The organism is Treponema bryantii NK4A124, assembly GCF_000421345.1.
Classification (GTDB): domain Bacteria; phylum Spirochaetota; class Spirochaetia; order Treponematales; family Treponemataceae; genus Treponema_D; species Treponema_D bryantii_B.
Map to the genome: position 1 here is coordinate 173,014 of NZ_ATWV01000004.1, position 56,504 is coordinate 229,517.

The window sequence follows — 56,504 nt, forward strand, 5'->3', positions numbered from 1 at the left end:
AGAGTTTTCCTGCACCGATTGCTTCTACAGCATCTGCGTTAGCATCGTATCCGAAAATTGGAACACCAGCAGGATAGTTAGAAGCCTGGAGACATCCCATAGCCATACCGTCGTTGTTAGAAACAACCATATCAATAGCTTTTCCGAACTTTGTTGCCCATCCGCCCATAGCTTCTGTAGCAGCATTTGCATTCCATGTAGAACCGTCTGTACCAGTCATAGCTTTACCTTCAAGCTCAACTACCTTGAACTTCTTTCCGCCAACTGTTACAGAACCTTCCTTCTTTACTGTTGGGTCTGTAGAACCATTCCAGGTTCCAAGAGCCTTACGAATACCTTCTGTACGAGCTTTAGAGTCATTGTGTCCAACGTCTCCAATACAAAGAACATATCCGATTGTTCCATCACCATTGCGGTCGATTTTTGCAGGATCAGCACTTGCAAGGAAGTCAGTAATAAGTTTTCCCTGTACTGCTCCACCACCTGCTGCATCAAAACCTACATAGTAAGTTTTGTCATTCCATTTGATTGCAGAAGTATCAATAGCTCCTGTTGTTGGATCAGATGGCTGACGGTTAAAGAATACAAGCGGTTTGTCTTTGTTAAGAACTTTCTTTGCTTTTGCCTTTGGGGCAGCAGAAAGCATACTCATTGCTGTTACTGCAAAGAGTGAAACCAAAATCAGTTTTTTCATGTTTTTTTCCTCCTGTCGTTATCGTGTACGATAACGCTCTAATTCATTTATAACCCTGAAAATAGCAGTTGTCAAACTTTTTTTGCGAAAATTCAGTAAATTCCTATATTTTTTAACAAAATATTTGCATTTTCCGGAAAGTTCTGTTATCGTATAGCGTGTACGAACACGGAGTAAGCTTTTTATATGACTTTAGCTGAAATTGCAGAACATGCCCACGTTTCGATTGGTACCGTAGACAGAGTTCTTCACAATCGAAAGGGTGTATCAGAAAAAACAAAACAACTCATTCAGTCTATTATAGACGAGTATGGTTATCAGCCTAATCCTATTGCCAGTCAGCTTAAAAGCAACAAGCCTTTTGTTATTGGAGTTCTTCTTCCTACCCTCGAAAGCGGCTGCGACTATTACAGAGCCCTTTTTGATGGAATGAATCAAGGGATAGAACAGCTTAAGCCCTTTAATATAAAGCTCAAGCTGATTTCCTTTGACCGTATGATTGGCGGTGATGCAGTAGAAAAAAGCCGCCAGTTTTTTAATTCTTCTGAAGAATCAATTGATGCTCTGATTACTACTCCGGTTGCTCCGGATGAACATATGGAAATAATTTCAATGCTTGGTGACAAGCCTTTTGTTTTCATTGATACTCCGCTCGGAACAACTCAGCCTCTGCTTACTATTGCACAGAATCCTTACAAGGGCGGTTACTGTGCCGGAAGAATTATGAGGATGTTCCAGGGCAGCGGAAAGTTTGCCTGCATCAGAATGTATCCGTCGGGCTATAACCTCAGGGAAAGGATCAGGGGCTTTACAGATTTTATTCAGAGAGATGGAAACTCAACCGTACTCGATGAACTTTATACAGACTTTTCTGATTCCGGCTTTTACAGCTTCATGAAGGATTTATTTGAAAAACATAATGATATAAAGGGTATTTTCGTACCTCATGCTGAAGTAAACTTTATGTCATATTTTATTGCTGACCAGGGATTGAAAAGCCGAGTTACCGTAATCGGTTATGACCTGGTTGAACAGAACAAAGCCGGTCTTCTCGACGGAACTATAGACTGCATTATTGGTCAGAGGCCGGAGCAGCAGGGCTCCGAAGCAGTTCACAAACTCTATGAATCTGTAATGCTGCATCAGGAAGTTCCTTCAAGAATTGATATGCCTATAGATATTTATTTTAAGGAAAATATAATTTAAGAATTGTCATCCCGAGCTTGATTCGGGATCTATTAACAAGATGCTGAATCAAGTTCAGCATGACAGTGAGGTATCATGACCATTTTTGATAACATTAACAGACTGGCCGCTTATGGCTTAAAAACAGAACTCATTCAAAAGGATGATTTGATTTTTGTAAAGAATCAGCTGCTGGCAGCGCTGGCTCTTGATGGCTTTGAAAACGCTGAGCAGGCTGCAGCAATTCCAGAGGTTGAAGTTTCTGATCTGGAAGATATTCTCAAGGGTATTCTCGACTATGCAGTAGAAAAGAATCTCACCGGTGGCGACAGTATCGTTTACCGCGACCTCTTTGATGCAAAACTGATGTCAATTCTCGTAGACCGTCCCTCTAACATCAGGGCAAAGTTCAGCGCCCTCTACGAAAAATCTCCAAAAGAAGCAACCGACTGGTTTTATAAATTCAGTCAGGATACAGACTACATCCGCCGCTACAGAATCTGCCGCGATGTAAAATGGATTAGTAAAACAGAGTACGGCGACATGGATATCACCATAAATCTTTCAAAGCCGGAAAAAGATCCAAAGGCAATTGCAGCCGCAAAAAATGCAAAAACAGTCGGCTACCCAAGCTGCCTGCTCTGTAAGGAAAACGAAGGCTACGCAGGACGTGCAAACCATCCTGCCCGCGGCAATCACAGAATTATTCCTCTGAAGCTCGCCGGTGAGGCCTGGGGCTTTCAGTATTCTCCATACGTTTACTATAACGAGCACTGTATTGTTTTTAATCAGGAACACTCACCTATGTGCATTTCAAGAAAGACCTTTGAACGCCTTCTTGATTTTGTTACTCAGTTCCCTCACTACACTTTAGGCAGCAATGCAGACCTGCCGATTGTAGGCGGCTCAATTCTTACCCACGACCACTTCCAGGGCGGTGCCTACGAGTTCCCAATGGCAAAGGCTCCGATTTTGAAAGAAGTTTCAATTCCGGGCTTTGAAGATGTAGAAGCCGGAATTGTAAAATGGCCTATGTCTGTTCTGCGCATAAAGAGTGCAGACAAGAACCGTATCGTGGAACTTGCAGACCATGTACTTCAGGCCTGGCGTACTTACACAGACGAAGCCGCTTTTATCTTCGCAGAGACAGAGGGCGAAAAACACAATACCTTAAATCCTATTGCCCGCCGCCACGGCGACCTTTACGAAATGGACTTAGTACTCCGCAACAACATCACAACTGCGGAACATCCGCTTGGAGTGTATCACCCGCATGCAGAGCTTCATCATATCAAAAAGGAAAATATAGGCTTGATTGAAGTTATGGGTCTTGCAATTTTACCTGGCCGTCTGAAGACAGAGTTTAAGGAGCTGGCAGATGCAATTCTTGCCGGTCGCGACATCCGCACAGACGAGGCCCTTGCAAAGCACGCAGACTGGCTGGACGAACTCAAAGAAAAATATAGTTCATTTGCCGGATTGGCGGAAAACGATATAATCGAGATACTCAAAAAAGAAACCGGAATAGTTTTCAGCAAGGTTCTGGAGCATGCCGGAGTTTACAAATGCAATGAGACAGGCTTAGCCGCCTTTGAAAGATTTATTGCGAAACTGTAACACGGTGGTTGAGTGCCCGAAGGGCGTATCGAAACCACCTTGCAAAGGAGAAATCAAATGTCAGACAATTTAACTTCAAAAGAATATACGCCTCAAGAACTCAAGGAAGCCTTTCTCAAAATGTACGGCGGCGACGAGGCATCAGTTCGTCTTTACTCTTCTCCGGCCCGCATCAACATAATCGGCGAGCACATAGACTACAACGGAGGCAAGGTTTTTCCTGCCAGCATAAACCGCTATCTTTACATCGCAATTCGCAAGCGACCTGACACAAAAATCCTTTACAACGATGCCCGCTTCCCTGGCAGCTATGAGTTCGACGTAAACCAGACCTTTGTTTATGACAAGGCAAATGATTATGCAAACTACCTGAACGGAATTCTTTCCCAGCTCAAGGAGCGCGGTTTTAAGTTCGACTGCGGCTTTGAAATTCTCATGGCTTCTAACATTCCGGCCGGCGGCGGCATTTCTTCGTCATCTGCACTTGAGTGCGGTTTTGCCTATGCAGTAATAGACACCTTCGGCTTCGACCTGAACCGCATAGAAATTGCAAAGCTTGGACAGATGAGTGAGCACAATTTCATGAACGTGAAGTGCGGAATCATGGATCAGTTCATTATTGCAACCGGAAAGAAAAATCACGCAGAGCTGCTGGACTGCAATACTCTTGAATATGAGTACATCCCTCTCGACCTTGGCGACTACCGCTTTGTTGTTATGAACACAAACAAGGTTCGAAAATTAGCTGATTCAAAATACAACGAACGCCGCGGTCAGTGCGAAGAAGCTCTGAAAATCCTGCAGAATAACGGAGTGAAGATTGATGCCCTCTGCCAGCTTACTCCGGCCGACTGGGAGAAATACAGCACACTTGTAGCTGACCCGATTCTCAACAAGCGCGCCCGCCACTGCATTGCAGAAAACCAGCGGGTAATTGATGCGGCAAGCACACTTAAGGCAGGCAATCTCGAAGAACTCGGACGCCTTCTCAACGCCAGCCACAAGTCCCTCAAAGAAGATTACGAAGTAACAGGAATAGAACTAGATACACTTGCAGAAACTTCACAAAAACAGGAAGGCTGCCTCGGCGCCCGCATGACCGGAGCCGGCTTCGGCGGCTGCGCTATCGCCCTGGTTCACAAAGACAAAATCGACAGCTTCATATCAAACGTCCAGACCGCCTACGAAAAAGCAATCGGCTACAAGGCAGGCTTCTTCGTTTGCGAAACCGGCGATGGAGTGGCAAGAATATAAATAGATTGCTTCGCTGCGCTCGCAATGACGGAAGCATCAACCGTCGTCATTGCGAGGAGCCCGCAGGGCGACGTGGCAATCCATTACTTCCCATACTGGGCTTCGATTTCACGAATCTGATCACGCAGGGCCGCTGCCTGCTCGTACTCCATGCGGTCGGCACAGACAGTCATTTCTTCTGTGAGTGCCTTAATAAGCTTCTTGCGATCCTTAGGATTAAAGAGATTTGCCTTGTTTTTCAGAACCTCAAGCTCCATTGCGGCATCCGCTTCTGCATCAGCCTTTTCGTGCTCGAGGATATCTTCAACTGCTTTTGAAATTGTCTTAGGCGTAATTCCGTGTTCTTTGTTGTAGGCTTCCTGAACCTCGCGGCGGTGCTTTGTTTCTTTTACGGCCGCTTCCATGGCGGGGCTCATGTGGTCGGCATACATCACAACCTTACCCTCGGCGTTGCGGGCAGCACGACCAATAATCTGAATGAGTGAAGTTTCCGAGCGCAAAAATCCGATTTTGTCCGCATCAAGAATTGCGATAAACGAAACTTCCGGCAGGTCAATTCCTTCTCGCAGCAGGTTGATTCCAATAAGCACATCAATCTCACCGGCGCGCAGGCTCTTCAAAATCTCCACTCGCTCAAAGGTATCAATTTCAGAATGAATGTATTTTACCTTAAGCTTGAGCTCGGTGAGGTAGTCTGTAAGATCTTCGGCCATTTTTTTAGTCAACGTCAAAATCAGGCTGCGTTCGTGGCGGTCAATTCGCTCGCGCACTTCCTTGTAAATATCTTCCATCTGACCTTCACTCGGTCTGATTTCTACAATAGGATCAAGAAGTCCCGTAGGACGAATCAGCTGCTCAACAACCTGGGTACTCTGCTTAATTTCTTCAGGTCGGGGCGTTGCAGTAACATAAATTATCTGATTCATTTTTGCATCAAACTCAGCCTTTTTAAGAGGGCGGTTATCGGCAGCAGACGGAAGGCGGAAACCAAAATCAATAAGATTCTGCTTACGGCTGCGGTCGCCTTCATACATAGCCCCTATCTGAGGAACAGAAACATGGGCCTCATCTATCATGCAGAGAAAATCATCAGGAAAATAATGAAGAAGTGTTGCAGGTGGTTCGCCAGGTGCACGCCCCGCTATAGGTGCAGAATAATTTTCAATTCCGGGGCAGGTTCCCATTTCCTTAAGCATTTCTATATCATAAGTTGTACGGGTTTTAAGACGTTCTGCTTCCAGCATCTTGCCGGCAGCGCGAAGCTCCTCTACCCGCTCTTCCATCTCTTTTTGAATACGGTCGGTTGCAGTCAGAAGCTGATCATGAGTTGCAACAAAGTGCTTTGCCGGATAAAAAACAGTTTCGTCAAGCTCGCCGGTTGCAGAATGATTCATTACATCAAAACGCTGAATATGAACAACCTGTTCCCAATCCAGCAGAATACGATAGCCCTCGTCGGTTTCCATATAAGGCGGAAATACTTCAATTACATCACCTTTAATACGGAAGTTTCCCCGCTCCAAAACGTTATCGTTACGGCTGTACTGCATGGAAATCAGAGAGTTTGCAAACTTTTTGATGTCCAGAGTCTGGCCAACTTCAACGTGTACACGCATGCCCTTGTAAACATCAGGCATACCCAGACCGTAAATACAGGAAACAGTGGCAACTACAATAACGTCGCGTCTCTCCATAAGGCTGTAGGTTGCCTTAAGACGCATCTGGTCTATTTCACGGTTGATGTCGCAGTCCTTTTCGATATAAAGGTCGCGAGCCGCAACATAAGCTTCAGGCTGATAATAGTCGTAATATGAGACGAAATATTCTACAGCGTTATTTGGGAAAAATGATTTGAACTCGCGGTAAAGCTGGGCCGAAAGAGTTTTGTTATGACTGATTATAAGAGTAGGCCTCTGAACCTTTTCTATGATTTTAGCCATAGTAAAGGTTTTTCCGGAACCGGTTACACCCTTGAGAGTCTGAAATTTATCGCCGCGAAGAAAGCCTTCTGCAAGCTTTTCAATTGCCTGGCCCTGATCCCCGCTTGGTTGGAAAGGTGAAACCACCTCAAATTTTCTCATAAAACCTCACCGGTGGTTGAGTGCCCGAAGGGCGTATCGAAACCACCTTGCTTTATCAGCTCTCCACCAGTTTAATCTTTAATGTAACATTCTTACGGTTACGGCGTACAACCACCGTTACCACATCTCCTGCCTTCTTACTCTCCAGAGCAGAATAATAATCAGCCAGAGAGGTTACTGCAATATTATCAATCTGGGTAATAACATCGCCGCCAATGTAAATAATATCACGGCGGGAACCGTAATAGGCAGCCTCAGTTCCACCTTTCAGACCTGCCGCTTCAGCGTTTCCACCTCGCACAACTTCAGAAATCAAAACTCCCGAAGCAATATCAAGGCCGGCATACTGGGCAATTCTGCGGCTCATCTGAATTACAGTTGCGTCGATTGTTCCACGGTGGACCTTTCCATATTTGATTAAATCAGCAACAACACGAACAGCAGTTGTAGAAGGCACCGCAAAACCAACGCCCGCAGAGCTTCCCGAGCTGGACTGAATCATCGTATTAATTCCAATCATCTTGCCGTTTGTATCAAGCAGAGGACCACCGGAGTTACCAGGATTTATAGCCGCATCCGTCTGAACCATATCGCGGATAATTCTGTTATTCGAATTCTGAATAGGTCGGCCAAGCCCAGAAACAATACCTGTTGTCATAGTTCTTTCCAAACCGAATGGGTTTCCGATTGCGATAACCCGCTGCCCAACCTTAAGGGCCGAAGAATCGCCAAAGGCAATAGTCTTCAATTCCATACCGGCCGGCGGAGTAAACTTAATAACTGCAAGGTCGCTGTCTAAATCAGTTCCGACAACCTCGACCTCATACTGGGTTCCATCAAAAAGGGAAACATAAATCTTTGTAGCATCCGCAATTACATGTACGTTTGTAAGAATGTAACCGCGCTTATCGATAATAGAACCGCTTCCGCTGCCGCCATCCTGAACATAAGGCTGAAGGAACCAGTCGTAGGCAGTAACCTGAGTATTGATGTTCACAACCGCTTCGTTGCAGAGGGCATAAACGTTTATATTCTGAGCTTCTTCCTGAGTGTAGCCGGACGAAGTACTGCCTGCCACACTGATTATAGAAGCCGGATTCTGCTCCAGAAAAGCTGCCGACTCATCAATTGTACTTACAGAACTGGCAGCACTTGCAGCACCGCCAGCAGCATTTTCCGTCGCAGCTTCATCTGCCAAAGCATTTACATCCTGTACATCAGACGAAGTTTTTTTCTTAGATATATTAACAAAAATAGCCGCAGTTAAAAGCACTGCCGCTACAACACAAATCAAAGTAGTTTTGATTAACTGAGCATGAGAATAAAGTTTCATACTTATAATTTAATAAAAACAAAGCTTTTTAACAAGAAAAAACTATGCCGTCTGAGCTGGCTGTCCCCTCTTAGCAGGGGTTAGTATTTTATTTTCCAGAAAGCTGAAATAGGTTTCCCGGCTCACAATCACATGATCCAGCAGTTCAATCCCCATAATCACCGACACCTTGCGCAAAGTTTCCGTCACCTCAATATCCTCTTCCGAAGGCTCGCAATTACCCGACGGATGATTGTGGCTCACAATTATAGCTGCCGCATTATCCTTCATTGCAACCGAAAAAACTTCACGCGGATGAATCAGAGTCTTGTTCAGAGTTCCCACCGTAATCACGTGAATCTGAATAATCTCATGCCCGCCGTTCAAAGTTACAAGCAGAAAGTGCTCCTTATCGCAGACCGCATAATTTTTTACAAAAGGCACAATGTCTCGTGGAGATTTAATCGGAGCCCGTAAATGACAGCTTCTTCTCCTCCCCAGCTCCAGGGCCGCCGCAACCGCCAGCGCCTTACCCAGCCCCACCCCTTTTAACTGCAGCAGATTTTCCACCACCTCTTCCGCATCATAATCGTAAAGCACATCCACAATTTTTTCTGACATAAGCTCAACAGGCATCTGTCTTGTGCCTGAGCCAAGAATCAGCATAACAAGCTCTTCATCAAACAAAAAGGAAAAACCATGCTCCAGCGCCTTTTCCCGCACATCAGGCTTAATCTTTTCCATAATTCCTCCACCTATAATATTGCTTTGATATGCCAAAAGCGGAGGATTTTTTGAAAAAAACTTAGCAGATTTCAGATTTTTTTTTATTTTCCGAAGATAAAGGTATGAATAAATTGAATAATATGAAAAAAATCTTTTTTCCTGTAGTTGTTTTAGAACTTGCTGTCGTACTTGTCTTTGCCCTTTTTACCTTCAATTCCTGTACCACAACAAAAGCAGTTAAAGAAGACCGGGCTCCCCTGCAGCTTTCCCGCCGTATTTTAGATCAGGGCCAGCTCACAGCAGAACAACTGACAGCCTATTTTCTAAGCCGCAACTCCACAGAAGACCGCGAGCACATACTCCAGTTTGCCCAGTATTATATTGATGAAGCTGCTGCCGAAGGAATCAATTCCGATGCAGCCTTTGCCCAGATGTGCCTGGAAACAGGCTTCCTCCGCTTTGGAGGCCTTGTTCAGCCCGAATTCCATAATTACTGCGGACTCGGTGCCATGGATGCCGACCACCCGGGGGAAATCTTTCCGGATGAGCAGACCGGAGTCCGAGCCCACATTCAGCATCTGCAGGCTTATGCTACAAAAGAAGAAACCCAGCTCAACAAGGAACTTGTAGATCCTCGTTACAACTGGGTTCATAAAACAAAATATATCGAAACCATTTATGAACTGGCCGGCACCTGGGCGATGGACCCACAGTACGGTCAGAAGCTGGAAGCAATTCTGGTCAATATGGAAAACTTCAGCTATTAGCCTATAGTCGTACCAAAATATTCCTTATCTTCCAGAATAGCCTGAATATTTGCAATATTCTTTCCGCCTGCGCAAATTACCTTCATACCAAGCTCACTTGCCTTCTTTGAAGCAATCGGGTCAAATGGACAGTTCTTTCCAGGAGTCCATTCATCACCAACCATCTTGCGGAAGTCTGCCCAGCTGATTGTATCGAGAGGTTTAGCATCCGGATTTTTTCTAGGGTCATCTGTATAAACCTTTTCAATGTTAGAAAGATTTACAATTGTCTTAGCATCAAATTTTTCGCCAAGATAAACTGCATCAGTATCTGTAGAAAAGCCAGGTTTCCAGCCGCTTGCAACCAGCACCTGTCCGTCAAACTTCAAATCTTCGAGAGTTGGATTATAAACAACGTCATTTTTACAGTATGAACCAAAGCAAGCCTTAAGCAGCTGAGCATTCAGCCTTGTTGCCATAATACCAATCCAGTCTGCTGCATTAGCATCAAAACTGTCGCCAGTCTTTTCACAAACTTCTTTCAAACCATTCTGATATACACGTGCAGGAGCTCCACCGCCGGCAACCAGAATCAAACGATTCTGCTTGTCTGCATCAAGCCACTTCTTACACATTGTTACAAACTCACTCAAAAAAGTTGAATCCGGTTTGTCCGGAGCAATAATCGAACCACCAACGCTTAAAATCTTTGTCATAAAAAACCTCCACGTCATCCTGCCCCTGAAACAAGTTCAGGGTTCAGGATCTACTAATAAACACCCTTCACCACCGGCACAGACCAGTAGCTGCTATATTTTGCCGTATCTTTATTTGCCTCTTCCCAGATAGACTGCAGGGCAAAACTTCTTGGCTGCTGCACAATCTTGTTATCTGCACTAAAAGGCTTAAGCTGACTCCAGCCTCTTGAGAAGATAATATGATGTGAATCCATATTACCAAAATAATAATCCTTTACATCAACAAGGTCACTGTCAGTCCACTCTTTATATTCCAGACCTGCACCCAAAGCCGGATCACACGGAATCCAGCCAATCTTATCAATATAGAATTCACACCACCAGTGAGACTGACTTGTAAGATCCTGATTCACAAGAACACCGCTGTCTGTATAAGCCGGTACTTCTGCAGCTCTCAAAAGTGCAGTACAAATTACTGCAAAATCAAAAGCATCTCCACTCTCTTTTTTTATCAAATCAAGCGGATCAGAATCATTTTTGCGAACCTTATCCTGAATCTTAAAGTTTGCACACATATAATTATATATCAGCTTTGCTTTATTCCATGGATTTTTTTCTTTTCCAATGATTTTTCCACAAAGCTCTTTTACAGCCTCTGAATCACTTGGAACAAGAACATCTGCTTTTAATGCCCCGCTCAAAAGATTCTTTTCTGTATTTTTATAACTGCCGATTTTTACCGGATTAACACTTGATCTTACTTCAAAAACCGGAAGAACAAAGGTCTGCTTAAAAACACTCTTAGGAGTATTGTTTCTGTTTTTTGTAATCTGATGAATCAGATTATTCTGGTAATTCATCAGAATAGGTTCTGGTGTTGTTTCTGTAATTTCAACCTCTGGCTGAGCAGGACATGAAAAAGGCACAGGACAACGTAAAGTAATTGTAGAAATATCATTTGTCACAACATCTGCAATATCTGCCGTATACTGAACCAGATAAATCTTTTTATTCAGATATTCCTTGCGGCCTGCATCTGTATTAATTGCAAGCTCTTTGGGATCTGATTTTTCACGGCCAGTATCTACAATCACTACGCCGCTGTAAGCTCCATCTGGAACCCTCACTGTAATTTCTGTGTTAGACCAGGAAACATAATCAAAATCATTTTCGCTTGCAGGAATCATATTTTCTGTAAGCATGGCCATATTTTTATAATCTGCCTCGCTGATTTTATTGTTACAATCCATTGTAAATAAAACCTGAGACTGATTTTTTGAATCTCCAAAATTATTACCGGAAATTACAAGAAGTTCACCTACGCTGAGTTTTTCTGCAGAAAGCATTGTGATTACAGGTTTTGTTACCTGTTGAACGACAGGAACCGGAACAGGAATATCAACTTCGTTTGCAAAAAGAGCCGGTTTTGAACGCATTTCTTTTGTTCCAACAACAAGCAAGCCGTCCTGAACATTTGCCGGAAGAACGATTTTAATGCAATTATCTGCCCAGGAAATATAAGAACTTGCAGTAAGTTTTGAGCCTGCAATTTCTACATATCCCATATCGCGGACATTGCCAAAATTTACTCCATTAATAACGACAAGATCCCCCGGTGAGCCGACAGGAGGAACGACAGAATCTATTACTGGAACTGGTTTTGTTCTGAAACCAATAAGATAAATTGAACCGAGAATTATGCCTATTATAAAAATAACAGAAAGTACCCGGACAACCGGATACCTTCGCAAAGAATAACTAAACTTTCCAGAAGATTCCACTAATATCTGCCTGATACAAGTTCCATTGGAACGTTGATTTCTGTAGTCATAGGAAAATCACCCATACCAGGAACTGTAATTTTTATATTGATTGCTTCGTCCTGAAAATCTGGTCTTAATACATCAACATCGCTTACATTTTTTGCAAACGAGTTGTTTCTACGCTGCTTTTCAGAAGACAAAACTACATCCTTTATATTACCAGAAACTACCACACTTCTTCCACTATCAAAGCCAACATTATTTGCAGAAGTTGTATTTGCAGAAACTGCAGTAATTGGAACAGCAGAAACCGGATTTACAGATTGAATCAATGAAGATACAGCAGGATTTTGAGCTGCATCTGCTTTATTTGCTTTAAATCCTACAGGAAGCACAAGTGCAAGTACAGCCGCAGCAGCAATGCCCGAAGCTACATAGCTGATAACCTTGAACGGAGATTTCTGAGGAAGTTTTCCAACATTACGGCTGTAAGCCATTTTTATCTGCAGACGCTGAAAGCTTTCGTCCATAAAATGCTGGTCCAGATTAAGTGAATCAGAATCTGCCTTAAAAAGCGAACGAAGAGCCTTTAACTGTTCCAGCTCCTTACGACATTTTTCACAATGAGAAATATGAAGCTCATATTCAGCCTTGTAGTTTTCAGGCAGCTCACCATCGAGGTATACGGAATGAATATCTTTACTCGGGCAAAAAGACATTATCTTCTCCTATTATTTTTACCAGCTGTTCCCTCGCTCTGAAAATTCTTACCTTTACGTTACCTTCGGTAATTCCCAGAATCCTTCCGATTTCCTTATAGTTCAGGTCTGCATACTCCCTGAGCATAAGAACATCCTGCAGGTTATCCGGCAGTTTTTTCAGAGCTTCCCTTGCCTTACCCATAGATTCCTTCTTGAGTAAGTCAACTTCCCCTGTATCCGCTTTTCTATGATCCTCATAAAGGACCTTTTCGTAAGCCTTGCGCTCACGTTCTTTACGTTTTATATAATTTATAGATGCATTCTTAACAACCCGAATAAGCCAGTATTTAGCATCATTAATCGAAGGAAAGGTTAATTCCTTTTCGTTCGCTTTAATAAGAGAGTCGTGAGCCAAATCCTCTGCAGCCTCTTCGTCATTTACAATTCTGTAAGACACCTTAAAGAGCATCTGCATTGTTGCATCATATATTTTCTTAAAATCAACCGGATTCGCGGCATTTAAGGCTACATTTTCTTCCTGTTGATTCCCTACTATATTACCAAACACATTATTATCCCGAAAGTTACAGATTTTTTTCCGTTATGTCCGGTGGTTGAGTGCCCGCGAAGCGGGTGTATCGAAACCACCTGTCTATTTACCCACGTTTCCAGGTTGGTCCAGTTGGTGTATCAATAATAATAACACCACGGGCAGTTAATTGGTTACGAATTTCATCAGCCCGGGCAAAATCCTTTGCTTTTTTAGCAGCTGTTCTTTCTGCTACAAGTGCATCAATTTCTGCAGCCTCAGGGTCTCCTGCATGGGCATCAGCTGCTCCGGAAGTACCTGCAACAGCTGCACCACTATGTAAAGCCTGCTCATCAAGAACATCAAAAGCGTTCTTAATTACATCAAGGCTTAAAACACTATCCATCTTCAAAATAGCAGCAAGTGCAGTTCCAGCCTTTACTCCACCCTTTCCTGCTGCTTCCTTCTGCATTGCAGCCATAGCAACCGGGGTAGCAAGGTCATTTGAAAGGCCTTCTCGGAATTTAGCAAGGTTTTCAGTTTCACCATCAATTTTACCAAGAATAGAAGCAAAGTTTTCGCGGGTAAGTCCAAGCCCTTCTTCGCCATTTGCCTTAGCAAGAAGCTTAGCAACACGAGCATTCAAAGCCGCACGACCGTTCTTAGCAGATTCCAGAGCTTCCAGACTAAATACAAGCTGCTTTCTGTAGTGTCCGTTCAAAAGGAAGAATCTATAATCCAACGGAGCAATTCCCTTGTCTTTAAGAGAAAAACCGCGCTCTGGAGGCAGCGAAGTCTGCAGTGTAATAAAGTTACCGCTGGACTTACTCATCTTACCGCCTTCAAGAATAAGGAACTCATTGTGCATCCAGTAGTCAACCCAAGGACCTTTAGCACGCTCAGCCTCGTCAAAAGAACCTTCCGACTGAGCAATTTCGTTAGTATGATGAACAGGTACGTGATCAATACCACCTGTATGAATATCAAAATGCTTTCCAAGATACTTCATACTCATAGCAGAACATTCAATATGCCAGCCAGGGTAACCACGGCCCCAAGGAGAATCCCAGGTCATAGCCTGATCTTCAAACTTAGATTTTGTAAACCAGAGAACAAAGTCACCAGGGTTACGCTTGTTTTCATCAATAACGACAACCTTACGTTTACCAGCCCCTGCCTTAAGTTCATCAAGGTTGAGGTTTGCAAGTTTACCGTAATCAGGGAAGGTAGAAATATCATAATAAAGATTTCCGCCAGCCATATAAGTGTGGCCCTGAGCTTCAATCTTTTTAATCAGTTCAATCATGTCGTCAATGTGTTCTGTTGCGCGGCAGATAACGTCCGGATGACGGATATTCATTGCGTCAATATCCTTCATAAAAGCGTCAGTATAAAAATTTGCAACCTCAAGAACACTCTGATGACGTTCTGCTGCAGATTTCTTCATTTTATCTTCACCGTTGTCACCATCGTCAGTAAGGTGACCAACATCTGTGATATTCATAACATGCTTAACTTCATATCCCAAAAACTGCAGAGTCTTATCAAGAATATCCCAGCAAACATAAGCACGAAGATTTCCTACATGCGCATAATTGTAAACTGTAGGACCACAGCCGTAAAAACCTGCATGTCCTTCAACAAGCGGCTTAAACTCTTCCATTTTTCGTCCCATAGTATTGTATAATCTCAGTGCCATAATTTACCTCACTTTGTCATGCTGAACTTGTTTCAGCATCCAATAATTATAACGTTTTCCCCCCTCTTAAACAACAAGCATAAAAATTTAACGTCATTGCGAGGAGCGTAGTGACGAAGCAATCTATTCCCATTATAATAGAATTATGTTTGATTTCCTTGCTTCCATGCTAAAAGTCGCAAAAATCCCCTATACCGAAAATGCAGCCCTGGCTCCTAAATCTACTTTTAAGGTCGGTGGAAAAGCCCGTTTGTATATAACACCTCAAAATCCAGAAGAACTTGAATCTACAATAGCTGCTGTACATTCAGCAGAAATCCCTTTTTTTCTGACAGGTGGAGCAAGTAACGTTGTTTACCCGGATGGAATTTACGAAGGTGCAATTATTTCTACCCAATCAGTCAAGGAAATTTTTTATGACCCGGACGAAATAACCCCAGACGGGGCGGTTCTCGTAAGCTGCCAGTGCGGCACTCCAATGGCAGCTTTTGTAGACTTCTGTACCCGCAAAAATCTGACTGGCGCAGAACAGTTTGCCGGCCTTCCTGGAACTGTAGGAGGCGCTGTCTATATGAACGCCCGTTGCTTTGACCGCTCTGTAAGCGATATCCTTTACTCTACAAAACATATAGAATTTGAAGGCGACAAGGCACGCCAGGTCGAAGTTCCCTTTAATTCAGAAGACTGGGATTATAAAAAATCTCCATTCCAGGCTCCAGTAGCATCAGTAAAATCTCAGTTATACATAACACAGGCAACCTTCCGTCTAAGTCCTGCCAGTCCGGCCGACCACGATCGCATTGCCGCAGACTGCAAAAAATACATAGCCGAACGTGTAGACAAAGGACATTTCAAATACCCGAGCGCCGGCAGCGTTTTTAAGAATAACCATGCCTTTGGCGCCCCAAGCGGTAAACTTATAGACGATTGCGGACTTAAAGGACTGACCATTGGAGGAGCCCAGATTGCCCCATTCCACGGTAATTTTATTATAAACACCGGTAACGCCACTGCAGCAGACATTAAAGCCCTGGTTCAGGTAGCCCAAAAAGCCGTTCACGACAAATTTGGCTTTAATCTCGAACCTGAAATCATTTTTGTTTAATGAACTTTTTCACTTTAACTAAACTTAATTAATGTCGATAATTAAACATACATTGACAAACAAAGATTGTAAATCTATACTTATATATTGAATACATTTAGGAGAGTAAGCTCTTGCTGCAGTTACAAATTGTTAGTTTCAGAAAAGGTTCATATCTCGTCGTAGAAGGCAAGGAAAACACCGACCATTTCTATATCATTCAGAAAGGAAACGTTCAGTGTATGAAAGCCTCTGGCGCAGGCCTTGCTCCTACAATGTATGGACCTGGAGACTTCGTTGGTGTAGTACCATGCATGTCAGACCATCTCCAGATTGAAACAGCTATTGCCACAACTGATGTAATGGCTATTTCCGTTCGTAAAGACCAGTATCCGGAACTTATTTCTCAGAATACTCCGGTTGCTCTTAAAATCATCAAAACTTTTGCTAACAGAATGCGCGTAATGAACGAAATGCTTACAAAGGCAACTCTTCATTCCGTAGTTCAAGATACACATGAACAGATTTTCAAGGTTGCAAGCTTCTATGAAAAGAACTCCCTCCCTGATGTTGCTGTTTTTGCTTACTATCAATATCTGAAAACAAAACCGGAAGGCCCAAATGCAGATCTTGCAAAGCAGAAGTTTGTAGCACTTAAGCCAAAAACTCATGCAGTTTATTTTGAACCAACAGCAGAACCTTCTCGTCAGTATCCAAAAGATACAATGATATTCTCCGAAGCTCAGTCTGGTTCAGATATGTTTATCATTCAGAGAGGTGAAGTTTCAATCACAAAAGTTGTAAACGGTAATGAAGTAACCCTCGCTGTACTTAAAAAAGGCGATATGTTTGGTGAAATGGCCCTTATCGAAAATAAGCCTCGTTCAGCAAATGCCCTTGCACACAGCGACTGTACACTTATGGTTATCAACCGTTCCAACTTCAATCAGATGGTAGCAACTCAGCCTCAGCTGGTAGCAAAGCTTACAACTACCCTTGCAGACCGCCTCTGGTCTATGTACCGCCAGCTCGATAATGCAACTCTCACTGAGCCTCTTGCAAAAATGCTTGATATGCTTTCTCTCCAGCTGGAAAAACAGCGTGTTAAAATCGGTTTTTCAAAGCTTTCAATGCAAACAGAGTTTACTCCAAAAGACCTTGCAAATATGTGTGGTCTTGCAAGTCAGTATCAGGCAAAGGCAATTTACGACTTTGAACAGTATGACCAGATTCGTATTGAAAATGGCAAAGTATTCATAAAAGATGCTGCAGAACTCATGAAAGCTGCTGCCTTCTACCGCAAACAAAATAATATAAAAAAATAATTATCTTCCGATAATTTAAGTATGATTTCTTTAAAGAAAAAAATCGCTTTTCTCATTACATTTTCTACCTTTCTACTATTTTTAAACGCAGAAAGTCTTCCTCACGGCTATAAAAATATTACTCTTGGAATGAGTCTGGAAGAAACAAAAGAAAACCTTGTAAAAGACCCGGATTTTGGTTACCACGGAGATCGTGACGTTTCTCTTATTCCTAATTCAAGCAAAACACTCATTGAAACAGATGCTGAACACGGGCTTGGCTCTAACTTTTTGACTCGCTGCTGGTTCCAGTTCACCTTTGACGAACTTTATATCATAACAATTAATGTAAATCCTGAAAAAATGGATTATTACAGCATTTTTACAAAGCTTACAGAAAAATACGGCCAGCCGACAAGTTTTAATCCTCAAGCAGCAATCTGGAAGGATGACGAAGTTACAATGAGCCTTGAAAAGCCTTTAACACTCAAATATATTGATAACAAGCTTTTTGAACAGACTCAGAATTATTCAAATATTCAAAAGTCTCCAACCGAAATTACCCGAGAGATGTTTCTGGAAGATTTATAATAGCAAATCCGTTAAAGATAATTGCGAAAACATGGAGCAATTATCTAGGATTTACCACCAAGGAGCCCTACAATGAAAAGATTTTTTTCTCTAATCACCATACTTCTTCTTCTCACACCTCTCCTTTCCTGCAAAAGCAAAAAGCTTCCTGTAAAAGACATAAAAATAATCCGCCATGACGGCACAGAATTTATTGTAAATGCAGAAATTGCAGAAAAAGCCGAAGACCGTAACCACGGTTTTATGGAAAGAAAAAACATTCCCGATGGAACAGGTATGCTTTTCGTTTTCGAAAAAGATCAGATCCTTTCCTTCTGGATGAAAAATACACCTCACCCGCTTTCTATTGCTTACATAGATTCAAAAGGAAAAATCCGAAATATTTATGACATGACACCCTACAGTCTGTCATCTATAGTCAGTACAGTTTCCGTAAGATATGCCCTTGAAGTTCCACAGGGCTGGTACAAAAAAAACGGCATCGCAGAAGGCGACACCGTTATACTTCCTTAAAACGTCCGGTGGTTGAGTGACCGATGCAAGGCATCGGTTGTATCGAAACCACATTTAGGCTTACTCGCCATCCTGCTCCAGCTTCATCAACTCTGCAGCCGCAATTCTATCCTTAGGATCAAACTCCAGAACTGTCGTAAAATAATTTCTTGCCTCCTGCTTATTTCCCATGGCAAGGGCAAGATAACCCAGATTAGATATAATTTTTGTGCTTTCCGGCTCCAGAGCAAGGGCTTTCATAAGACATTTTTTAGCCTCATCAAAATCCTTCTCCTGAACATAACAGAGAGAAAGTTCATTATATGTATCTGAATTAGTATCTCCACCGTATTTCAGTGCTTCAAGAAAGGCCTGTTTTGCGTCTGTAAAGCGCTCAAGACGACGAAGCCCCCAGCCCAGCATAAACCAGCCATTCCAGACCTTTGGGTTGGACTGCAAAAAGTCTCTTACCTGCTCAAGTCCTTTTTCTTCCTGGCCAGAGGAAATTAAATCATAAGCAGCTTTAAAAGCTTCATCATCCATATTCTGGTTATTAATAGTATTGATGATTTCCTGGGCACGTTCCTTTTTATAAACTCCGTTTTCTCCCATTTCTTCATCAGAAGTTTCACATGTCAGAGCAAGATATGTTTCAAAGGCATCCTTTGCTTCACGATATTTGTGCTGCTTCATATAATAAAAACCAACATTAAAATATACATCCGGAAGCGGAGGCTCTGCATTCATTGCCTGTTCATAGTAAGAATATGCATCTGCATCATAAGCATCAGCATCATCAAAAAGACCTGAATTTCTGTATGAATCTGCACGCTGATCAAGGAAGAGAGCCATATTAAGAATAATAGCAACATCCTCAGGATCAAAGCCTATAAGGGCACGGAAGATTTCTTCAGCAAGGTCAAAATCTTCATTCTTTGTTTTTAAAATTGCAGCTTCGCAGAGTTCTTTTTTAAGATTTGGCTTTACCTTTTTAAGAATTGAACGATAATAATCCAGATGCTGATTTTTGCTGTCGTAAGCAAGAATTGTAAGCATTCCGGCTAATATCTGCTCAGCATTAATCTCTTTTGGATTAAAATCAGCTTCGTTTTCACCAATTTTTTTCTGTACAGGCAAAGGAATTGTCGGATCAATTTCAAATGCCGAACTTGAAGACATTTCTAATTTTGGAATATTTATATAATAAATAGATTCCAATGGATTTGAAGGATTCATAATAATACCACTTAAAATAAAATTTTAGATATTTCCTACACTAGAAGGAGCAGCTGGACCAGCAGATGCTTTTTTAGCCGCAGCGGCAGCTTCTGCTTCTGCTTTTTTTGCAGCAGCTTCTGCCTGAGCTTTCTCTTCTGCAGCCTTGTTATTAATCTGATTCTGAATCAGTTGTTTCTGGTAAGATGTAATGTAACTGTTGATGTGGAACTTGTAGGTCATAGGAATTTCATCAGGTGTAAACTCAATATGCACAATTGAAATATCCTTACGACCAGGCAAAAAGTCAGACTGCTTGATAACTCCCTGAAGAGAAATTTTTTCATTTGTATCAATAAAGAAAAGACGTAAATCTACAGCTTTATTCTCAAGGAACTTCGGAATACCAACAAGCATGGCTTTTGCACCGCCAAAAGAAAGATCTTTCAAAATACATTTACGCGGAACCCCAGCAATAAATATATATGATTCCTCTTTTGGAATATTTAAAAGACGTAATGAATTTTCATTAATTGCAATACGTTCTTCTTTTCGGTTCTGAAAGTTCTCATTAACTTCAATAAACTCGCCAATACGTAAAATTAAATCATCAGGCGGACGCTGGGTAAAAGTTAATGTAAGCATTGCAAGTTCATTTGAATTCTGGAAAGGCTTAATCTCTAATACAGTACAATTTACAGAAAACTGAATAGGTTCATTATTCTGGTCAAAAAAGCAATAACGAATACTTATTGGTGCAGTTCTATTTTTCTGAACTGTCGCATATATTCCACTTGCAGTTCCAATTATAACCTTAGCCTGCTGTAAAGATGATGAATTTATAATACAAGGCCACTGTCCACCATTGCTTTTAAGATATATCTGACGAGGGTCTATTCTTAGAGATTTAAGATTTGCTTTTGTAAATACAATTTCCTTATCACGATAATAATCGTAATATCTGGAAATATGATGACTAGTTGCAACACTCATTAACTGATATTATATTTCAACTTACCTTTTCTTTCAAGGTAATCAAATTAGAATATTTGCTTTAAAAAATAAAAAACCGTCACCCTTATTGATGACGGTTTACAAAGTTTGTTATAAAAGCTTACTCAGCAGCAGCTTCTTCTGCAGATGCTTCAGCAGCTGGAGCTTCTTCAGCAGCAGGCTTAGCCTTTCTTGCTTCTACGCGAGCTTCATTCTTGAGCTTAGCGTTACAGAACTTACAAACTTTTACAGTCTGACCATTAATTTCCTTTTCCCAAAGAACTTTAATATCTTCTTTTCCACAGATAGCACAAGTTCCTCTTCCGTGTGCAGGTAATGATCTAATTCCAGATCCACGATGGTTCTTTGACATATTAAACTCCTATTTAGCTTAGTTAGCAGGAGCTTCTTCTTTCTTTTCAGAAGCTTTCTTTGTAGTTTTCTTTGGCTTTGCCTCAGAACTTGCATCTTTAGCCTTTGCTGCAGGCTTTTTTGCCTTTGGTTCAGCTTTCTTAGCAGGCTTTTCTTCAGACTTTTCAGCATCAAGCTTATAGTCTACCAGCTCAAGAATTACAACATCTGCAGCGTCGCCCTGACGATATCCAAGCTTAAGAACGCGAGTGTAACCACCGTTTCTTTCCTTCATGCGAGGACCAATCTCAGTGAAAAGCTTGTTCAAGATCTTTTCATCCTGAATAAACTTTGCAGCTTCACGACGATTGTGTACAGTATCTTCTTTTGCTCTTGTAATGAGCTTTTCAGCTGACTTTCTTACTTCAAGAGCCTTAGATTTAGTTGTAGTAATACGCTCATATCTGAAGAGCGAAGTTACCATATTGCGTGACATAGCACGGCGGTGTGCTGTTGTACGTGAAAGCGGATTAAAACCATTTCTATGATTCATCGTTTTCTTCCTTCTGCTTAATTATATTGGCAGCATTCTTCAGATGACTATAATCTGTCATACCAAGTGTAAGGTTCCATTCCTGGAGCTTTTCCTTGATTTCCTGCAGACTCTTCTTTCCAAAGTTTCTTGTCTTTGCAATGTCATCTTCAGTCTTCTTAGTTAATTCGCCGATTGTACGAATATTTGCATTCTTTAAACAATTTGATGAACGTACTGAAAGTTCAAGCTCCTCAACCGGAGTATCAAGAATCTGTTTGATTCTCTCATCACCTTCATCACCTTCATCTCCACCAGAAATCTCACTGTCGTTGAAGTTGATGAAGATTGCGAAATGATCTTTAGCAATCTTAGCAGCTTCACCAAGTGCATTTACAGGTGAAATTGTTCCATCAGTCCAAATCTCAAGAACAAGCTTGTCGTAGTCATTGCGCTGACCAACACGACAAGGCTCAATAGAATATTTTACTTTTGGAACAGGAGTGAAAATGGCATCCATAGGAATTGTTCCAACAACTTCTATGTAATGTTCATTCGTTTCAGCAGGTACGTATCCTCTACCAAGGTCAACCTGAATTTCAATATCAAGCTGAGCGCCTTCCATCATTGTAAAGATAACCTGATCCTTAGTCTTGACTTCGAGCTGACCTTCCTTAGCAAAATCATCACTCTTTACTACACCAGGACCTTTGAATTCATACTGAATAGTGTCTGATTCAACATCTTCTGGCAAGCACAACCGTATCATCTTAAGACTATTGATAATCTCAAGTGTATCTTCAGCAACATTTGGAATTGCTTCAAATTCACTGGAAATTACATGTGAGATTCCACTTTCATCATAAGATGTAATACGGATAGAGGTAATTGCATAACCTTGGATAGATGACAACAATACTCTTCTTAAAGTGTTTCCAACTGTTGTACCAAAACCTGTTTCGAACGGGTAGGCATAAAACTTCTGGTAATTAGGATTGGTACTGTCAATCGGTTCAAATGAAATACCTTTAGGTTTTTTGAAACCTTTAAGCAAGTTTTTGCGAGCCATCTAAACTCCTCTTTATTATTTAGAATAATATTCAACAATAAGGTTCTCTTTAACTGCATAGTCAATGTCTGAACGTGCAGCCAAGCTTACAACCTTTCCAGTAAATTTTTCAGCATCTACTTCGAGCCAACCAGGAACAACTTTGTCGCCATTAGCGAGTACCATTGTCTTGATACCTGCAGAAGCTTTGCTTTCTTCTTTGATGGAAATTACATCGCCTACCTTTACGAGGTAAGAAGGAATATCAACCTTCTTTCCATTTACAGTAATGTGGCCATGATTTACCATCTGTCTAGCCTGCTGACGAGTCTTTGCGAATCCCATTCTATAAACAACATTGTCAAGACGAGATTCAAGAATCTGCAGCAGAACTTCACCAGTTACGCCAGTCTTTTTTGTAGCCATTACATAGTACTTGCGGAACTGCTTTTCGAGAACACCATAGATGAAGCGGAGCTTCTGCTTTTCTGTAAGCTGAAGACCGTATTCAGACTTCTTAGCGCGTCTAACTTCTTTCTGATTTCTCTTTGATTCCTTTGTATAACCCATTACAACAGGATTAATACCAAGGGTTTTACATCTCTTTAAGAGAGGCTGTGTGCTTTTACCCATAACGTATTCTCCTTAAGATTTACATGCGTCGAGTCTTACGAGGACGACAGCCATTGTGAGGAATTGGAGTAACATCAGAAATAGACTTTACTCTCAAGCCCATAGCACCAATAGAACGGATAGCATTTTCACGACCCATTCCTGGTCCCTTTACATACACGTGAACTTCACGCAAACCGTAACTAGCAGCCTTCTGAAGTGCTGTTTCAGCAACTGACTGTGCTGCAAATGGAGTAGATTTCTTTGCTCCACGGAATCCAAGTCCGCCAGAAGATGCCCAAGAAAGAGCATTTCCCTTCATATCTGTTACAGTTACGATAGTATTATTGAACGTAGCCTGGATATATACATTTCCTTCGTATACGCTCTTTTTTTCCTTTCGTTTCTTAACGGTAGCCATTATCTATCCTCCGCCTTATGCTTTCTTCTTATTAGCAACAGTCTTCTTCTTACCCTTACGAGTACGTGCGTTAGTACGAGTTCTCTGACCGCGTACTGGAAGACCATGCTTGTGACGAAGACCACGATAGCAACCAATATCCATCAAACGCTTAAGGTTAAGACCGATTTCTGAACGGAGACGTCCTTCAGTCTTGTATTCAGCGTCCATGATTTCACGAATTCTTGCCAATTCATCCTGTGTAAGATCATTAGCCATCTTTGCTGGATCGATCTTAGCTTTTTCGCAGATTTCTGCTGCTGATGAACGGCCGATACCATAAATATAAGTTAAAGCAACTACTGTGTGCTTATTAGGGATATCAACTCCCGCAATTCGAGCCATCTGTTTCTCCTTAAGCCTTAGCCCTGTCTCTGCTTATGTTTTGGGTTTGAACAAATGATACGAATAATACCATTTCTCTTAATAACCTTACACTTATCACAGATAGGTTTTACACTGGTTCGTACTTTCATATAAAAGCCCCCATGAGAATATATTTTACCGAATCTTAGGCACCTCGCAATGAGAGCAATTCGGTAAAAGATAATATATCACATATTCCCAGTTCTTTTCTACTGCTAATTCACGAATTTTCTAAAATTTTATTTAGAGATTTCGTGATCTGATTTTGCCCTTCTTAGTAAGTCCTTCGTGGTGATGCATTTTAAGGAGAGCCTCAACCTGACTCATTGTATCAAGATCAACACCAATCAAAATGATAAGTGAAGTTCCTCCCATAAGCTGACTGATTGACTGTGGGAATCCAAACCAGTTCTGAACAAGTGTTGGAATAACAGCAATCAAAGCAAGGAACAATGCACCAGGTAATATAAGTCTATTCAATATTTTAGTCAGATATTCTTCTGTCTTATCTGTGCGAACACCCGGAATGGAGCCGCCGTTTTCGCGGATGTTCTTTGCAATTTCTGTAGGGTTCAGGGTTACCTGAGTGTAGAAGTATGCGAAGAAGATAATGAGAATAACTAACACTATTGTATACCAAAGTCCGTTAGGAGTAAGAACGCGTGCAATTGAGCCTACCCATCTTGCAGAGTTTTCACCCTTAGCGAATGACTGAGCAATCATCAATGGCATAGTAAGAATTGAGTTAGCGAAAATCAAAGGAATAACGTTTGAAGGATTAACCTTAAACGGAATGTAAGTAGACTGGCCACCGTACATCTTTCTTCCAACTACGCGCTTAGCATAGTGAACTGGAATCTTTCTCTGACCTGATTCCTCAAAAATTACCAGACCGATAATTGCGATGAACATGATAATTACAAGGATAACGAATACAAGCTGAATCTCGCCGGCCTTTACTTTCTGAGCAAGCTCTACGATTGCATTAGGCAAGCGGGCTACGATACCTGCAAAAATCATCATTGAAATACCATTTCCTATACCACGAGCTGTAATCTGGTCGCCTAACCAAACAGTTACCATAGAACCGGTTGTAACTGTAATGAGGAAGAGAGCCTTGAAGGCAATCTTGTTCTCAAGAACGATACAACCAGGTATGCTGTTTGCATAAACTGACATACCCCAGGCCTGGATAACACAAACAATGATTGTTCCGATACGTGTGTACTGAGCAATCTTTCTCTGGCCACCATCTTCCTGAGATATGCGTTTAAGAGCAGGGAAAATAATCACAGCAAGCTGCATAATAATCTGCATAGAGATATAAGGCATTACACCAAGCATCAAAATAGAGAAGTTTGAGAAAGCTCCTCCAACAAAGAAGTCCATGTAACTGGCGAACGCATTCTTATTCTGCGCAGCTAAATCGTCAAAGTATTTAATAAGAACATTTGCATCAATTCCTGGAACTGTAAGTACAGATCCCAAGCGGAATACTGCGAGAATCAGGAATGTAAAGAACAAACGGTCTCTTATTTCTTTAACTTTAAACATATTTATAATTGGATTGCTTGCCATGTTCTACTCCGCCTTATTTTGCTTCTTCAGCAGATGCTTCAGCGATTTTTACTGAACCACCAGCCTTTTCGATTTTTGCTTTTGCAGATTCTGAAACCTTATCAACAACTACGTTCAATTTCTTTGTAACTTCGCCGTTTCCAAGAATCTTTACAAGTGGAGCACCCTTCAAAGAAAGGAATCCCTTCTCTGCGAGAGCTGCCTTATCTACAGTAGCACCATCATCGAATTTTGCATCAAGCAATTCTACATTGATACAAACGTATTCCTTCTTGAAAGGATAGTTAGAGAATCCCTTGCGAGCGATACGTCTGTAAAGAGGCATCTGTCCGCCTTCAAATCCTACGTAAGGACCAGCCTTACCAGAACGTGACTGCTGACCTTTATTACCTTTACCAGCTGTTGTACCGAGTCCTGAAGAAGAACCACGTCCAACACGCTTAGGATTTTTGTTAGCACCCTGAGGAGCGCTAAGAATTGGATTGTATTCTGCCATTTTAGATCTCCTCTACCTTTACCAAGTGTGATACGGCAGCAACCATACCGCGAACAGCGTCTGTGTCTGGGAGAGTATTTGAAGAAGAAATCTTCTTAAGTCCAAGACTGCGAACAGTTGCCTTTTTCTCAGGCTTCTGTCCGATTACGCTTTTAATTAATGTAACTTTCAACTGCTTAGCCATACATTAACCCCACAACTCGTCAAGAGTTTTACCTCTATTGGCAGCAACTTTCTTAGCGTCCATAAGTTTTGAGATAGCATCAAATGTTGCGCGAACAACATTTACTGCTGTGCTTGAACCCAAAGACTTTGACTGAACGTCTGTTGCACCAGCTGCATCCATAATTGCACGTACAGTACCACCAGCGATAATTCCAGTACCGGAACAAGCTGGCTTAAGCAATACTTCAGAACTCTTGTAGCGACCAATGATTTCGTGTGGCAAAGTGCCGTTCTTCATAGGAATTACAACAAGATTTCTCTTTGCACGATCAATACTCTTTTTAATAGCTTCAGATACGTCATTAGCTTTACCAAGTCCGTATCCTACGCGACCTTTTCCATCTCCAACAACAGTAAGAGCAGAGAAAGACATACGACGTCCACCCTTTACAGTCTTACATGTTCTGTTAAGAGTAACGAGTTTTTCTACAAACTCCTTCTCTTTTGGATCTTTATCAAAGTTTTTCTGATGTTCCATAGTAACTCCTAGAATTCGATACCAGCTTTACGGGCACCATCAGCGAAAGCTTTTACAACACCATGGTACAAGTAACCATTTCTGTCGAAAACAACCTTAGAGATGTTTTTATCCTTAAGGCGTGCACCAAAAGCTTCACCAAGTTTTGCTGCGCCTTCAGTATTAGGTTTTACTGCAGCAAACTCTTTTTCCAAAGTTGAGATTGAAGCTAAAGTTTTTCCTTCATTATCATCAATTACCTGTACTGAAATATTCTTGTTACTGCGTGTGATAGACATTCTTGGTCTTTCTGCAGTTCCGAAAACTGACTTACGGATATGAATCTTTCTGTGCAAGCGCTTTCTGTTTTTATCATTCATTCTCTTAAACATATAGCTTCACCTTATTTAACACCAGTCTTACCGACTTTACGTCTGATAACTTCTGTCTCATAGCGGATACCCTTTCCTTTGTAAGGTTCAGGTTTGCGCAACTTGCGTACCTGAGAACAGAATTCTCCAACCAACTGCTTGTCGATACCTGACACTGTAAGTTTTCCATCTGGAGTTGCAACAACTGTAAGTCCTTCTGGAATAATTGCAATGTAGTCACTTGAGTAACCAAGGTTCATTACAAGCTCTTTTCCTTTTACTTCTGCACGGTAACCAACACCTGTGATAACGAGTGTCTTTGTAAAACCTTCAGTTACACCCTTTACCATGTTATTGATAAGGCTTCTGTAAAGTCCATGATAAGCATTTGTCTGCTTAGCACCGTTCTTAGTTGTAAGAACTACTTCAGTTCCTTCAACTTTGATATCGATTTCATCATGGAAGCTCTGCTTGAGCTCGCCTTTTGGTCCTTTTACAGAAATAAGACCGTTTGCTACATTTACTGTAACACCTGCTGGAATAGCAACAGGAAGTTTACCAACTTTAGACATCTCTTCCTCCTCCTATTACCAAACAGTACATACCAATTCGCCACCAACCATCTTTTCTGTAGCCTTCTTACCAGTTGTTACACCAGCAGAAGTTGAAACGATGATTGTACCATAACCGTTGTAAACACGTGGCAAATCTTTGTAGCCAGAATAAACACGGCGACCTGGTGTAGAAATTTTCTTAACACCGTGGATTACCGGATTATTATCGTCATCATACTTCAAGAAAATACGAAGTGTATTTTTGCCTTCTTCCTGAATCTTTTTGAAGTTCTTGATGTATCCTTCTGTCTTGAGAATCTTTACGATTTCAAGCTTAAGTTTTGATGCAGGAACATCTACTTTCTCGTGGCGGGCCATAGCCGCATTACGAACCTTTGTGAGCATGTCTGCTACTGGATCTGATGCACTCATTCTATTCTCCTACCAACTAGATTTTGTTACGCCAGGAAGCTGGCCTTCGCTTGCCAATTTGCGGAAGCAGATACGACACATCTTAAACTTACGCAAATATCCACGTGGACGACCGCAAATCTGGCAACGATTGTATTCACGAGTTGCGTACTTCTGTTTGCGGGCTGCTTTAATTAACAATGATTTCTTTGCCATACTTCACCTACTTGCGGAAAGGCATATTGAACTTTGTAAGAAGTGCTTTTGCTTCAGCATCTGTGTTTGCACTTGTTACAAAAGTGATATTCATACCAGCAATCTTTGTAATTTTATCAAAGTCAATTTCTGGGAATATCAACTGTTCAGTAATACCAACTGAGAAATTTCCGTGTCCGTCAAAACCAGTAGCTTTGATTCCGCGGAAATCCTTAATACGTGGGAACGCAACATTGATGAGACGATCAAGGAATTCATACATGATATCTCCGCGCAATGTTACCATTGCACCCACTTCATTGCCCTCACGCAGTTTGAAGTTAGCGATACTCTTCTTTGCCTTTGTTTTAACAGCCTTCTGACCTGTGATTGCTGTGAGGTCAGCTACTGCGGCATCAAGGAGTTTCTTATTTGTGAGAGCTTCACCAACACCCATACTTACAACAATTTTCTTAATTGCAGGAATCTGCATTGGAGTTGTGTAAGAGAACTCTTTCATAAGAGCCGGTGCGATTTCGTCTTTATAGACTTTCTTAAGCCGAGGTACGTAATTTGCCATTACAGAACATCTCCACATTTACGGCAAACGCGAACTTTCTTGTCGCCGTCAATTTTATAACCAATCTTTGTAGCACCGCATTTTTTACATACGATTGCTACATTTGAAATATTAAGAGGAGCTTCGATCTCAGCGATACCGCCCTGATCCTGCTGACTTCTCTTCTTCATTGCCTTCTTTACGATATTTACACCAGAAACAACAACACGTTCTTTCTTGAGGTCTACGCGAACAACTTCTCCGCGCTTTCCCTTATCTTTTCCGGCAATTACTTCTACTGTATCGTTCTTGCGGATTTTTGATTTTGTCAACATATTCATTTCTCCTTAAAGAACTTCCGGAGCAAGTGAAATGATCTTCATAAAGTCCATATCACGGAGCTCACGAGCTACAGGTCCGAAAATACGTTTTCCCTTAGGGTTCTTGCTGTCGTCTACGATAACACAAGCGTTATCATCAAAACGAATGTAAGTTCCATCTGGGCGACGGTATTCTTTTGCCTGACGTACAATTACTGCTTTTTCAATTGTACCCTTTTTGATAGTAGATGTAGGAATTGCATCCTTAATAGCTACTACTACGATATCGCCGATACCTGCGTATCTGCGATGTGAACCGCCGATAACCTTAATACACTGAGCAATTTTAGCTCCAGAGTTATCAGCAACTGTCATACATGACTGCATCTGAATCATAATCTTAACTCCTTCGCTTATTTAGCACGCTCAACGATTTCGGCTACGCGCCAGCACTTGTTCTTGCTGAGCGGGCGACATTCAACGATACGTACTGTATCTCCTACATGTGCATCATTTGTTTCATCATGTGCCATGTACTTCTTAGATCTTGTTACATATTTCTTGTAAAGACGATCCATTTTCTTTGTTGCAACAGTTACAACAACAGTCTTGTCCATCTTATCTGATGTTACAAGTCCTACAAATGAACGTTTTGCAGTCTTTACAGTCTGAACAGTCTTCTCTTCCACGGTTCAGCTCCTACTTATTCTCGCCGGCGAGTTCTTTCGCACGGATAAACGTATTAAGGCGTGCGATTTCGCGGCGCATAGTACGTTTCTGCATTGGGTTATCTACATGGGAAATTACCATCTTAAAACGGAGATCCATGTATTCCTTTTTAAGCTCGTCACGTTTTGCTACGAGTTCTTTATAAGACAGTTCTTTATCATTCTTCTTCTTTGAATCAGCCATCTTATTCCTCCTAGTCGCGTGTTGGCTTTACAGCAATCTTTGTAATAACTGGAAGCTTATCTGCAGCAAGCTCGAGAGCTCTGTGTGCAAGATTAATATCTACGCCTCCAACTTCAAACAAAATCATACCCGGTTTGATAACAGCTGCCCAGTGATCTGGAGCACCCTTACCCTTACCCATACGAACTTCAGCTGGTTTCTTTGTAATAGGCTTGTCTGGGAAAATACGAATCCAAACGTTACCTTTACGATCCAACTTACGGTTGATGGCAACACGGGCTGCCTCGATTACTCTGGCATCAAGCCAGGTTGGTTCCATTGCAACAAGTGCAATCTCGCCAAAATCAATATTGTTGTCGCGTGTCGCATTTCCTTTTTCACGACCGCGCTGTACCTTACGGTGAATTACTCTTTTTGGACTAAGTGGCATAACTAACTCCTTGCCTTTTTAGCAGGTTCAGAACCCTCAGTCTTTTCAGCTGCCTGACGAGCTGGACGTCTTGGTTTCTTAACGAGCTGACCAGCATCTTCATTGTGGTCGATACCATAGTTCATACCGTTGTAAACCCATACTTTAATACCGATTTTACCGTATGTAGTAAGAGCTTCGTATGTTCCATAGTCGATATCAGCACGAAGAGTATGAAGAGGTACACGTCCTTCCTTGTGCTCTTCGGTACGAGACATATCTGCTCCACCGAGACGACCACTAAGACGAACCTTTACACCCTGTGCACCAGCACGCATAGCATTGCTTACAGCCTGTTTCATAGCCTTGCGGAATGAACCACGACCTACAAGCTGACGACCAATATTCTGAGCAATCAAGTTTGCGTTCAAGTCAGCGCGCTTGATTTCCTTAATCTTGATCTGAACTTTCTTTGTAAGCTGCTTCTGAATATCTGCACAAATCTTTTCGATTGATGCACCTTTAACACCAATAATTACACCTGGGCGAGCTGTGTGAATTACGATTGTAACGCGCTGTGGATGGCGAACAATCTCAATCTCAGCTATATCAGCATTCTTACATTCTGGAAGATCAGCAACCATCTTACGAATCTTGATGTCTTCAAGAACTAAATCTGCATATTCACGTGGATCTGCATACCAGCGTGACTGCCATGTCTTGTTTACGCCAAGGCGCAAACCAATAGGATTAACTTTCTGTCCCACTTTATTCCCCCGCCTTCTCGTCAACGATGACGGTAATATGACACATACGCTTCAAAAGCTGATCTGCACGACCACGTGCGCGGAACCATACTCTCTTGAGTCTTGGACCTTCATCAACTCTGATTTCTTTTACGTAAAGCATATCTTCATCCAACTTGCTGTTCTGGTTAAGTGCATTTGCTGCAGCAGACTTCAAAGTAGCACTAATCAAAGTTGCACCTTTCTGTGGCATGTTTGCCAAGATAGCCATAGCTTCAGTATAGGATTTCTGATTAATTACATGAGCAACTGGGCGAACCTTTGTTGGTGATGCAATCAGGAACTTAGAAGTGGCTACATAACCTTTTTTCTCAGCCATAATATCCACCTATTTATTAGCCTTTAGAGGCAGTTTTGTCTGAACCACCATGGCCCTTGAATGTACGAGTTGGTGCAAATTCACCAAGCTTGTGTCCGACAAGGTTTTCTGTAATGTATACAGGAATCCATGATTTACCATTGTACACAGAAATAGTATTTCCAACCATTTCTGGGATTATTGTTGAGCAGCGAGAATATGTTTTAATCATTTTTCTGTCTGCTTCTTTATTCATTGCCTGAACCTTCTTGTAAAGAGATTTCTCTACAAATGGTCCTTTCTTAACAGATCTTGACACGATTATCTCCTCTGCGACTACTTCTTACGACGACTAACAATAAACTTGCTAGAAGTCTTTCTCTTGTTACGAGTCTGGTAACCTTTACAAGGCTGTCCCCAAGGAGTAACTGGGTTACGTCCCTTACCAGCACCTTCACCACCACCAAGTGGATGATCAACCGGGTTCATAGCCATACCGCGTACTGTAGGGCGGATACCCATCCAGCGCTTATGACCGGCTTTACCAAGTTTAACGTTCATGTGCTCTTCGTTTCCTACAACACCGATTGTAGCGTAGCACTTTCCGTTAATCTTTCTCATTTCACTTGAAGGCAAGCGAACGATAACGTAGTCACCTTCGCGACCTGCAATCATTGCACTAGCACCAGCAGAACGAACAAGCTGTCCACCCTGACCAAGTGTCAATTCAATGTTATGAATAGTGAAACCAACTGGAATTGCATTCAGAGGAAGTGCATTTCCAACTGTTGGAGCTGCATTTTCGCCAGAAATAATCTTCTGACCAACCTGCAATCCCTTTGGAGCGATGATATAACGTTTATCACCGTCTGCATAATAAATCAAAGCGATGTTAGCACTTCTATTTGGATCGTATTCGATTGTCTTTACGGTTCCAGGAATTCCGTGCTTATCACGTTTGAAATCTATATCACGATAGCGTCTCTTGTGACCGCCGCCCTGATGACGTACAGAAATACGACCACCAGCTCCGCGTCCAGCATGAGACTTACGACCTGACACCAAAGTTTTCTCGGGTCTATCAGTTGTCAGTTCGTCACGACGCAAGTCAACACGTCCACGTGTACCTGCTGTCATTGGCTTAAATACTTTAAGAGCCATTTTATATCCCCTTAATTCCTACCAGATTATACACCTTCGAAAGCTGCAATTGTTTCGCCTTCAGCGATACGAACGATAGCCTTCTTGTAAGATGCTGTACGACCTGGTTTTCCACGAAGTCGTTTCATTTTTCCAAGCACATTCATTGTTGTGCAGTCAACTACCTTTACCTTAAACAAGCGTGTAACAGCTTCTTTAATCTGTGTCTTTGTAGCATCAGGGCGAACGATGAATACATATTTGTTCTGTTCGCGCAACATGCTTGCCTTTTCAGAAACAACAGGCCTAATAAGAATATCTTCGTAATTCATTATTTAGCCTCCTTATCTTCAGCATAAAAGTCAGACAGATTTTTTACAGCTGATTCAAGGATGATTACCTTGCGTCCGTAGAACAATGTGTGTGCTTCGAGACGGTTGTAAGCAAGGAATGAGAGGTTAGGAATATTGCGTCCAGCCTGCTTAATCTTTGCATCATCATCTTTAAGAATCAATACAGTTCTTTCGTCCTTAGCGAAGTTATTAAGAATAGCTGCCAAGTCCTTTGTTTTACCGCTTTCTACAGTAAAATCTTCGATAACTGTAAGTCTGTCACCCTGAGCATGTGCACTCAAGATTGACTTCATAGCAAGTCTCTTTTCTTTCTTTGGAATTGAATAGCTGAAATCTCTTGGTTTTGGTCCAAAAATTGTACCACCACCTACTGTAATTGGAGACTTCTTATCACCACGACGTGCGTTACCAGTTCCCTTCTGCTTATAAGGCTTATTGTTAGAACCATGAACTTCTGCACGAGTTTTTGTACATGCAGTACCAACACGTCTGTTAGCCAATTCATTTGTAATAGCGTAATAGATTACGTCGTCATTAACTGGAAGACCGAATACTTTATCATCAAGTGTGATTGTACGCAGCTCTTTACCAGAAGTTGAATATACTTTCTTTTCCATATTCTATCTCCTATTTCTTTACTGCGGACTTCACGATGAGTGTACAGTCCTTATTTCCAGGAACAGCACCGCGAACCATAATTACTTTGAGCTCTGGATCAACTTTTACAATCTTCAGATTCTGCACAGTAACTCTTTTGAATCCCATGTGTCCAGGAAGCTTAATATTCTTGAATGAGTGACCTGGAGTTGTACATTCTCCTGTACCACCCGGCTCACGATGGAACTTAGAACCGTGTGTAGCACGTCCACCATGGAAGCCCCATCTCTTCATAACACCCTGGAAACCCTTACCTTTTGATGTAGCTGTTACGTCGAGGAAACGGCTACCTTCAAAGAGCTCAAGACCAACAACATCTCCAATGTTTACTTCTTTTTCGAAGTTGCGGAACTCTTTCAAGTGGCGCTTTGGAGTAATGTTTTCTGGGAATTGTCCGGCATATGCTTTGTTTGCTTTAGATGCTTTCAAATCATCCAAACCAAGAACAACTGCATCATAACCGCAATTTTCCTTTGTTTTCTTGGCAACAACAACATTAGGCTCGACCTGGATTACGGTTACTGGTGTCAGATTTCCGCTTTCGTCGAATATCTGTGTCATGCCAACTTTCTTTGCAATCAGACCTTTCATTCTGATATCTCCTATTTGGGATTTTGCTACTAACTGTTCACAAAACTCCCTTATTATTACAGGCCGTCATCCCAAATCCAGAGGGACCGTACCTAAAATTAAAACCACTATAATGTGGGGTTTACACTACTGTGTAATTACTACGTCTACACCGGCAGGAAGCTCAAGCTTCATCAGTGAATCCATAACGTCCTGTGAAGGATTCATTATGTCAATAAGGCGTTTGTGTGTACGCATTTCAAACTGCTCACGTGACTTCTTGTTTACGTGTGGTGAGCGAAGTACAGTCACCTTGTTGATTCTTGTAGGAAGAGGGATAGGACCTGAAACCTTAGCTCCCGCTTTCTGTACAGTCTGCACGATGGCTTTAGCACTCTGGTCGATCAGAACTGCATCAAATGCACGAAGTCTGACACGAATCTTTCCATTAGCCATTTAATTTTACTCCTGTTTCACAACAGACAGGCTGATAAACAATACCAGCCCATCTGTTTGAAAAAATCTAACTATTCAATGATTTTTGTAACCTGTCCAGAAGCGATTGTGTGACCGCCTTCACGGATAGCAAGCTTAAGACCTTCATCCATAGCGATTGGGTGAATAAGTTCACCGATAACCTTTACGTTATCGCCTGGTTTTACCATGTCTGTACCAGCTTCGAGTTCGATTGTACCAGTGATATCAGTAGTTCTGAAGTAGAACTGTGGGCGATATCCTGTGAAGAATGGAGAGTGACGTCCACCTTCTTCCTTTGAAAGAACGTAAATCTGAGCTTCGAACTTTGTATGTGGAGTGATAGACTTTGGTGCAGCGAGAACCTGTCCACGAACAACATCTTTCTTTTCAATACCACGGAGGAGGATACCAACGTTATCACCAGCCATACCCTGATCAAGAGTCTTCTGGAACATTTCGATACCTGTTACAGTTGTATCAGCTGTTGGGCGGATACCTACGATCTGTACAGCATCGTTCATGTTTACAACACCACGCTCGATCTTTCCTGTTACTACAGTACCACGACCAGAGATAGTGAAGATGTCTTCGATTGGCATCAAGAATGGTTTCTGATCATCACGAACTGGATCATCGAACCATGTATCCATAGCTGTAAGGAGCTCTTCGATACAAGCTGTGTTTTCTGGAGTTGGGTCATTCAAAGCCTTGAATGCAGAACCCTTAATGATTGGTGTATCTTCAGAGAAACCATATTCCTTAAGAGTATCTTTTACTTCTTCTACTACGAGTTCGAGAAGATCTGGATCATCAACCTGGTCAACCTTGTTCAAGAATACGATGATCTTTGGTACACCTACCTGACGAGCGAGGAGCAAGTGCTCACGTGTCTGAGGCATAACTGAGTCTGGAGCAGATACTACGAGGATAGAACCATCCATCTGAGCAGCACCAGTAATCATGTTCTTAATGTAGTCAGCATGTCCTGGGCAGTCGATATGAGCATAGTGTCTCTTATCTGACTGATATTCCAAGTGACGAGTGTTGATTGTAATACCACGTTCCTTCTCTTCTGGAGCGTTATCAATTTCGTCGTACTTAAGAACCTTATCACCATACTTGTTTCCACAGTATGTTGTGATAGCAGCTGAAAGTGTAGTCTTACCATGGTCTACGTGACCAATAGTACCAACGTTCATGTGAGGTTTAGTTCTAACGAACTTCTCCTTAGCCATGTTTTTCTCCTTGCCGGATTTAATATCGTCCCGATCCGGCATTAATATTTTTTATGTGCTGCACTTTAAGCCAGAATACGCAAGCATCTTTTACCAAGACCTGCAATATTCGCAGACACACTATTTGAATGAGTAGATAATAATTGATAGAAACGGATAAAATAACATATTTCGTAACATTCCATATTATTCGAAATGTTATAACCCGGTACCACCGATCATTATCACCTGACTGACAACTGGTTTGGTATATTCGAGTTTGGCTGTGATAGCCGCCAGGAACTCCCTAATCTGTTGTCTATATAATCATCACCAACGGTGAAAATTAACCTCATTAAGGGTCGCATCTACCTGAAAATCATTCCTGATTAGCTTTACGGTGATGCCAATTCTGCTCAGCAGACTTGCCTGACTTCTCAAAGAACCCAATACCCCTCATAAAATTCAAAAAAGGGCAAGTTCAAACAATATACAAAATTTAAAAAATAAATTCAAGCGCTAAATGCCGAATTTATGAAAATAATGTAAATCTTCGCATTTATCACAAATCCGGTAAAAGTAATAAAAAAGGAGACCACCCTGAGGTAATCTCCCTTTTATAAATCAGGCAGCTATTAAACTACCATCTGTAGTGAGCAAAAGCCTTGTTAGCTTCAGCCATCTTATGTACATCTTCACGCTTCTTGTAAGCAGTACCAGTGTTGTTGTAAGCATCAAGAAGTTCAGCAGCAAGTGTATCTGCCATTCCGTGTCCGCTTCTTGAACGAGCTGCATCAATGATCCATCTCATTGCAAGTGCTTCACGACGTGATTCACGGATTTCCATTGGAACCTGATAAGTAGCACCACCAACGCGGCGTGACTTAACTTCTACCATTGGCTTAACATTTTCAAGAGCCTTAAGAAGAACTTCCAAAGGATCCTTATCTGTCTTTGCCTTAAGGTTATCCATTGCCTCATATACGATCTTTGTACAGATAGATTTCTTTCCGTCAAGCATCATACGGCAAACGAATTTTGATACAACCTTTGAGTTGTATTTTACATCCGGCATCATCGGACGTTCGATTGATTTCTTATGTCTTCCCATCTTAGTCCTCCATTATGCCTTTGGTCTCTTAGCACCATACTTAGAGCGTCCGCGCTTGCGGTCTTCAACTCCAAGAGTATCTTTTGTACCACGGATGATATGATAACGTACACCAGGAAGGTCCTTTACACGACCACCGCGTACTAAAACAACTGAGTGTTCCTGCAAGTTATGTCCAATACCTGGAATATAAGCAGTAACTTCAATACCATTTGACAAACGAACACGCGCAATCTTTCTAAGCGCTGAGTTTGGTTTCTTAGGTGTCTGAGTCATAACACGTGTACATACACCACGCTTCTGCGGACAGCCCTCAAGTGCGGGAGCTTTAGTTCTGTTGGCAGCAGACTTACGACCCTGATGAATTAATTGATTAATTGTAGGCATCGCCTATTCTCCTGTTTATTCCGGTCAGCACCCCGGAAGATATAAAAATCCTTTATAAAGGATAGGTTTAACGATTATATAGAATTCAAAAAATGAATTCAATATATAATCGTTAGAATTTCAAAATTTAGTCATTGTCCTCAGCCTCAAAGCTTGGTTCTTCGAGCTGAGATTCCTGCTCTGCTTCGAGACGGCGGCGTTCAAGAATCTCATTCATCTGAGCGTCAAGGTCACGGTCGCTGTCATCAAAGAGCTTGATGTCCTTGTAATTCTTGATACCTGTACCAGCCGGAATCATGTGACCGATTGCAACGTTCTCCTTGATTCCGTGGAGGCCATCTGTAGCACCAGAAATTGCAGCGTTGGTAAGAACGCGTGTTGTTTCCTGGAAGGAAGCTGCAGAAATAAATGAATCTACACCAAGAGAAGCTTTAGTAATACCCTGGAACATTGGGCGGCCAACAGCTGGCTGTCCACCGGCAGCGATTACACGCTCGTTCTCTTCGTGGAACTTATACTTATCTACCTGCTGACCGAAGATGAACTTTGTATCACCAACTGATACGATTTCAATCTTGCGGAGCATCTGACGTACGATAATACCGATATGCTTATCGTTGATATCTACACCCTGCTGGCGGTAAACGTTCTGGATTTCATCCATAAGATAATTCTGAAGAGCGTTTTCACCGAGGATTGCAAGTACATCCTGTGGATTTGGAGATCCGGCACAGAGCTGTTCACCTGCTTCTACCTTATCGCCATCACGTACAAGCATACGCTTTGTCATAGGAACAAGGTGCTCGAACTTCTTACCATATTCATCAGTAATAGAAATTACGCGCTTTCCTTTGCGAACATCCTTGAATTCAACAGTACCAGAAATCTGTGCAAGTACACATGGATTCTTTGGTTTGCGTGCTTCAAAGAGTTCAGATACACGAGGAAGACCTCCGGTAATATCCTGAGACTTCTGTGCTTCCTTGTTCATCTTGGCAATCATATCACCGGCCTTTACAGGAGCCTTGTCATCAACGAGGAGGATGGCACCTGCAGGAAGGAAGTAGTTACCCTGTGGGTTACCTGCTTCATCAGTGATGATGATACGTGGCTGCTTAACATCAAGGTGAAGATCTGTGATGTAGCGTTCTGTTTTACCTGTCTGAAGGTCAACCTTCTCTTCAAGAGTAGAACCTACGATTACATCTTCAAAATGGATATATCCGTCGCTTTCTGCAAGAATAGGCTCAATGAACTGTTCGAATTCACCGATTACTTCGCCCTTCTTAACCATTGCACCGGCCTTTGTGAAGATTGTAGAACCGTTAGAGATTTCAATCTTCTGTTCCTTACTTGTGATGTAGAGAACTCCGTCTGCCTTCATAACCTTTCCGTTTACTCCGGCAACAACATCCTTACCCTTGTGCTTAAGGATAATATCACCGCGCATAAGGTTCTTACCATCTTCAATAAGAAGCTCATCATCTGCAGTATACTTAATCTTATCGAGGATACGGATAACTGTCATATAACCCTTACGAGTAAAGAGCCACTTATCCTTCTTTTCAACGTGAGTTCCTTCGATACTCTTAATGATTGCATCGAACTTAAGAACAATCTTGTTATCGTTTGTTGACATCTCAGCCGCACCACCAGAGTGGAAGGTACGAAGTGTAAGCTGTGTACCTGGCTGACCGATTGACTGAGCAGCGATAATTCCAACTGCTTCACCAATTTCAACAATCTTATTACGTGCAAGGTTCTTACCATAACACTTAACACAAATACCGTGCTTAGCTTCACAAGTAAGAACAGTGCGGAGCTTAACCTTTTCAACACCAGCAGCTTCAATCTTCTTAGCCATAGCTTCGTCGATGTACTGGTTTACGTCGCAGATTAATTCACCCTTAGCGTTTACAACACGTTCGATTGTATAATGACCTTCGATACGCTTGCTGAGAGGTACCTTAACTTCATCACCTTCTTTGATAGCTGTGTAGTCAATACCATTGATTGTACAGCAGTCTTCTTCGTTGATTACTACATCCTGAGCAACATCAACAAGACGACGTGTCATGTAACCGGCATCGGCTGTCTTAAGAGCAGTATCCGAAAGACCCTTACGAGAAGCGTTAGTTGAAATAAAGTATTCTATAACGGAAAGTCCTTCGTAGAAGTTTGACTTAATTGGGAGCTCAATAATATCTCCGTTAGGCTTAGTCATCAAACCACGCATTGCGGCAAGCTGAGAAATCTGTCCACGAGAACCGCGGGCACCAGACTTAGCCATCATGTAGATTGTGTTAAAGCCCTGCTTATCTTTCTCAAGATTATCCATCATGAGGTTTGTAAGCTTTTCGTTAGTACGAGCCCAGATGTTTGTTACACGCTGATATCTTTCTTCTGCTGTAATAACACCCTTTCCATACTGGTTGATAATATCTTCAACTTCCTTGTTAGCCTGAGCCATGATTTCCGGCTTTTCATCAGGAACGAGGATATCCTTCATACAAAGTGTTGCACCGTAGAATGTAGCGTTCTTGTAACCAACATCCTTGATTGCATCGTGCATCTGGATTGTGAGCCAAGAGCCCTTTGTATGATATACGTGCTCAATCATCTTCTTCAAAGACTTATCGAACATCTGGCGGTTTACATATTCAATTTCTGCAGGCATTGCTTCGTTGAAAGCAAGGCGTCCTGCTGAAGTTTCAATAAGATCACCCTTCTTGAATGTCTGTGTTCCACCAAGGAATCCGTCATCACCCTTAACCTTAAGAGCATCTGGATCGAAAGAATCCTTTGGAGCCGGAACCTTGATAAGAGCCTGCCATTCAATTGCACCAAGTTCAGCAGCCATGCGTACTTCATCCGGTGTAGAGAAGCGCTTGCCTGTTCCCTTAGCGTTAGGTTTGATAGCAGTCATATAGTAGATACCAAGTACCATGTCCTGAGATGGAGCAACGATTGTGTTACCGTTAGCAGGGTCAAGGAGGTTTCTTGCAGAAAGCATCAATGTCCAGCATTCCATCTGTGCAGCCTGTGTAAGTGGTACGTGGATAGCCATCTGGTCACCATCGAAGTCGGCGTTGAAAGCCTTACAAGCAAGTGGGTGAAGCTTAAGAGCCTTTCCTTCTACAAGTACAGGTTCAAATGCCTGGATACCAAGACGGTGAAGTGTAGGCGCACGGTTCAACATTACCGGGTGCTCTTTAACTACTTCATCAAGAATTGCATATACTTCTGGAGACTCAGACTCAACGAGAGCCTTAGCCTTCTTAATATTAAATACTACGTCCTTGTCTACGAGCTTCTTCATAAGGAATGGTTTGAACAATTCCAAAGCCATCTTTGTAGGAAGACCGCACTGCCAGAGCTTAAGTTCTGGTCCAACAACGATTACCGAACGTCCAGAGTAGTCAACACGCTTACCAAGAAGATTCAAGCGGAAACGTCCCTGCTTACCTTTAAGAAGGTCAGAAATTGACTTAAGAGGGCGGTTTGAAGCACCCTTAACTGCACGCTTTCTCTTTGTGTTGTCAAACAAAGCATCAACTGCTTCCTGAAGCATACGCTTTTCGTTGCGGATGATGATGTCTGGAGCAGAAAGCTGCTGAAGTCTCTTAAGACGGTTATTACGGTTAATAACACGGCGGTAGAGATCATTGAGGTCAGAGGTAGCGAAACGTCCACCATCGAGCTGTACCATAGGGCGGAGCTCAGGAGGAATAACTGGAATTACGTCCAGAATCATCCATGAAACCTTGTTTCCAGATGCGCGGAAGTTTTCAACAATTTCGATACGGCGGAGAAGTCTCTTGTCAGACTTAGCGCCCTTTTCAATCATTTTTGCACGGAGCTCTGCTGCAAGTTCGTCGAGGTCAAGGCGTTCAAGCATAGTCTTGATAGCCTCGGCTCCCATATCTGCTGTGAAAGCAGAACCTGCATAGTGCTCAAGTGCTTCCTGATATTCTTCTTCTGTAAGGAGCTGTCCCTTCTTAAGGTCAGTATCTCCTGCATCAATTACGATATATTTTTCGTAGTACAAAACCGAACGGAGTGCTGCAACCTGGAGGTCGAGCAAAAGACCCATGCGGCTTGGAACTGAGCGGTAATACCAGATATGGCTTACTGGAGCTGCAAGCTCAATGTGTCCTGTACGTTCACGGCGTACTTTGAAATGTGTAACTTCAACACCACAGCGGTCACAGATAACGCCCTTATAGCGGATAGACTTAAACTTACCGCAGTAGCATTCCCATTCCTTTGTAGTACCGAAAATTCTTTCACAGAAAAGACCGTCTTTCTCAGGACGGAGTGTTCTGTAATTTATAGTCTCAGGCTTTTTTACCTCACCGTAAGACCATGAACGAATGGTCTCTGGAGAAGCCAGTTTAATCTTTAAGCTGTCAAAATCCTGTACATCACGCATTTGCATCCTCCTTATCAAATCCGGAAGCATTCTTGTCAATCAGTTCCTGATCACGTTCTGTAAGAGCAATCTGCTTACCCTTAGCATCATAAATTGTGAAATCAAGAGCCAAACCACGGAGTTCCTGTACCAGTACGTTGAATGATTCAGGGATTCCGATTGGAGATGAAGGATCGCCCTTAACGATAGATTCGTAAATCTTAGAACGTCCGTTCATATCATCAGACTTAATAGTCATCATTTCCTGAAGAGTGTTAGCTGCACCGTAAGCTTCGAGTGCCCAAACCTCCATTTCTCCAAGACGCTGACCACCAAACTGTGCCTTACCACCAAGAGGCTGCTGTGTAACCAGAGAATAAGGTCCGGTTGAACGAGCGTGCATCTTATCATCAACAAGGTGATGAAGCTTCATATAATAGATAACACCAACGAAGATTGGGTTTACGAAAGGTTCACCTGTACGTCCGTCGTGTACAATCTGTTTACAGTCTGTAGAAATCTTAAGTCCTGTTCCGGCAACTGCTTTGTTAGCTTCTTCAAGCTTAGCTTCAATCATCTTCTGAGAAGGTGATTCGAATACTGGAACTTCAAAGAACTGGTTGAGGTACTTACCTGCAATACCAAGTTCAGACTCAAGAATCTGTCCAATGTTCATTCGGGAAGGTACACCAAGTGGGTTCAAACAAACGTCGAGTGGAGTACCATCTTCAAGATATGGCATATCTTCAACAGGGAGAATACGTGAAACAACACCCTTGTTTCCGTGGCGTCCGGCCATCTTATCACCTTCGCGAAGCTTACGCTTGTTAGCAATAAGAACCTTAACTACCTTATCTACACCTGGGAGCAAATCGTCACCTTCGAGGCGGCTCATCTGCTGAATATCAATTACAACACCTTCAATTCCATGTGGAACGCGGAGTGAAGAATCGCGAACTTCCTTAGCCTTTTCACCGAAGATTGAGTTCAAAAGCTTGAACTCTGGAGTTGTTTCAGTTTCAGACTTTGGAGTTACCTTACCTACAAGAATATCTCCTGAGCGAACCTTTGCACCAATACGGATGATACCTTCTGAGTCGAGGTTAGCAAGAGCTTTTTCTGCAGTATTTGGAATATCACGTGTGATGCGCTCTGGTCCGAGCTTTGTCTCACGGATTTCAATCTGGAACTCTTTAATATGGATAGATGTATACATATCCTCGCGAACTACGCGCTGAGAAATAAGTACGGCATCCTCATAGTTGTAACCATTCCAAGGAACGAATCCTACGAGAATGTTGCGTCCAAGAGCAAGCTCTCCGTTGAATGTTGCTGGTCCGTCAGCGAGAACATCGCCGGCCTTAACCTTTGTTCCAACTTCAACTGTAGGGCGCTGGTGGTTACATGTATCGTTGTTAGTTCTCTGGTACTTCAAAAGATGATATTCATCAACTGCCTTAGAACCTTCAACCTTTACCTTAATAAGTTCACTTGAAACGTAGATAACTTCACCATCGTGCTTAGCCTTGATAAGAACACCAGAGTCATAAGCACACTTTCTTTCCATACCAGTTCCAACGTATGGTGGTTCTGGGAAGAGAAGAGGTACAGCCTGACGCTGCATGTTACAACCCATGAGCGCACGGTTAGCATCGTCATGCTCAAGGAATGGAATCAAAGAAGCAGAAACAGAAATTACCTGACGTGGAGAAACGTCGATGTACTGAACGTCCTTTGGAGAACGCTGAGTATAGTTACCACGGTTGCGGCAAGAAATTGTTTCTGTAGGGAATGAACCATCCTTCTTCATTCCTTCTACTACCTGACCAATGAAGTACTTGTCTTCGTCCATAGCAGAAAGGTATTCAACTTCGTTTGTAGCCTTTCCGTTTACTACCTTGCGGTATGGAGCTTCAAGGAATCCATAGTCGTTGATGCGTGTGTACATAGCAAGCGAAACGATAAGACCAATGTTCGGACCTTCAGGAGTTTCGATAGGACACATGCGTCCGTAGTGTGAATAGTGTACGTCACGAACTTCGAAACCAGCACGGTCACGTGAAAGACCACCTGGTCCGAGAGCGTTCAAACGACGTTTATGAGTAAGCTCTGCCAATGGGTTAATCTGATCCATAAACTGAGAGAGCTGTGAAGAACCAAAGAATTCTTTAACTGCTGCAACGATAGGTTTGATAGAAATCAAATCCTGTGGCTTCATTGTGTCAGTTTCTTTAAGGCTCATGCGTTCCTTGGCAATACGCTCCATTCTTGCAAATGCAGACTTAAGCTGATTTGTCATCAACTCGCCTACAGAACGGATACGGCGGTTTCCAAGGTGGTCAATATCGTCAATCTGCTCTTCACCAATGTAAACCTTGATGAGGAACTTCATTGTATTGATGATATCATCCTTAATAAGAGTGAAGTCTTTTACATCATCAGAGTAATCGAACTTCTTGTTGAGCTTGTAGCGACCAACACGTCCGAGGTCATAGCGGCGCTCAGAGAAGAAGAGAGAGTTGAGGTCTTTTTCAGCCTGTTCAACTGTCATTGGCTCACCTGGCTGCAAGATTGCATATACAGCAGCGAGACAATCTTCCTTAGTTGGTTCATTATCTACAGAACCTTCTTTTACGAATTTAACTTCCTCGCGCTCGAAACAGTTGATAATCATCTGTGAATCAAGAGAAGTATTCTTTTCATCGCCATTTGAATTGCTGCGTGTATCAAAGCGGATTACGCAGATTTCATCGATTTTGTTAGCGAGAAGGTCATCAATATCATGTGGATGAAGCTTTGTACCTGCATTAAAGAGTCTCTTTTCGTTGCCTTCTTCATCTTTGATGATTACGGCAGAAGCGAGAACCTTGTCTACAAGTTCGTCACCCTTCTTTACCTTAATGTCTTCTACATCGTAGAAGCAGCGGATGATTTCTTCGCGTGTTGAATAACCAAGTGCGCGAAGGAAAATTGTACCAAGAATCTTCTTTTTGCGGTCAATCTTTGCAAAAATAAGCTCTTTTTTCTGGTCAATTTCAAATTCAAGCCAAGATCCGCGGTAAGGAATAATACGGCTTGAGTACACACCCTTGTCGTGGCAGAAAATAACGCCAGGCGAACGGTGAATCTGGGAAACAACTACGCGCTCTGCTCCGTTGATAACAAATGTACCACGGTCTGTCATGAGCGGAATGTCACCCATATAAATATCTTTCTGGAGAATTGCTCCAGTCTGAAGGAAATTCAAATTGATACGGGCTTTTAAAGGAACTGAATAAGTAAGTCCTTTCTGCTTGCACTGCAACTCGGTGAACTTCTGGTTCTCCCAGTCGAGCTCATAAAACTCATACTCCAATGACATATCGCCGTTAGGACTTTCGATAGGAAAAGTAGAAGTAAATACGTCCTGAAGTCCCTGATTAAGAACTTCTTTTCCCTCTTTTAAGGCTTCTGCCTGAAGGAAATCATCATACGATTTTGTCTGGATTGCGATAAGATCTGGAACATCCATAGCATGCTGGATGTTTTTTCCATAATTCTGACGGTTGATTGTTCGAGTCTTTGCGAACATCAGATCCCCCTGATATTGTGTTTCGGCTCGTTGACTGCTACATGCTGGAAACTCCGCACAGCACAGAAAACACCGATTTTCTATGTGGATATCCGGATTAAATCCGAATATGACATTTTCTTTTTATACGACTAAAGGGGATACCCGGTACAAATACTGCACCAGACATCCCCTATAGATAAATTGTCAGTTTACGCTGACTTATTTCTTGCTAGCCTTTCCACCAGCTTCTTCGATCTTCTTAATGAATTCATCAGCATCTGCCTTTGATACACCCTCTTTAAGAGCCTTTGGTGCACCTTCAACAAGAGCCTTAGCTTCACCAAGTCCGAGACCTGTGATTTCACGAACAGCCTTGATTACTGGAATCTTCTTTGCTGCGTCGAATGATTCGAGAGTTACTGTGAACTCTGTCTGCTCTTCGCCACCAGCTGCTGCTCCGCCTGCTGCTGCAGGACCTGCTGCTACGGCTACGGCTGCTGTTACGCCGAATTTTTCTTCCATTGCTTTTACGAGTTCTGAAACTTCAAGAACTGACATAGATGCGATTGCATCAAGAATCTGATCATTTGTGAGAGCTGCCATATTGTCTTCTCCACTATAAATTAGTTATATTTTCCACCTTCCGGATTACCGGCTGGTGGCAGCAGATTTAGCTCAACTGAGCATTTCTGCATTTAGCACCGACAGTCGACAGCTATGAAGCCTGACGGTGTTTTTAAGCTAAACTTTGATGTCCGAGTTTGAAAGCAGGCGCTTTCAAACTCGCTAAACTAAAACTGCGCAGCAGTTTTAGTTTGCTTCTGCAGCTTTTTTGTCTGCATAAGCCTTCAATGTAGCGGCAAGCTTCTGAGCTGGTCCGTTCATTGCAGACATAAGCATAGCAATAAGCTGGTTTCTTCCAGGAACCTTTGAGTAAGCCTCAATCTTAGCCTGGTCGTAGATTTCGTTAGCAATGCTAGCACCCTTAACTGCGAGAGCTGGAGCATCCTTAGCGAAGTCAAAGAGAACCTTTGCTACTTCGTTTGAATCTTCCTTAGCCATTGCAACAACAGTTGGTCCTTTGAGGTAGTCAGCAACATTTTCTACTTTCATTTCCTCAAAAGCAATGCGTGCAAAGTTGTTTTTTACAACTTTAAGAATAGCATTCTTTTCACGAAGTTTATCACGAAGAGCAGTAATCTGCTCTACTGTAAGACCGCGATAGTCAGCGAAAATGAAGTCGCTGTAATCTGCAAATGTCTTTTTTGCTTCTTCAATAGCCTGAGCCTTAGCCGGCTGAATTTTCTTTGCTCTTACTGCCATTATTCGCCTTCCTTATAGTCAACCCATACGCCTGGGCCCATAGATGAACTTACAGAAACAGACTTAACAAAACCAGCAGCTGCACCAGCAGGCTTCTTCTTGCTTACTTCAGAAAGAAGAGTGTTTACGTTTGCAACAAGCTTGTCTGTATCCATAGAACACTTACCAACAGCAATGTGTACGATACCTGTCTTATCAGCACGGAACTCTGTACGACCCTTCTTAAGTTCTGCAACAGCCTGAGCTACGTTAGGAGTTACAGTACCAGTCTTAGGGTTAGGCATCAAACCTTTGCGTCCAAGAACCATACCAAGACGACCTACGTCTTTCATCATATCAGGTGTAGCAACAGCAACGTCGAAGTCCAACCAGCCGCCCTTTACCTTTTCGATATATTCTTCACCTGCGAAAGCAGCACCAGCATCAAGAGCTTCCTTTACCTTGTCTCCTTTACAGAAAACGAGAACTTTCTTTTCACCCTTGAACTGATTTGGGAATACCAATGTATCACGTACAGTAGCATTTTTCTCAAGACGAAGTACAATGTGAGCTTCTACAGTCTCATCGAAGTTAGCAAACTTCATGTCCTGAACCATTTTACAAGCTGAAGCTACATCATATTTCTTTGAAAGATCATACTTTGCAGCAGCTGCGTTATATTTCTTTCCATGTTTCATATTACTGCTCCACCTCTACACCCATACTGCGTGCAGTACCGGCAATGATTTTCTTTGCTGCTTCGATATCGTTAGCATTGATATCTGGCATCTTTGTCTTTGCGATTTCTTCCAGGTCTTTCTTAGAAAGAGTTGCAACCTTGTTACGAAGAGGATTTCCTGAACCCTTGTCGAGTTTACAAGCTTTCTTAATAAGAACTGCTGCTGGAGGAGTTTTAAGAATGAATGTGTAAGATTTGTCCTGATAAACTGTAATTACTACAGGGATTACAAGACCTCTTTCCATTGTCTTAGTTCGATCGTTGAATTCCTGAACGAACTTTGGGGCTGAAACGCCGTGAGGTCCAAGAGCTGGTCCAATTGGAGGAGCTGGTGTAGCCGCCCCTGCAGGACACTGCAATTTGATCACAGCTGTTACTTTCTTTGTAGCCATTTTATTTCTCCCAATGTTGGTGTGAAAGCTTCATATAGAAGTCTTTCTAACGAAACGCCTATGTCCAACGGACCTGCGCCTCTCCCAAAAACAGGATCAAACGGTTTGTACTTGGGATACAAACCCCTGAATTTGCTAATATAAATGGATTGTCGGGTCAAGCCCGACAATGACACAATAATAAAGAACTTAGGCTTTTTCTGCCTGAAGGAAGCTTACTTCTACCGGAGTAGGACGTCCAAAAATCTGAACCTCAACAGAAAGCTTTTCTTTTTCCATATTGATTTCTTTAACAGTACCAGTGAATGATGCAAATGGACCGTCAGCAATTTTTACAACATCGCCAACGTTGAATGACTGGCGTACACGAACCTGCTTATCACCCTTAATAACGCCAGACTTCTGAAGAAGATTCATAGCTTCATCTTTAGTGATTGGCATTGGACGGTTAGAACGGCTGATATTTCCAACAAAGCCTGTTACACCCTGAATCTTATACAACTTAGCACAAGTGTCCTTCCAGCCAATTTCTGGAAGATCCATCTCGAGCATTATATAACCAGGGAGAAATTTATTTGAGCGTGTTCTTTTTTTACCATCTTTAATTTCAACCAGCTCTTCTACAGGAACCTTAACATCAATTACAACTTCAGGATCAATACCTGTTTTATCGCCAGCTGAAAATTTTTCGATTAAAGATTTGATTGTGCGTTCGATTTTTCCTTCATAACCAGTATAAGTATGAAGAATGTACCAGTTCTTAGACATTTTTCCGTCCTATTTCATCAAAATACGGAACAACTCAGTAAAACCAAGATCAAGTAATCCAAGTATTACAGCTACTAAGATTGTAGAAATAATAACAACCTTAATTGAAGAAACAACATCATCACGAGTAGGCCATACAACCTTCTTCAATTCTGCTCTGCTCTCTTTGAAAAACTGAATTACTTTAGCCATAACACCTTTCCTTTATAAAATCAGGGCAGGCAGGATTTGAACCCACGACAGGCGGTTTTGGAGACCGCTGCTCTACCAGCTGAACTACTGCCCTATATATCTAAACCGGCCGAAACCGGATAAATATCAAAAATTATTTTGCTTTTGTTTCTTTATGAAGAACGCTCTTCTTGCAGAACGGACAGTACTTATTCTTCTCGAGTTTTCCTGTAATGTTCTTGCGGTTCTTGTAAGTAGTATAATTCTTTCTCTTACATTCTGTGCACTGCAAAGCGATAATTTCTACAGCACCTTTCTTCTTGCTTCCCATATTTAACTCCTAAATATATTCGCCAAAAAAATAATTTTCAAAGCCCACGTGCAGAATCGGACTGCAGACCTCCACATTACCGATGTGGTGCTCTACCAACTGAGCTACGGGGGCAAATGCAGTATTCCACACTAACTCATAGAAAACATGCGTTTAACGAATATAAACTAAGAAATAATTTTAGTCAATAAAATTCTTTTAGAATTTGATAAATTTTCAAAGAATTTTCATTATCTTTAATACCTATAAAAATTATAGGATAGATAAAATCTACTATTTATGTTATTATTTTGCATCATTTAATGCAATGGGGTTTATATGAATATTGATATGCTGATTGATGGAATTCTTGATTCCTATGACAGATATGGACTTATCAACAGAAACCATACAGAAGACTTTCCAAACAGACAGAATGTAGTTTCGATTCTTTCTGATTTACAGTCGGTTGTTTTTCCAGGCTTCAGAACTGCAGAAGACATTGATTCTGTAAATATCAGATACGTAATCGGCCAGAAGGTTAATAATATAATTGCAAACCTCACCCGCGAAATTCAAAAAGCTTTGATTTATACAAAAGCTCAAAGCTGCAGTCACGAAGAAGTCGGCAACATCTCAGAATCTCATTGCTTTAAGCTTGCAGAAAAAACTGCAGTAGCTTTAATAGAAGAAATTCCGGAAATTAGACGCCAGATTCAGCTTGATGTAATTGCAACCTTTAACGGCGACCCTGCTGCAAAAAGCAACGAAGAGGTTGTTTTGTCCTACCCTGGACTTGAAGCAATTCTCGTTTACCGCATTGCCCACTTCCTTTATAAGAGCGGCGTTCCTATTATCCCTCGCATTATGAGCGAACATGTTCACGGAAAAACAGGAATTGATATTCACCCGGGTGCAACAATCGGCGAATCCTTCTTTATTGACCACGGTACCGGTGTTGTTGTAGGTGAAACCTGTATTATAGGAAATAACGTAAAGATTTATCAGGGTGTTACGCTTGGTGCCCTCAGCGTTAAAAAGAACCTGCAGAATAAAAAGAGACATCCTACTATAGAAGATGACGTTACAATCTATGCAAACGCTACAATTTTAGGTGGAGAAACAGTAATCGGCCGCGGCTCAACTATTGGCGGTAACACCTGGGTTACAGAAAGCGTTCCTGCCGGATCGGTAATTACACAGGGGTAATAAACCGTCACCCCGAACTTGTTTCGGGGTCTATAAAAAGATGCTGAAACAAGTTCAGCATGACACTGTCTGTTAAAAAAAAACAAGGTTCCCAGACAGTAACACTAAAAGGGAACCTTGCCGTCCAGCGTTGCTGGACATCGGAGAGAGTTTATCAGCTTATTTACAAGCTGACTTTAATATAATACCATATATTTCAGATGTCAATACTTTTTGTGAAAATTTCACAAAAATTTTTTGTAAACCGCCACCGCAAAAGAGGTTTTACATGGCTAAAAAAAGTGGTTCTATTTCTTACAAATGCAGTAACTGTGGTTACACTCAGCCAAGATGGCTTGGCCGCTGCCCGGAATGCGGTGAATGGAATTCTCTTGAAGAAATCATTATTGATAAAAACAACATAAGTCCTGCAGGACGAGGCAAAGAAGCCGTAGAAAAACAGAAGCCGGTTGGGCTTTCGACAGTACAGGCACAGTCAAATACCCGCATTTCTACCGGAATTGATGAATTTGACCGGGTTTTAGGTGGTGGTGCAACCAAACGTTCTGCAATTTTGCTGGGTGGAGAACCCGGAATTGGTAAATCTACCCTGCTTTTACAGACTGCGGCTAGCCTTTCCTGCCACACACAAAGCTCTGTCCTCTATATAAGCGGAGAAGAGTCTGCTGCCCAGATTAAAGAACGCGCAGACAGACTTTGTTTAGACTGTAAGGGCATTAATATTTTATGCACTTCCCGCCTGGAAGACTCTTTAGATGCCCTTGATTCACTGAATCCTACCTTTGTAATTATTGATTCTATTCAGACAATTTACTCTGCTGAGGCCGGAATTATTCCCGGAACTGTAAATCAGCTGAAATATTGCGCCAATGAGTTTATTTCCTGGGTAAAAGAACGTGACAGCGTACTTATAATGACTGCCCATGTAACAAAAGAAGGCACCATTGCCGGTCCAAAGTCTCTGGAACACATGGTAGATACGGTAATTTCCTTTGAACGTAATGCTGATGATATAAGATTCCTTCATGCACAGAAAAACCGTTTTGGTTCAGTTGATGAAATTGGAATTTTCAGCATGACAGAAAAGGGGCTTGAGCCTGTAATTAACCCGGCATCCCTCTTTTTGACTAAAAGAAAGGAAAATCAGCCGGCTGGAGTAGCTCCTACACCGGTTTTTGAAGGCAGCAGGGTCTTTTTAGTAGAGATTCAGGCCCTTACTGTGCCGGCTAAGGCCAGCGTTTCGCGTATTTACAGTGAAAAAATTGATTCCGGCAGGGTTGCCCGCGTTGCAGCGGTTATTGAAAAGCGCTGCGGGCTCTGTTTTTCTGATCAGGATATATATGTAAACGTTGCGGGCGGTATAAAATTAAGTGAAAGCTCTATTGATGCCGCCCTAGCCGCAGCCCTTTATTCTGCCAGAACAGATATTGCTGTAAAAAACGGTACTGCAGTATTCGGAGAATTAAGCCTTGCTGGTGAAATCCGCCCGGTTACAAAAACAAAACAGCGCATAAAAGCCGCAGAAGGCCTTGGTTTTAACACCATTCTGGCCCCTGCAGAAGACGACAAAGCCGGAATTTCAGACATAAAAACACTCATTAAGACTATATTCCGCTAAAACCGAGTATTTTTGATTTAGTTTGTATCATTTTGACATTAGTGGCTGTGTATTTTTGACACAGTTAATAATGGTTAAATATGCCGGAGGCAAAAAAAAGCCTGAAAACAATCTGCACAAACGAGGTGCGGAAGCCGTTTTCAGGCTTTTATTTTGCCAGGAGGCATATGTATGAGATTAAAATGTGGCAAAAAGGCACTTGGCACGAAAATTGCTAAATATATAGTGTAAGCTGTTAGCTTATAAAACAAAACTAAATTAAATACAAAGAGGTATAGATATGAACGAACTTTCATTTATTGATTCACTTTTTAATGACATGATGGGTAACACACCAAGTGTTATGTATTCTGCAAACGCTCCTCGTGTTGATGTAAAAGAGGAAAACAACGCTTACACTTTGGAAATGGAATTGCCTGGCCGTACAGAGAAAGACGTAAATATCGAGCTCGACCATGACAATTTGACCATTGCCTCAAAAACTGAAGAGACAAAGGAAACCAAAGAAGATAAGAAAGACAAGAAGGCTAAGTACATTCTTAAAGAGCGCAGATGCTCAAGCTTTGAACGACGCTTTTCTTTGCCAGCTGATGTTGATGCTGAGTCAATTAAGGCTAACTTTAAGAATGGTATTTTGACAATCAATATGCAGAAAAAAGCCATCGCCGCTCCAAAGCATATTGCAATTGAAGCTTGTTAATTGATGCTTGCAGGCTGACTGCTCCCATAAAAAAAAGGGTGTGTGAAACGGGAATGATGTTTCACGCACCCTTTTTTTATTCCGCATCCAGCCTGCACAATCAACGTATAATCAATTGCAATATGCTTTGTCTTTTCCGCAGTTATTTTTCACATAAACGTATTGTCAATTGCAATATGCTTTAGATATCCTTTAAGATTTTGCCGAAGTGAATCAGATAATCGATAAATGAGGCGTAGCTTAGGATTACGCAGATTGCGAAGAGAGCGAAGGCTCCTATCTGCATTGCTCCGAAGAAGTCTGGAACTAATTCGAGGCGAACAAGAAGTTCGAGGAAGATTCCGTAGAACTCAGCTACGATATAAACTACGGTTTTTAGTTTGCCGCCTTTGCGGGCCGCAATTGCGGTTCCCTGTTTTGCGGCTACCATACGTAAAAAGTTCTGTGAGAACTCGCGGAGCATAATCAAAACAAAGAAATAAACAGGCATATAAGAAAGGCCTGCTTTTACCGAATGCATAAGACAGATAAAACCGGTCAAGTGTAAAACTACATCTGCAAAAGGATCAAAAAGCTTTCCGAAATCACTAACTTCGTTATGCTTACGAGCATAATGTCCATCTAAATAATCTGTAAATTCAGCAAAAATAAGACATGGAAGGGCAATCAACAAGGATACTTTAGAGCCACAACCAGTCCAGATTGGAATAAAATATAATAAGAAGAAAATCGGTGCAAAAATAATACGAGTAAAAGTAAACTTGTTTGATAGTTTCATAAAGAATATTATCTACTTAATAGAAAGGAAAGTCAAGGTTTGAGGAACAAACATAATTTATGATTTCAATCACGATGCTGTGCAAAATCGAGCCCGGAGTGAAAAAAGGTATAAAGCAACATCATCCCGTTGATTTATGCCTTTTTTCACGTAAGGGAACGATTTTGCATGAACACGACTATTGAAATGTCTTGAAATCATGAATTATGCTTACTGCAGACTTGGCGTCGTAGCCTGGCATCTCCTCGCGGATAATCTGCAGTGCCTGCTCTACAACTGCAGGAGAATCTGAAACACCATGAAGCACAACCGTATTTCCCTGAATTGTTGCATGCATAAACTCAATATTCAGCTTACGTTCCATAGAAAGCTTGTTTACAACTGTCTGAGCCTTCAAAAGCTCTTCAATCAGTTTATTACCTTCCTCTTCCTCTTTTACAGTTATCTTCTGCTCTACAAGATTTGCAATAACAGAAGCTGCTAAATCGAGGCTTAAAAGTCCGGTATTCAAAACAAGATGATAATTTACAGGGTCGTTAATATCAACATTATAGAAGCTTGAATGGAAGCCAGAACGGTTTGCATCGCTTTCCTGAATACGCTGCAGAGCCTGTTTTTCGTCCCAGTTGAATTCCTTACGAAGGCGGTCTATACGGGTCTGCTCGTCTGCAATGAGGCGGACAGAAATATTATTAGGTACATTCTGAAGCACTGCAAAGGCACCGCGCCCGATAATAACTACGTTTTTTTGTGCTGCTGCTTCTAAAATTGCATATTGTGCATAATTTAAGTATTCATCGCGGTCTTTTGTAAGAGATGCAAAAAAGCCCGGTTTTCTTTCATCGAATTTAGGCATTTTGTTCTCAGGGAAGCCCAGCTCTACAATGCGCTTTTCAATTTCTTTTCTTGTGATGAACTTATAGCCGAGTCTTTTTGCAAGCTCGCCGGCTACTTCATCACCCAATGCTGCTACCTGTCTTGAAAATGTAATTACTGCCATAAGTTCACCTCTCTATTGTTTGATATGGATTGCTTCGGGCGATGCCCTCGCAATGACATTTTTTTATTTCTATATTATGATAAATCCAGAATTGAAATCTGTCAAAAAGTTACGGAGTTTTTAATGAAGAATTATTTTACTGCAGAAGATGATAAACTTAAATGGAAGGAAGGCGAGCCAAAAGCTTTACTAAAAACCGTAGTATGTACAGTTACCTCACGACACAATGTTTCCAGCGAAGGAGTTGAAGGAGATTACATCATTATGGATGCTCCGGACTGGGTAATTGTAATTGCAGAGCATAACGAAAACTTTTTGATGGTAAAACAGTGGCGCCATGGAGAAGCAGCCTTGAGCATAGAGTTTCCGGGCGGTGTTATTGATGCCGGAGAAGATCCTGAGACCGCAGCACGCCGCGAATTGGAAGAAGAAACAGGTTATAAAGCTGGAAAACTGATAAAACTTGGAAAAGTAAACCCTAACCCAGCCCTCTTCAGTAATCATGTGCATTTTTATCTGGCTCAGGATTTAGAAGCTACTGGAAAACAGAGCCTTGATGAAGATGAGTTTATAAACTGTATGGAATTAAGTAAGCAGGAAGTTCTGGAAGGAATGGGAACAGAACAATTTCCACATGCCATTATGGGAATGGCGCTGAGTTTGTATATTAAACACAATAAGAGCCGTATATAAAAAAACGGTGGTTTCGATACATCCGCTTCGCGGACACTCAACCACCGTTTTGCTTTAAGTCTTATTCTCCGTAAGTTGAATAAGACTTCTTTGGATCGTAGGTGCCCTTGCGGTATTCACCGGTAAGGCTTGGAATCTTCATCTTCATACCAGGATGGATGAGGTTTGGATCCTCAGGTTTTGGCATACTCTGTTTGTTAGCCTGATAAAGGTTTTCCCACAAGAGAGGGTTGTTGTAAACATAAGGACGACCAGAAATATTCCAGTAACAGTCTTTTGTTTCTGCCCAAGGTTTAACGATGTAGAACTCTGGAAGTGGAGTAACCTCTTTAATTCCGTCGAGTGCAGCAAGAGAAGCCTTTGCATAAGCATTAGCCTGGTCAAAATCCTCTCCTTCAAAAGCAGATTCAGCTTTTTCAAGGTTATCCTTTGCTGAAGTATAAGCCATTGGGAAAGTGTTTGGTGCATCAATCTTTTCTGCATAAGCCAGCTGGTTCTTAGCAAGCTTGATGTTATTTTCTGCTTCTCCGCGAGCCATCATCATTTTGATGTAAGCTTCAGAAAGAGCAGCATTTTCTTCTGCTTTCTTTGAATACTCAACAGCATCCTCATACTGGCCGGCATCAAGTGCAATTTCTGCCTTTTTAGTATATTCATCTGCAAGCTTCTGGAAGGTATTGTTTTTATAGCTAACTGCAAAAACAGAAGCGGCAAGTAAAGCAATTGTCAAAATTGAAATAATCTTTTTCATAATTACTTAGCCTCCGATTCATCAATTTCATCCTCGAGCTCTTCGGCAATATCTGCCTCAGCCTCTTCTGGATCTTCATAATCATCAGCTTCAAGGAGAACAGCATCTTCATCTTCGATACCTTCTACCTGTTCTGTGATTGGAGCTTTAACATCTGCTTCTTCTGCAAACTTTTCACTTTCTGCTACACGCTTCTTTGCTTCATCAATTGCAGCCTGAGCAGCAGCGCGTTTTTCAGAAACATCCTGGTAAAGGAATGTAAGTTTTTCAGTTGCATCAATATATTTTTCTGCAGCTTTCTTAGCGTTCTGCATTGCATAAAGAGAGTCGCCTGTTGTAATAAGGTCTGTAGCCTCTTTATATTCAGCCTTTCGTGCAACACCTGCCTTTACGCTGTCTGCATTTTTCTTTGCTTCAATTGCATTTTCGCGTTCTTCTTTTGCAATCTTTTTATAAGCAACATTGATTACTGTGTTGAAATCTTTTACGGCATTTTCTGCATTTACAAAAACAGACTTGTCAAAATCATCTGATTCTGCATTAAAGGCAGCTTCTA

General features: G+C 41.9%; 68 protein-coding genes and 2 tRNA genes (2 of these 70 only partly in view). 12 read left to right on the plus strand and 58 right to left on the minus strand.

The window, feature by feature from the left end:
• Positions 1–652, minus strand: the 5' portion of a protein-coding gene (locus G626_RS0105325) for a substrate-binding domain-containing protein (protein ID WP_231365105.1). 509 nt of this gene lie to the left of the window's left edge; the window shows 652 of its 1,161 coding nt (coding positions 1–652); it begins with the start codon at positions 650–652; its stop codon lies beyond the left edge, outside the window.
• A gap of 228 nt (positions 653–880) precedes the next feature.
• Here G626_RS0105325 and G626_RS0105330 point away from each other — a divergent pair, with 228 nt between their 5' ends.
• From G626_RS0105330 to G626_RS0105340, 3 genes are all read left to right on the plus strand, one after another.
• Positions 881–1,900, plus strand: a complete 1,020-nt coding sequence (locus G626_RS0105330; RefSeq protein ID WP_022931757.1) for a LacI family DNA-binding transcriptional regulator — start codon at positions 881–883, stop codon at positions 1,898–1,900.
• A 75-nt stretch (positions 1,901–1,975) separates the two neighbouring features.
• On the plus strand, positions 1,976–3,496 hold the full coding sequence (gene galT / locus G626_RS0105335; protein ID WP_022931758.1) for a UDP-glucose--hexose-1-phosphate uridylyltransferase: 1,521 nt from the start codon (positions 1,976–1,978) through the stop codon (positions 3,494–3,496).
• Positions 3,497–3,553: 57 nt separating this feature from the next.
• Positions 3,554–4,750, plus strand: a complete 1,197-nt coding sequence (locus tag G626_RS0105340; protein WP_022931759.1) for a galactokinase — start codon at positions 3,554–3,556, stop codon at positions 4,748–4,750.
• A gap of 83 nt (positions 4,751–4,833) precedes the next feature.
• On the opposite strand, the gene uvrB is transcribed toward G626_RS0105340, so the two are convergent.
• Genes uvrB through radC form a run of 3 tightly spaced genes read right to left on the minus strand, consistent with a single transcriptional unit; the run spans position 4,834 to position 8,887 of the window.
• Entirely contained in the window at positions 4,834–6,831 is a 1,998-nt protein-coding gene (uvrB, locus tag G626_RS0105345) for an excinuclease ABC subunit UvrB (protein ID WP_022931760.1), read from the minus strand.
• A 55-nt stretch (positions 6,832–6,886) separates the two neighbouring features.
• Positions 6,887–8,164, minus strand: coding sequence for a S1C family serine protease (locus G626_RS0105350; RefSeq protein ID WP_022931761.1), 1,278 nt, complete (start codon positions 8,162–8,164; stop codon positions 6,887–6,889).
• A 42-nt stretch (positions 8,165–8,206) separates the two neighbouring features.
• Positions 8,207–8,887, minus strand: a complete 681-nt coding sequence (gene radC, locus G626_RS0105355) for a RadC family protein (protein WP_022931762.1) — start codon at positions 8,885–8,887, stop codon at positions 8,207–8,209.
• A gap of 122 nt (positions 8,888–9,009) precedes the next feature.
• Here radC and G626_RS0105360 point away from each other — a divergent pair, with 122 nt between their 5' ends.
• Complete coding sequence (locus G626_RS0105360; protein ID WP_033421654.1) at positions 9,010–9,636, plus strand: glucosaminidase domain-containing protein; 627 nt, start codon at positions 9,010–9,012, stop codon at positions 9,634–9,636.
• Here G626_RS0105360 and pyrH read toward each other — a convergent pair.
• From pyrH to cysS, 5 genes are all read right to left on the minus strand, one after another.
• A complete protein-coding gene (gene pyrH / locus G626_RS0105365) occupies positions 9,633–10,331 on the minus strand; it encodes a UMP kinase (RefSeq protein ID WP_022931764.1) in 699 nt (232 codons plus the stop codon). The two genes, G626_RS0105360 and pyrH, sit on opposite strands and share 4 nt — an antisense overlap.
• 53 nt (positions 10,332–10,384) lie before the next feature.
• Entirely contained in the window at positions 10,385–12,094 is a 1,710-nt protein-coding gene (locus G626_RS0105370; protein WP_022931765.1) for a transglutaminase domain-containing protein, read from the minus strand.
• The gene (locus tag G626_RS0105375; RefSeq protein WP_022931766.1) at positions 12,094–12,795 is read right to left on the minus strand and encodes an anti-sigma factor family protein; all 702 of its coding nucleotides are present in this window, start codon (positions 12,793–12,795) and stop codon (positions 12,094–12,096) included. Before G626_RS0105375 ends, G626_RS0105370 begins: the two co-directional genes overlap by 1 nt.
• Positions 12,776–13,345, minus strand: a complete 570-nt coding sequence (locus G626_RS0105380; RefSeq protein ID WP_022931767.1) for an RNA polymerase sigma factor — start codon at positions 13,343–13,345, stop codon at positions 12,776–12,778. Before G626_RS0105380 ends, G626_RS0105375 begins: the two co-directional genes overlap by 20 nt.
• 88 nt (positions 13,346–13,433) lie before the next feature.
• Positions 13,434–15,005, minus strand: coding sequence for a cysteine--tRNA ligase (cysS, locus tag G626_RS0105385; protein WP_022931768.1), 1,572 nt, complete (start codon positions 15,003–15,005; stop codon positions 13,434–13,436).
• A gap of 145 nt (positions 15,006–15,150) precedes the next feature.
• Between cysS and murB the strand changes: the two genes are divergently transcribed.
• The 4 genes from murB (at position 15,151) to G626_RS0105405 (ending at position 18,497) form a co-directional block, all read left to right on the plus strand.
• Positions 15,151–16,110 carry a UDP-N-acetylmuramate dehydrogenase gene (gene murB, locus G626_RS0105390; RefSeq protein WP_022931769.1) on the plus strand — a complete coding sequence of 320 codons (960 nt, stop codon included), beginning with the start codon at positions 15,151–15,153 and terminating at the stop codon, positions 16,108–16,110.
• A gap of 113 nt (positions 16,111–16,223) precedes the next feature.
• A complete protein-coding gene (locus G626_RS0105395) occupies positions 16,224–17,414 on the plus strand; it encodes a Crp/Fnr family transcriptional regulator (protein ID WP_022931770.1) in 1,191 nt (396 codons plus the stop codon).
• 21 nt (positions 17,415–17,435) lie between these two features.
• A complete protein-coding gene (locus G626_RS0105400) occupies positions 17,436–17,984 on the plus strand; it encodes a hypothetical protein (protein ID WP_022931771.1) in 549 nt (182 codons plus the stop codon).
• 72 nt (positions 17,985–18,056) lie between these two features.
• Complete coding sequence (locus G626_RS0105405; RefSeq protein ID WP_022931772.1) at positions 18,057–18,497, plus strand: DUF192 domain-containing protein; 441 nt, start codon at positions 18,057–18,059, stop codon at positions 18,495–18,497.
• Positions 18,498–18,557: 60 nt separating this feature from the next.
• Here G626_RS0105405 and G626_RS0105410 read toward each other — a convergent pair whose 3' ends face one another.
• The 45 genes from G626_RS0105410 to G626_RS0105625 form a co-directional block, all read right to left on the minus strand.
• The gene (locus tag G626_RS0105410) at positions 18,558–19,712 is read right to left on the minus strand and encodes a tetratricopeptide repeat protein (protein WP_022931773.1); all 1,155 of its coding nucleotides are present in this window, start codon (positions 19,710–19,712) and stop codon (positions 18,558–18,560) included.
• A gap of 24 nt (positions 19,713–19,736) precedes the next feature.
• On the minus strand, positions 19,737–20,684 hold the full coding sequence (locus tag G626_RS15535; RefSeq protein WP_022931774.1) for a PilZ domain-containing protein: 948 nt from the start codon (positions 20,682–20,684) through the stop codon (positions 19,737–19,739).
• Positions 20,685–20,805: 121 nt separating this feature from the next.
• Positions 20,806–21,057, minus strand: coding sequence for a hypothetical protein (locus G626_RS0105420; RefSeq protein WP_022931775.1), 252 nt, complete (start codon positions 21,055–21,057; stop codon positions 20,806–20,808).
• 18 nt (positions 21,058–21,075) lie between these two features.
• Positions 21,076–21,588, minus strand: coding sequence for a 50S ribosomal protein L17 (gene rplQ / locus G626_RS0105425; RefSeq protein ID WP_022931776.1), 513 nt, complete (start codon positions 21,586–21,588; stop codon positions 21,076–21,078).
• Positions 21,578–22,636 carry a DNA-directed RNA polymerase subunit alpha gene (locus G626_RS0105430; RefSeq protein WP_022931777.1) on the minus strand — a complete coding sequence of 353 codons (1,059 nt, stop codon included), beginning with the start codon at positions 22,634–22,636 and terminating at the stop codon, positions 21,578–21,580. Before G626_RS0105430 ends, rplQ begins: the two co-directional genes overlap by 11 nt.
• A gap of 15 nt (positions 22,637–22,651) precedes the next feature.
• Positions 22,652–23,248, minus strand: a complete 597-nt coding sequence (gene rpsD / locus G626_RS0105435) for a 30S ribosomal protein S4 (protein WP_022931778.1) — start codon at positions 23,246–23,248, stop codon at positions 22,652–22,654.
• Positions 23,249–23,267: 19 nt separating this feature from the next.
• Positions 23,268–23,648, minus strand: a complete 381-nt coding sequence (gene rpsK, locus G626_RS0105440; protein ID WP_022931779.1) for a 30S ribosomal protein S11 — start codon at positions 23,646–23,648, stop codon at positions 23,268–23,270.
• A 15-nt stretch (positions 23,649–23,663) separates the two neighbouring features.
• Complete coding sequence (gene rpsM / locus G626_RS0105445) at positions 23,664–24,032, minus strand: 30S ribosomal protein S13 (protein WP_022931780.1); 369 nt, start codon at positions 24,030–24,032, stop codon at positions 23,664–23,666.
• 17 nt (positions 24,033–24,049) lie between these two features.
• Positions 24,050–24,163, minus strand: coding sequence for a 50S ribosomal protein L36 (gene rpmJ / locus G626_RS17845; protein WP_074641226.1), 114 nt, complete (start codon positions 24,161–24,163; stop codon positions 24,050–24,052).
• 133 nt (positions 24,164–24,296) lie between these two features.
• Positions 24,297–25,631: a preprotein translocase subunit SecY gene (gene secY / locus G626_RS0105450; RefSeq protein WP_022931781.1), complete on the minus strand. Its 1,335-nt coding sequence runs from the start codon at positions 25,629–25,631 to the stop codon at positions 24,297–24,299.
• 13 nt (positions 25,632–25,644) lie between these two features.
• Entirely contained in the window at positions 25,645–26,127 is a 483-nt protein-coding gene (gene rplO / locus G626_RS0105455) for a 50S ribosomal protein L15 (protein ID WP_022931782.1), read from the minus strand.
• A gap of 1 nt (position 26,128) precedes the next feature.
• Positions 26,129–26,311: a 50S ribosomal protein L30 gene (rpmD, locus tag G626_RS0105460; protein ID WP_022931783.1), complete on the minus strand. Its 183-nt coding sequence runs from the start codon at positions 26,309–26,311 to the stop codon at positions 26,129–26,131.
• Positions 26,312–26,314: 3 nt separating this feature from the next.
• Entirely contained in the window at positions 26,315–26,830 is a 516-nt protein-coding gene (gene rpsE, locus G626_RS0105465; RefSeq protein WP_022931784.1) for a 30S ribosomal protein S5, read from the minus strand.
• A gap of 8 nt (positions 26,831–26,838) precedes the next feature.
• Positions 26,839–27,201 (minus strand): 50S ribosomal protein L18, encoded by a 363-nt coding sequence (gene rplR, locus G626_RS0105470; protein WP_022931785.1) that lies wholly within the window; start codon positions 27,199–27,201, stop codon positions 26,839–26,841.
• An 11-nt stretch (positions 27,202–27,212) separates the two neighbouring features.
• A complete protein-coding gene (gene rplF, locus G626_RS0105475; protein ID WP_022931786.1) occupies positions 27,213–27,752 on the minus strand; it encodes a 50S ribosomal protein L6 in 540 nt (179 codons plus the stop codon).
• A gap of 15 nt (positions 27,753–27,767) precedes the next feature.
• Positions 27,768–28,166 carry a 30S ribosomal protein S8 gene (rpsH, locus tag G626_RS0105480; protein WP_022931787.1) on the minus strand — a complete coding sequence of 133 codons (399 nt, stop codon included), beginning with the start codon at positions 28,164–28,166 and terminating at the stop codon, positions 27,768–27,770.
• A 9-nt stretch (positions 28,167–28,175) separates the two neighbouring features.
• Positions 28,176–28,361, minus strand: coding sequence for a type Z 30S ribosomal protein S14 (locus G626_RS0105485; protein ID WP_022931788.1), 186 nt, complete (start codon positions 28,359–28,361; stop codon positions 28,176–28,178).
• A 7-nt stretch (positions 28,362–28,368) separates the two neighbouring features.
• Positions 28,369–28,920, minus strand: a complete 552-nt coding sequence (rplE, locus tag G626_RS0105490) for a 50S ribosomal protein L5 (protein WP_022931789.1) — start codon at positions 28,918–28,920, stop codon at positions 28,369–28,371.
• Positions 28,920–29,234, minus strand: coding sequence for a 50S ribosomal protein L24 (gene rplX / locus G626_RS0105495; RefSeq protein WP_022931790.1), 315 nt, complete (start codon positions 29,232–29,234; stop codon positions 28,920–28,922). Before rplX ends, rplE begins: the two co-directional genes overlap by 1 nt.
• A gap of 12 nt (positions 29,235–29,246) precedes the next feature.
• Positions 29,247–29,615 carry a 50S ribosomal protein L14 gene (rplN, locus tag G626_RS0105500; RefSeq protein ID WP_022931791.1) on the minus strand — a complete coding sequence of 123 codons (369 nt, stop codon included), beginning with the start codon at positions 29,613–29,615 and terminating at the stop codon, positions 29,247–29,249.
• A gap of 17 nt (positions 29,616–29,632) precedes the next feature.
• A complete protein-coding gene (rpsQ, locus tag G626_RS0105505; RefSeq protein WP_022931792.1) occupies positions 29,633–29,908 on the minus strand; it encodes a 30S ribosomal protein S17 in 276 nt (91 codons plus the stop codon).
• A gap of 10 nt (positions 29,909–29,918) precedes the next feature.
• Positions 29,919–30,131 carry a 50S ribosomal protein L29 gene (gene rpmC, locus G626_RS0105510; RefSeq protein WP_022931793.1) on the minus strand — a complete coding sequence of 71 codons (213 nt, stop codon included), beginning with the start codon at positions 30,129–30,131 and terminating at the stop codon, positions 29,919–29,921.
• Positions 30,132–30,141: 10 nt separating this feature from the next.
• Positions 30,142–30,561, minus strand: a complete 420-nt coding sequence (gene rplP, locus G626_RS0105515) for a 50S ribosomal protein L16 (protein ID WP_022931794.1) — start codon at positions 30,559–30,561, stop codon at positions 30,142–30,144.
• Positions 30,562–30,563: 2 nt separating this feature from the next.
• Entirely contained in the window at positions 30,564–31,307 is a 744-nt protein-coding gene (gene rpsC / locus G626_RS0105520) for a 30S ribosomal protein S3 (protein ID WP_022931795.1), read from the minus strand.
• Between the two features lies 1 nt (position 31,308).
• Positions 31,309–31,665, minus strand: a complete 357-nt coding sequence (gene rplV / locus G626_RS0105525; protein WP_022931796.1) for a 50S ribosomal protein L22 — start codon at positions 31,663–31,665, stop codon at positions 31,309–31,311.
• Positions 31,666–31,681: 16 nt separating this feature from the next.
• Complete coding sequence (rpsS, locus tag G626_RS0105530) at positions 31,682–31,963, minus strand: 30S ribosomal protein S19 (RefSeq protein WP_022931797.1); 282 nt, start codon at positions 31,961–31,963, stop codon at positions 31,682–31,684.
• Positions 31,964–31,980: 17 nt separating this feature from the next.
• The gene (rplB, locus tag G626_RS0105535; RefSeq protein ID WP_022931798.1) at positions 31,981–32,805 is read right to left on the minus strand and encodes a 50S ribosomal protein L2; all 825 of its coding nucleotides are present in this window, start codon (positions 32,803–32,805) and stop codon (positions 31,981–31,983) included.
• A gap of 26 nt (positions 32,806–32,831) precedes the next feature.
• Positions 32,832–33,116 (minus strand): 50S ribosomal protein L23, encoded by a 285-nt coding sequence (locus G626_RS0105540; protein ID WP_022931799.1) that lies wholly within the window; start codon positions 33,114–33,116, stop codon positions 32,832–32,834.
• The gene (gene rplD / locus G626_RS0105545) at positions 33,116–33,754 is read right to left on the minus strand and encodes a 50S ribosomal protein L4 (RefSeq protein WP_022931800.1); all 639 of its coding nucleotides are present in this window, start codon (positions 33,752–33,754) and stop codon (positions 33,116–33,118) included. Before rplD ends, G626_RS0105540 begins: the two co-directional genes overlap by 1 nt.
• A gap of 10 nt (positions 33,755–33,764) precedes the next feature.
• Positions 33,765–34,385, minus strand: a complete 621-nt coding sequence (gene rplC, locus G626_RS0105550) for a 50S ribosomal protein L3 (RefSeq protein WP_022931801.1) — start codon at positions 34,383–34,385, stop codon at positions 33,765–33,767.
• A 126-nt stretch (positions 34,386–34,511) separates the two neighbouring features.
• Complete coding sequence (rpsJ, locus tag G626_RS0105555; protein ID WP_022931802.1) at positions 34,512–34,820, minus strand: 30S ribosomal protein S10; 309 nt, start codon at positions 34,818–34,820, stop codon at positions 34,512–34,514.
• A 71-nt stretch (positions 34,821–34,891) separates the two neighbouring features.
• Positions 34,892–36,076, minus strand: coding sequence for an elongation factor Tu (gene tuf / locus G626_RS0105560; protein WP_022931803.1), 1,185 nt, complete (start codon positions 36,074–36,076; stop codon positions 34,892–34,894).
• Positions 36,077–36,695: 619 nt separating this feature from the next.
• Positions 36,696–37,166: a 30S ribosomal protein S7 gene (gene rpsG, locus G626_RS0105565; protein ID WP_022931804.1), complete on the minus strand. Its 471-nt coding sequence runs from the start codon at positions 37,164–37,166 to the stop codon at positions 36,696–36,698.
• A 12-nt stretch (positions 37,167–37,178) separates the two neighbouring features.
• A complete protein-coding gene (rpsL, locus tag G626_RS0105570) occupies positions 37,179–37,553 on the minus strand; it encodes a 30S ribosomal protein S12 (RefSeq protein ID WP_022931805.1) in 375 nt (124 codons plus the stop codon).
• A gap of 127 nt (positions 37,554–37,680) precedes the next feature.
• Positions 37,681–41,985, minus strand: coding sequence for a DNA-directed RNA polymerase subunit beta' (rpoC, locus tag G626_RS0105575; protein ID WP_022931806.1), 4,305 nt, complete (start codon positions 41,983–41,985; stop codon positions 37,681–37,683).
• A complete protein-coding gene (gene rpoB, locus G626_RS0105580) occupies positions 41,978–45,535 on the minus strand; it encodes a DNA-directed RNA polymerase subunit beta (RefSeq protein WP_022931807.1) in 3,558 nt (1,185 codons plus the stop codon). Before rpoB ends, rpoC begins: the two co-directional genes overlap by 8 nt.
• A gap of 201 nt (positions 45,536–45,736) precedes the next feature.
• Entirely contained in the window at positions 45,737–46,120 is a 384-nt protein-coding gene (rplL, locus tag G626_RS0105585) for a 50S ribosomal protein L7/L12 (protein ID WP_022931808.1), read from the minus strand.
• A 207-nt stretch (positions 46,121–46,327) separates the two neighbouring features.
• Positions 46,328–46,840, minus strand: a complete 513-nt coding sequence (rplJ, locus tag G626_RS0105590; protein ID WP_022931809.1) for a 50S ribosomal protein L10 — start codon at positions 46,838–46,840, stop codon at positions 46,328–46,330.
• On the minus strand, positions 46,840–47,517 hold the full coding sequence (gene rplA / locus G626_RS0105595; protein ID WP_022931810.1) for a 50S ribosomal protein L1: 678 nt from the start codon (positions 47,515–47,517) through the stop codon (positions 46,840–46,842). Before rplA ends, rplJ begins: the two co-directional genes overlap by 1 nt.
• Position 47,518: 1 nt before the next feature.
• A complete protein-coding gene (gene rplK, locus G626_RS0105600; protein ID WP_022931811.1) occupies positions 47,519–47,950 on the minus strand; it encodes a 50S ribosomal protein L11 in 432 nt (143 codons plus the stop codon).
• Positions 47,951–48,139: 189 nt separating this feature from the next.
• Complete coding sequence (gene nusG, locus G626_RS0105605) at positions 48,140–48,718, minus strand: transcription termination/antitermination protein NusG (RefSeq protein ID WP_022931812.1); 579 nt, start codon at positions 48,716–48,718, stop codon at positions 48,140–48,142.
• 9 nt (positions 48,719–48,727) lie between these two features.
• Positions 48,728–48,910, minus strand: coding sequence for a preprotein translocase subunit SecE (gene secE, locus G626_RS0105610; protein ID WP_022931813.1), 183 nt, complete (start codon positions 48,908–48,910; stop codon positions 48,728–48,730).
• 21 nt (positions 48,911–48,931) lie between these two features.
• Positions 48,932–49,004, minus strand: a tRNA-Trp gene (locus tag G626_RS0105615).
• Between the two features lie 39 nt (positions 49,005–49,043).
• Complete coding sequence (gene rpmG, locus G626_RS0105620) at positions 49,044–49,220, minus strand: 50S ribosomal protein L33 (RefSeq protein ID WP_022931814.1); 177 nt, start codon at positions 49,218–49,220, stop codon at positions 49,044–49,046.
• A gap of 41 nt (positions 49,221–49,261) precedes the next feature.
• Positions 49,262–49,334 (minus strand) — tRNA-Thr (locus tag G626_RS0105625).
• 204 nt (positions 49,335–49,538) lie between these two features.
• On the opposite strand from G626_RS0105625, the gene epsC reads away from it, so the two are divergent.
• From epsC to G626_RS0105645, 3 genes are all read left to right on the plus strand, one after another.
• A complete protein-coding gene (epsC, locus tag G626_RS0105630; RefSeq protein WP_022931815.1) occupies positions 49,539–50,408 on the plus strand; it encodes a serine O-acetyltransferase EpsC in 870 nt (289 codons plus the stop codon).
• Between the two features lie 268 nt (positions 50,409–50,676).
• A complete protein-coding gene (gene radA, locus G626_RS0105635) occupies positions 50,677–52,026 on the plus strand; it encodes a DNA repair protein RadA (RefSeq protein ID WP_022931816.1) in 1,350 nt (449 codons plus the stop codon).
• A gap of 280 nt (positions 52,027–52,306) precedes the next feature.
• Positions 52,307–52,726: an Hsp20/alpha crystallin family protein gene (locus G626_RS0105645; RefSeq protein WP_022931818.1), complete on the plus strand. Its 420-nt coding sequence runs from the start codon at positions 52,307–52,309 to the stop codon at positions 52,724–52,726.
• Between the two features lie 181 nt (positions 52,727–52,907).
• Here G626_RS0105645 and pgsA read toward each other — a convergent pair whose 3' ends face one another.
• Positions 52,908–53,504, minus strand: a complete 597-nt coding sequence (pgsA, locus tag G626_RS0105650) for a CDP-diacylglycerol--glycerol-3-phosphate 3-phosphatidyltransferase (protein WP_022931819.1) — start codon at positions 53,502–53,504, stop codon at positions 52,908–52,910.
• Between the two features lie 178 nt (positions 53,505–53,682).
• Complete coding sequence (locus G626_RS0105655) at positions 53,683–54,504, minus strand: cytidylate kinase-like family protein (RefSeq protein WP_022931820.1); 822 nt, start codon at positions 54,502–54,504, stop codon at positions 53,683–53,685.
• 123 nt (positions 54,505–54,627) lie between these two features.
• Here G626_RS0105655 and G626_RS0105660 point away from each other — a divergent pair, with 123 nt between their 5' ends.
• Entirely contained in the window at positions 54,628–55,197 is a 570-nt protein-coding gene (locus G626_RS0105660; RefSeq protein WP_022931821.1) for an NUDIX hydrolase, read from the plus strand.
• A gap of 61 nt (positions 55,198–55,258) precedes the next feature.
• On the opposite strand, the gene G626_RS0105665 is transcribed toward G626_RS0105660, so the two are convergent.
• On the minus strand, positions 55,259–55,948 hold the full coding sequence (locus G626_RS0105665) for a LysM peptidoglycan-binding domain-containing protein (RefSeq protein ID WP_022931822.1): 690 nt from the start codon (positions 55,946–55,948) through the stop codon (positions 55,259–55,261).
• A 2-nt stretch (positions 55,949–55,950) separates the two neighbouring features.
• Positions 55,951–56,504, minus strand: the 3' portion of a protein-coding gene (locus G626_RS0105670) for a hypothetical protein (RefSeq protein WP_022931823.1). The gene runs 451 nt beyond the window's last position; the window shows 554 of its 1,005 coding nt (coding positions 452–1,005); its start codon lies off the right edge, out of view; its stop codon occupies positions 55,951–55,953.

Coding starts and splice junctions, on each gene's coding strand:
- murB (WP_022931769.1), top strand. CDS start 15,151: ATGTTTGATTTCCTTGCTTCCATGCTAAAAGTCGCAAAAATCCCCTAT.
- G626_RS0105360 (WP_033421654.1), top strand. CDS start 9,010: ATGAAAAAAATCTTTTTTCCTGTAGTTGTTTTAGAACTTGCTGTCGTA.
- rpsD (WP_022931778.1), bottom strand. CDS start 23,248: ATGGGTAAAAGCACACAGCCTCTCTTAAAGAGATGTAAAACCCTTGGT.
- G626_RS0105540 (WP_022931799.1), bottom strand. CDS start 33,116: ATGAATTACGAAGATATTCTTATTAGGCCTGTTGTTTCTGAAAAGGCA.
- rplF (WP_022931786.1), bottom strand. CDS start 27,752: ATGTCTAAAGTTGGTAAACTTCCTGTTGCTATTCCAGCAGGTGTTACA.
- pyrH (WP_022931764.1), bottom strand. CDS start 10,331: ATGACAAAGATTTTAAGCGTTGGTGGTTCGATTATTGCTCCGGACAAA.
- rpsH (WP_022931787.1), bottom strand. CDS start 28,166: ATGAGTGCATCAGATCCAGTAGCAGACATGCTCACAAAGGTTCGTAAT.
- G626_RS0105485 (WP_022931788.1), bottom strand. CDS start 28,361: ATGGCAAAGAAATCATTGTTAATTAAAGCAGCCCGCAAACAGAAGTAC.
- tuf (WP_022931803.1), bottom strand. CDS start 36,076: ATGGCTAAGGAGAAGTTCGTTAGAACTAAACCTCACATGAACGTTGGT.
- pgsA (WP_022931819.1), bottom strand. CDS start 53,504: ATGAAACTATCAAACAAGTTTACTTTTACTCGTATTATTTTTGCACCG.
- G626_RS0105420 (WP_022931775.1), bottom strand. CDS start 21,057: ATGTCAAAGAACCATCGTGGATCTGGAATTAGATCATTACCTGCACAC.
- G626_RS0105410 (WP_022931773.1), bottom strand. CDS start 19,712: ATGAATCCTTCAAATCCATTGGAATCTATTTATTATATAAATATTCCA.
- G626_RS0105330 (WP_022931757.1), top strand. CDS start 881: ATGACTTTAGCTGAAATTGCAGAACATGCCCACGTTTCGATTGGTACC.
- G626_RS0105405 (WP_022931772.1), top strand. CDS start 18,057: ATGAAAAGATTTTTTTCTCTAATCACCATACTTCTTCTTCTCACACCT.
- rplA (WP_022931810.1), bottom strand. CDS start 47,517: ATGAAACATGGAAAGAAATATAACGCAGCTGCTGCAAAGTATGATCTT.
- G626_RS15535 (WP_022931774.1), bottom strand. CDS start 20,684: ATGAGTGTTGCAACTAGTCATCATATTTCCAGATATTACGATTATTAT.
- rplK (WP_022931811.1), bottom strand. CDS start 47,950: ATGGCTACAAAGAAAGTAACAGCTGTGATCAAATTGCAGTGTCCTGCA.
- rplX (WP_022931790.1), bottom strand. CDS start 29,234: ATGTTGACAAAATCAAAAATCCGCAAGAACGATACAGTAGAAGTAATT.
- rplR (WP_022931785.1), bottom strand. CDS start 27,201: ATGTTTAAGAGAATGAATGATAAAAACAGAAAGCGCTTGCACAGAAAG.
- rpoB (WP_022931807.1), bottom strand. CDS start 45,535: ATGTTCGCAAAGACTCGAACAATCAACCGTCAGAATTATGGAAAAAAC.
- G626_RS0105660 (WP_022931821.1), top strand. CDS start 54,628: ATGAAGAATTATTTTACTGCAGAAGATGATAAACTTAAATGGAAGGAA.
- nusG (WP_022931812.1), bottom strand. CDS start 48,718: ATGTCTAAGAACTGGTACATTCTTCATACTTATACTGGTTATGAAGGA.
- G626_RS0105350 (WP_022931761.1), bottom strand. CDS start 8,164: ATGAAACTTTATTCTCATGCTCAGTTAATCAAAACTACTTTGATTTGT.
- rplB (WP_022931798.1), bottom strand. CDS start 32,805: ATGGCTCTTAAAGTATTTAAGCCAATGACAGCAGGTACACGTGGACGT.
- G626_RS0105400 (WP_022931771.1), top strand. CDS start 17,436: ATGATTTCTTTAAAGAAAAAAATCGCTTTTCTCATTACATTTTCTACC.
- rpoC (WP_022931806.1), bottom strand. CDS start 41,985: ATGCGTGATGTACAGGATTTTGACAGCTTAAAGATTAAACTGGCTTCT.
- rplC (WP_022931801.1), bottom strand. CDS start 34,385: ATGAAAGGTCTGATTGCAAAGAAAGTTGGCATGACACAGATATTCGAC.
- rplJ (WP_022931809.1), bottom strand. CDS start 46,840: ATGGCAGTAAGAGCAAAGAAAATTCAGCCGGCTAAGGCTCAGGCTATT.
- rplQ (WP_022931776.1), bottom strand. CDS start 21,588: ATGAATCATAGAAATGGTTTTAATCCGCTTTCACGTACAACAGCACAC.
- G626_RS0105430 (WP_022931777.1), bottom strand. CDS start 22,636: ATGGCTCGCAAAAACTTGCTTAAAGGTTTCAAAAAACCTAAAGGTATT.
- rplP (WP_022931794.1), bottom strand. CDS start 30,561: ATGCCACTTAGTCCAAAAAGAGTAATTCACCGTAAGGTACAGCGCGGT.
- rplN (WP_022931791.1), bottom strand. CDS start 29,615: ATGATTCAGATGCAGTCATGTATGACAGTTGCTGATAACTCTGGAGCT.
- rplD (WP_022931800.1), bottom strand. CDS start 33,754: ATGGAAAAGAAAGTATATTCAACTTCTGGTAAAGAGCTGCGTACAATC.
- rpmC (WP_022931793.1), bottom strand. CDS start 30,131: ATGGCTGATTCAAAGAAGAAGAATGATAAAGAACTGTCTTATAAAGAA.
- rpsK (WP_022931779.1), bottom strand. CDS start 23,648: ATGGCTACCGTTAAGAAACGAAAGGAAAAAAAGAGCGTATACGAAGGA.
- rplL (WP_022931808.1), bottom strand. CDS start 46,120: ATGGCAGCTCTCACAAATGATCAGATTCTTGATGCAATCGCATCTATG.
- secE (WP_022931813.1), bottom strand. CDS start 48,910: ATGGCTAAAGTAATTCAGTTTTTCAAAGAGAGCAGAGCAGAATTGAAG.
- radC (WP_022931762.1), bottom strand. CDS start 8,887: ATGGAAAAGATTAAGCCTGATGTGCGGGAAAAGGCGCTGGAGCATGGT.
- cysS (WP_022931768.1), bottom strand. CDS start 15,005: ATGGCACTGAGATTATACAATACTATGGGACGAAAAATGGAAGAGTTT.
- secY (WP_022931781.1), bottom strand. CDS start 25,631: ATGGCAAGCAATCCAATTATAAATATGTTTAAAGTTAAAGAAATAAGA.
- rpsM (WP_022931780.1), bottom strand. CDS start 24,032: ATGGCTCGAATTGCGGGAGTTGATATCCCTAATAAGCACACAGTAGTT.
- uvrB (WP_022931760.1), bottom strand. CDS start 6,831: ATGAGAAAATTTGAGGTGGTTTCACCTTTCCAACCAAGCGGGGATCAG.
- G626_RS0105340 (WP_022931759.1), top strand. CDS start 3,554: ATGTCAGACAATTTAACTTCAAAAGAATATACGCCTCAAGAACTCAAG.
- epsC (WP_022931815.1), top strand. CDS start 49,539: ATGAATATTGATATGCTGATTGATGGAATTCTTGATTCCTATGACAGA.
- radA (WP_022931816.1), top strand. CDS start 50,677: ATGGCTAAAAAAAGTGGTTCTATTTCTTACAAATGCAGTAACTGTGGT.
- rpmG (WP_022931814.1), bottom strand. CDS start 49,220: ATGGGAAGCAAGAAGAAAGGTGCTGTAGAAATTATCGCTTTGCAGTGC.
- rpmD (WP_022931783.1), bottom strand. CDS start 26,311: ATGGCTAAGCAGTTGAAAGTTACATTAATTAAAAGCGTAATCGGACAG.
- galT (WP_022931758.1), top strand. CDS start 1,976: ATGACCATTTTTGATAACATTAACAGACTGGCCGCTTATGGCTTAAAA.
- G626_RS0105655 (WP_022931820.1), bottom strand. CDS start 54,504: ATGGCAGTAATTACATTTTCAAGACAGGTAGCAGCATTGGGTGATGAA.
- rpsJ (WP_022931802.1), bottom strand. CDS start 34,820: ATGGCTAATGGAAAGATTCGTGTCAGACTTCGTGCATTTGATGCAGTT.
- G626_RS0105665 (WP_022931822.1), bottom strand. CDS start 55,948: ATGAAAAAGATTATTTCAATTTTGACAATTGCTTTACTTGCCGCTTCT.
- G626_RS0105375 (WP_022931766.1), bottom strand. CDS start 12,795: ATGTCTTTTTGCCCGAGTAAAGATATTCATTCCGTATACCTCGATGGT.
- rplV (WP_022931796.1), bottom strand. CDS start 31,665: ATGGCTGAGAAAAAAGGTTATGTAGCCACTTCTAAGTTCCTGATTGCA.
- rplE (WP_022931789.1), bottom strand. CDS start 28,920: ATGGCAAATTACGTACCTCGGCTTAAGAAAGTCTATAAAGACGAAATC.
- rpsG (WP_022931804.1), bottom strand. CDS start 37,166: ATGGGAAGACATAAGAAATCAATCGAACGTCCGATGATGCCGGATGTA.
- rplO (WP_022931782.1), bottom strand. CDS start 26,127: ATGGCAGAATACAATCCAATTCTTAGCGCTCCTCAGGGTGCTAACAAA.
- rpsL (WP_022931805.1), bottom strand. CDS start 37,553: ATGCCTACAATTAATCAATTAATTCATCAGGGTCGTAAGTCTGCTGCC.
- rpsE (WP_022931784.1), bottom strand. CDS start 26,830: ATGGAACATCAGAAAAACTTTGATAAAGATCCAAAAGAGAAGGAGTTT.
- G626_RS0105645 (WP_022931818.1), top strand. CDS start 52,307: ATGAACGAACTTTCATTTATTGATTCACTTTTTAATGACATGATGGGT.
- rpmJ (WP_074641226.1), bottom strand. CDS start 24,163: ATGAAAGTACGAACCAGTGTAAAACCTATCTGTGATAAGTGTAAGGTT.